Source organism: Caballeronia sp. LjRoot29 (assembly GCF_964252755.1).
In the GTDB taxonomy this organism is placed as follows: domain Bacteria; phylum Pseudomonadota; class Gammaproteobacteria; order Burkholderiales; family Burkholderiaceae; genus Caballeronia.
Genome location: NZ_CAXUPU020000008.1, coordinates 1 through 54,056, shown reverse-complemented (window position 1 = coordinate 54,056; position 54,056 = coordinate 1). Strand labels below are relative to the sequence as shown.

Genomic DNA, 54,056 nt, shown 5'->3' with positions numbered 1-54,056 from the left:
AAAATAGCTGATGCGCACGCTCAACATCCGCCACCCGGCAATGCGTTGCGTAGCGGAGGCGCTGCTCGATTTGTTCCCAAGCGGCGCGGATATCAGCGAGATTGGCACGGATCTGAAACCGTGCCTGTTCGTGAGTTGGCGCACAAGCGGCATGGCGAGTCATCCGGGCAATATTGCGTGGGGCGTGCACTACCGGTTCGAGGCGGAAGCGTTGGGTCTTTTCGATGTGGTCACCGAGCCGGCGCAGCAGCAATTTTGCGAACGGGTAAGGGACATGAGCCAGCATCTGAAGTTCGATTACGCCGATCCTGACGCGGTGTCGCTGCTGATTGTCGACGTGCCAGCTTCGCTGAGTCGGCTCAGCATGGAAGAACCCGGGTAGACCGGAAAGAGGCGTCGCGAGTAGGATCGTGCGTTACCCCTATTTCCTTGCCATTCGAGGCCGCCATGAACATTCTTTTTCCCGCCGATGCGCCGGCGTATCGCGACGCGAATCTCACGGTCGTATTCGCTGCGCTGGTCGATGGCGAGCGCGTTCCGTGCGCGATCTCGGTTGAAGCCCTGGAGGATCACTTTGGCGCGCAGAGTTGCGACAGCATCGGGTGGATACGTGCATTCGATGCTGCACGCCCGAGGATTGAAGCGGTTGCGAGGGAGCATCTGCATATCAATAACGGTGAGCCCGTGCTTTTGAAGAGCGGCCATTTTCCGCCGGGAATGGCGAACTGATAGCGGGTATTTGAAGAGGCGGCTGCATTCATCGCTACTCAGTTTTACATTGACTTGGCCGGTGTCATCCGGAAAATGCGCGGGATGGCAGGCTCAAAACAACATCTTTCAAATCAGCCCTTACTGCGCATCCAAATCCTCGATGCGGCGCGCGTGATAGTCGTGCGTGACGGTTTCGACGCGTTGTCGATGCGCAAGATCGCAGGGGTCGTCGGATATTCGCCCGCTTCGCTTTACCTGCATTTCGCAAGCCGCGATGCCATCGCTCACGCGCTTTGCGCCGAGGCCCACGCGCAGTTGCTCGAGTCCCTGCACGCGCTTGATGGCGTGATCGAACCGGTGGAGCGCCTGAAGGCCATGGCGCATGCGTACGTCACGTTCGGGCTGACGCATCCTGAAGTGTATCGGCTGATTTTCATGCAGAATGCCGCTTATACCGGTGCCGCGTTTAACGATGTGACATCGGCCGGCGAAACGGTGCTTTCCCTGCTGACCGGGACGTTGGCGTTGGTTGATAAGCCTGCGGCTCGCGCCGAGACATTGTGGGCCGCGTTGCACGGTATCGTGTCGTTGAGCATGATGGCCTCGACAGTTTTCACTGTGCCGACGGATACGCTTATCGATGAAATGCTGGATGTATATTTGCCTGGCAAGAACAAGAAACCTGCTCGTCGACGGCCGTCAGCAAGTGCTGGTTGACGGGCTTTCCCGATGGGCTTTCTGGTTCCATTTTCAGCTTCATTTTCACTCACACGAATAGAAACTCGCATTGCATATGACTGAATCCATCGATGAAATTCGTATCGAACGCGTGCAGGGTATAGGCTTCATCGCGCTGAACCGTCCGAAGGCGTTGAATGCGTTGTCCACGCCCATGCTGCACGCCATTCATCGCGCGCTGAACGTCTGGCGTGACGACGCTTCGGTGCACGCGGTGGTCGTCTATAGCCCGCATCCGCGCGCGTTCTGCGCCGGCGGCGATATCCGGTTTTTATATCAATCGGCGAAGGCGGGCGAGCACGCGGTCATCGAAGAATTTTTCACCGATGAATACCGCTTGAATCACGCGATTTTCACGTATCCGAAGCCGTATATCGCATTGCTGAACGGCGTGGTGATGGGCGGTGGAATGGGGATTTCGCAGGGCGCGCGGCATACGGGCGGTGTGCGCGTGGTCACCGGTTCGACGAAGATGGCGATGCCCGAAACGCGTATCGGCTTGTTTCCGGATGTGGGCGTGAGCTGGTTCCTCGCGCGCACGCCGGGCGCGATCGGGCGTTATCTCGCGGCGACGGGCGCGACTATCGATGCCGCCGATGCACTGTACACCGGCCTCGCCGATGCTTATATGGACGACGAAGCGCTGCCGGCTCTTATCAATACGCTGAAGGAGAACCCGTTCGCGAGCGGCGCGGAGGTGGTGCGGTTTATCGAAGCGCAGGCGCGTTCCGATGCAGGGAAGCCGAGCGAGCTTGCAAAGGAGCGTGGTTTTATCGACAAGCATTTTGCGTCGGGCAACGGCGCGGCCTGTCTGAAGTCATTGGAAAGCGTGACGAGCGGGGACGTCGAGGAAAGCGATTGGGCTACGCGCACGGCGGCTGAGTTGCGTGAGCGTTCGCCGTTATCCGTCGATGTATCGCTGGAATTGATCGACCGCGCCACGACGTCGAGCATGGCCGAGACGTTGAGGCGCGACCTCGGGCTCACGCGCGCGACGTTCGATCATGGCGATGTGATGGAAGGCATCCGGGCGCGCATTGTCGATAAGGACAATCAGCCGGTGTGGAAGGTGTCGCGCATGGAAGACGTGACGCGTGATGCGGTCTTGCGGATGTACGACAGTCCGTGGTCTGAGCGCGACCATCCGCTGGCGGCGCTGACGGATTAGTCGGCGTCGTTGCCGGCCATGAAGGCGCGCATGAAGACGAGCGCGCCCCAGCCCCACATCGCATTCGATGCAAATCCCAGTGCCAGCCGCGGCAGCATGTTGCCGCTCGGCCAGATGCCGCGCAGCGGATCGACCACGAACACGCTCGCGGCGGTCAGCACGATGCCGCCGAACACCAGCGCGCCGATCCACGGCGCGGTGCGGTCGGGTGCGACGCGCAGCAGCCACGCCATCAAGATGCCGAAGAATGCGCTCCATAGCGCATTGACGATGAATTCGGGAATGCCTAGCGGCAGGAATGGAGCGGTGGAATAGCCGGCTGGATCGACCACGCCGGCCGCATGCAACATCGCGATGGTCGCTTCACGGAAAAACAGTGCGGCGAGAAAGCCCGCGACGAACGGAAGAATGACTTTTTGCATTAAAAACCACCGCTTGAGACGCGAGCCGTGGCTGCGCCTGTATTTTAAGGTGGCGTCATTATAGGGTCGGGCATGTCGCGTTTTGGTGCAATCGGACGCGGCTTTGCGGTCGATGCAACGGGTTCTGGCGAATGCGCTAATCAGGTTGCAGTTTCGCAGCGATATCGCTTTGGATCGGGTTTGCGGCAGTTGATGAGTCGCCTGAGCGGAGCCATGGCGCGCTTGGCGTGTGGATGCGAAAGTTTTTCGCTTTTGGTTGGATCGAATCAGCGGCCAGTTGCTCGATGCATTCGGGAGCCGCGGCCGAATATTGCCGGCGATGCCGCCCTGCGGCCGCTTGATTCGCTGCGGTCGTCATCGTTTTCATGCGGCAAATGCGATCCTCGGCCGTCCTATTTCGCGATTGCGTCGCTGGCCGGGTTGTTGTGCAGCATGCGATCGCTGTTGGGAGGCAGGGCGGGGCGCTTCGTCGGCATGTTGTCCGGGTTATCCGCACGCGGGCCGGCCGCGTTTGGGGCGCTGGGTGTGACCGGCGGTTTAACCATCGACGCAGTGTCGTCGGCGTTCGCGGTCTGGGCCTGCACGCTCGTTTCCATTCCGATGCCCAGCGCGGTGATCACGACGGCAAAGGCGGCGACGATACAAGAAGGCGTTTTATTCGGACGGGATTTCATGAGTTTCTCCGGATCGTCGGCGCTTTTCGAATAAATCCGGCAAAGCGCTGGCATTTGATTTTTGAGACACCGGAGCGTGCGGAAGATTCGTTTTTTCGATGACTGCGGCGCCGTGGCCGGGGAGCATACGATTTTCATGCCGACCGATCTTGGCCGCGACGCAAAAAATACCGTACAGCAATCGATTCTCCGCGCAGGCTGTTGATTTCACGGTAAATCTGATTGGTAACGTCGAGTTCGTGGCGTTTCGAGCGTTACGGTAAAATCACGGATTCAGCGCCGGAAAGGCGCCCAACGCCCACAATCAGCAGTTCCCATGTCAACAGCTTTAAAACCGAGCCCGCGCCGCGTCAGCGTTGCGCCGATGATGGACTGGACTGACCGCCATTGCCGGTCGTTTCACCGCATCCTGACGAAGCACACGTGGCTCTATACAGAGATGGTCACGACCGGCGCGCTGCTGCACGGCGACGTCGCGCGGCATCTCGCGTTCACGCCAGGCGAAGCGCCCGTTGCGCTGCAGCTCGGCGGCAGCGAGCCAGCGGATCTAGCCCGCAGTGCGAAGCTCGGCGAGCAATGGGGTTACGACGAAATCAACCTGAATTGCGGCTGCCCGTCCGAGCGCGTGCAACGCGGCGCATTCGGCGCGTGCCTGATGAACGAGCCGCAACTGGTCGCGGATTGCGTGAAAGCCATGCGCGACGTGGTGTCCATTCCGGTCACGGTCAAGCATAGGATAGGTGTGGACGCGGTTGAGGACTATGCCTACGTGCGCGACTTCGTCGGCACCGTCGCCGATGCCGGCTGTGAAGTGTTTATCGTCCACGCGCGGAATGCGATCCTGAAGGGTTTGAGCCCGAAGGAGAATCGCGAGATTCCGCCTCTGAAGTATGAATATGCGTATCAGTTGAAGCGCGATTTTCCGCATCTGGAAATATCGATCAACGGTGGCATCAAGACGCTCGATGAAGTGGAAGAGCATCTGAAGCATGTCGATGGCGTGATGCTCGGCCGCGAGGCCTATCACAACCCTTACGTGCTCGCGGGCGTCGATTCACGTTTTTACGGCGCGGATACGCCCTTGTTGTCGCGCGAGGAGGCTGAGGCGAGCTTGATCGACTATGCGCGTCAGGAAGTGGCGCGCGGGGCGTTCCTCGGCGGCATTACGCGGCATGCGCTGGGTTTGTATCGAGGCGTGGCGGGTGCGCGTGGCTGGCGTCGCGTTCTCTCGGATAGCCGCCGTCTCGCCACCGGCGATATGACTATTTTCGATGAAGCGCGCACTCATCTGCGTGAACCTGTCGAATTGATGGAATAAGGGACTAGGCAAAGCGAATCTTTGTTCGTATAATCTCGTTTCTCGATTCAGCAAGCCTGTTCTTGGCGAGCTAAAGAGGCAGCAAGAAGTGAGACAGTGGTGGCTGTAGCTCAGTTGGTAGAGTCCAGGATTGTGATTCCTGTTGTCGTGGGTTCGAGCCCCATCAGCCACCCCAAAAGATTCAAGTAAAAAGCCCGACTTTCGCGAGTTGGGCTTTTTGCTTTCTGGAATCCATGTGACTCTTGATTAAGCCGAATTGGACAAGATCAACCGATATACAAACGGCTAGATCGCAGGCTTTACTCAAAGCTGGGTGTTGAAGAGCGTGAGCAGAGCATTAATAAAGTACGGGGATCGATCACGCCAATTCACTGATAGGGTCTCCAGAACAGCGCCCACCGTGGCTCCGCCCGACACGTTAGGCCGTTAAAAATCGAGAGGCTTAATTCTCATGCGTTTGGCATTGCGGGCCAGGACGCCATCGAGCGTTGCCATGGTCTTTACTTTGGCATCCATTGCAGCAGCAAGGTGCAACGCGTCGCCAGCGCGCAGTCCGGTTGTGGCGTCCAAAGTCAGCACGGCCGCGCGGTGAAACGTAGACGGCTCGACCGGCAGCAACTGCAAATCGCTTGCGCAAAGGCGCTCGAACGCCTGCCATGCGGACGCACCTTGCTCGGCGGATATTTGCGCTGTCCGTTGCTTGATTCCGAGGGCGCTTGCAAACTCAGTGACGCACCATGCAGCGGAGGTCAATTCGTCGGTACACGCTGCATACCATCGTGCAACAACAGCGCTCATGGGTTCATTTACGCACAGCGCCACCAGCACGGACGTGTCTACATAAGTCGACATCAATAGCGCGCTCCGCGCCGTAGCTCGTCTATGACGGGCTCAGATATTGGCATCGTCTCACGGGTTGTTTCAAGCTCCCGGGCGAACGCGCTGCGGTCCCATTTAGAGGCGCGAATACTAAGACCGCCGTCGATGGTCAAGTCAACCTGCACGTGGTCGCCTTCCTTCACGCCAATGCGGCGCACGTACTCGGCGGGAATTCGAAGCGCGAGGCTATTGCCCCATTTTGCAATTTGCAGATTCATCTTATACGGTTCCAATTGATATACGAATACGTATATACATCATAGCACCGTCTTGACTGCACGCAAACGGCTCGACCTGCCTCACCCCTTCCTCCCGTGCCCGCTAACCTGCGCGCCCGCATCGCGATGCAAGCTAAACAGGTCCGCTACTCCCAGCAATCCCACCGCCCCCACGATCAAGAACGCGATGCTGAAATCGGCTGGCACGACGGTCTGCGCATCGTGACCATGCAGCCATTCGGCCAGCCTCAAAGCGATCGCCCCGAGCGCGACGCCAATCCCCATCGTCAACTGGAACAGCGTGCTCGACAAAGCCGACGCGCCGCTCATCTGCGCCTTCGGGACATCGGCGAAACTGAGTGTGTTCAGCGCCGTGAACTGCAGCGAGCGCGACAGTCCGCTCGCAAACAACACCGCGACGATGATCCAGGTCGGTGTAGCAGGCGATATCAAGCTCATCAACGCCAGCGACGCAGCCGCCACGATCCCGTTCACGATCAGCACCGGACGGAAGCCGAAGCGCCGCATGACCGGCGTGGTGACGAGTTTCATCGATAAATTGCCGGCGAAGACCGACAACGTCAGCAACCCGGATGCAAACGCGTTCAGCCCGAAGCCGACCTGAAACATCAGCGGCAGCAGGAACGGCGCCGCGCTGATGGCAACGCGAAACAACGAGCCGCCGCCCATCGCCACCCTGAAAGTCTTGATCTGCAGCGCGTTGAGATCCAGCACCGGTTCGCTCGCGCGCCGCACATGCCACCACGCGAGCACCCCCGCGAGTACGCCGACGGCGGTCAGCGCGCTGGCGAATGCCCAGGGCGTGTCGTTGCGGCCGATGAGTTCCATCGCGTAGAGCAGGGTCGTGCAGGCAAGGCCGCACAGCACGAAACCCAGGAAATCAAAGCGGCGGCTGGCGTGCTCGCGGGTGTTATCGAGGTAACGAAGCGCCACGGCCAGGCCAATCAAACCGAGCGGCAGGTTCAAATAAAAGATCCAGCGCCACGACGAATACGTGGTGATGAACCCGCCCAGCGGCGGCCCGATCACGGGCGCGACAAGGCCGGGCCAGGTGATGATCGAGATAGCGCGCATCAAGCCTTCCTTGGGCGTCGCGCGCAATACCGCGAGCCGCCCGACCGGCACCATCATCGCACCGCCGATACCCTGCAGCACCCGTGCTGCCGTGAACGTGGGCAGCGTCGACGTCATGCCGCACAGCACGGACGCCACCGTGAACAACGCGATCGCGCTGCCGAACACGGTGCGCAGGCCGAAGCGGTCCGCCGCCCAGCCGCTGATAGGGATGAAGACGGCGAGCGTCAACAGATACGACGTAATGCCGAGGCTCAGGTCGACGGGGTGAAGACCAAACGAGCGCGCCATTTGCGGCAATGCCGTGGCGATGATCGTGCCGTCGAGGTTCTCCATGAAGAAGGTCGCCGCGACCAGCATCACGATGACGGATGAACCGCGTGGGTTCGCCGCGCCGGACGTGGTGCGGGTGAGGTCGGGGGCCTGCATCGAAGAGTCTCTCTTGTTCTGATCCGAATGAACGCAGCACGATTGAAAAGCTAATGAAAGCCAATCACGCCGCATGCCGTTAGCTTACCGGGCGGGAGCGCGCCGTGGCGATGGGCACCCCTGCAGCAAGGCCCGCGCTATGGTAGCGTCGACACTCGGCTAGCGCCTTTGAAACCTGAAAACGAACATGGGGAAGCACGCGATGGAGTACCGGAAACTCGGTGGAACGGATGTCAATGTCAGCCTGATCGGACTGGGCACCATGACCTGGGGCGAGCAGAACACGGAAGCCGACGCGCACGCGCAACTCAATGCCGCGCTCGATGCCGGCATCAACCTGATCGACGCCGCCGAGATGTATCCGGTGCCCCCGCGTCCCGAGACGCAAGGGCGCACGGAGGCATATATCGGCACGTGGCTGGCAGCGAACCCGGGTGCACGCAAGAAAATCGTGCTCGCGACCAAGATCGCGGGGCCGGCGCGCCAGCCGCACAATCCGCGGCATATTCGCGGCGAGGCGAATCAATTCGACCGCAAGAACCTGACCGAAGCCGTCAATACCAGCCTCGCACGGCTGCAGACGGATTACATCGATTTGTACCAATTGCACTGGCCCGACCGCAGCACGATGACCTTCGGCCGCGCGAATTATCCGTGGATCAAGGACGAATACACGGTGCCTATCGAAGAGACGCTGACGGTGCTCGGCGATCTCGTGAAGGCAGGGAAGATCCGTTACGTCGGGGTATCGAATGAGACGCCCTGGGGTGTCGCCCAATTCCTCCAGGCCGCCGACAAACTCGGCTTGCCGCGAATCGTAAGCATCCAGAATCCGTACAGCCTGGTGAATCGGACATTCGAAGCCGGCCTCTCCGAGTTCACGCACAAAGAAGATGTCGGCCTGCTGGCGTATTCGCCGCTTGCATTCGGCTGGTTGTCCGGCAAGTACGAGGGCGGTGCGCGTCCCGCGGGTGCCCGCATTACGCTGTTCGAGCGGTTTGCACGCTACAGCAAGCCGCATACGATCAAGGCTATCAGCGGCTACGTGGAACTCGCACGGCGTCACGGCCTGAGCCCGGCGCAACTCGCGCTCGCGTTCGTGAACAGCCGGCCGTTCACGACCAGCACGCTCATCGGCGCGACGTCGCTCGAGCAATTGCACGAGGACATCGGCAGCGTGGACGTTAAATTGTCCGACGAGATCCTCGCTGAAATCGATGCGCTTCACGAAGCGCAGCCGAATCCGGCGCCGTGAGCTGGCGCAATGAGTTGGCTCCGTGAGTTGACTCCATGAGCCGACTCGCTGATCGTTTGCTGAAAATGTCACGCGCCAACGTTACGATGATCAAAAACGACGACGATTTTTTACCCATTACGTTCGTTTTTTGCATTGTTTCAAGCGTAAAGTTGTTGTCTCGTTGATGTCGTAATCGTCTGTCATAAGCCGCGCCAAGCCTTTGGTGGCGCGCGCTTCGTTGTTCTTTGGTGACGCGCCAGTTGTCATGGCACTACACTTGCTCGAAGGTCCCGGTTGCCCGCTGTGGCGCCTCTCGTGCCTCAGCGCGCCCTACGCAAAGGAGTCGTCGCTCATGCCGCAAACCCCCTCGAAGTCCTCTTCCGATCTCGACACCCTCGCCATCAACACCATCCGCACGCTGTCCATGGACGCCGTGCAAAAAGCCAATTCCGGCCACCCGGGTACGCCGATGGCGCTCGCGCCCGTCGGTTTTCATCTGTGGCAGAACCACTTGCGCTACGATCCAGCCGAGCCGCTGTGGCCAAATCGCGACCGCTTCGTGCTGTCGGTCGGTCACGCGTCCATGCTGCTGTATTCGTTGCTGCACCTGACCGGCGTGAAAGCCGTCGATCACGCCGGCAAGCCAACGGATGGTCCGGCCGTGTCGCTGGATGACATCAAGCATTTTCGGCAGCTGGATAGCAAGACGCCGGGCCATCCCGAATACCGCATGACAACGGGCGTTGAAACCACCACCGGTCCGCTCGGGCAAGGGCTAGGCAACAGCGTCGGCATGGCCATGGCCGGGCGCTGGTACGAGTCGCATTTCAACAAGCCGGATGCGAAGATTTTCGACTATCACGTGTACGCGTTGTGCGGTGACGGCGACATGATGGAAGGCATCTCGCACGAAGCCGCTTCCATGGCGGGTCACCTGAAGTTGTCGAATCTGACCTGGATCTACGACAGCAACCGCGTGACCATTGAAGGCCACACGGATCTCGCGTATAGCGACGACGTGGAAACGCGTTTCAAGGGCTATCACTGGAACACCATCCACGTTGACGACGCCAACGACGCCGGCGCGCTCGAAGCCGCGCTGAACCAGGCGAAGGCCAACACGGACGGACCTACGCTGATCGTGGTGAAGAGCATTATCGGCTGGGGTGCGCCGCATAAGCAGGACACTTCCGCCGCGCACGGCGAGCCGCTGGGCGTGGACGAAATCAAGCTCGCGAAGAAGTTTTACGGCTGGCCGGAAGATTCGAGTTTCCTCGTGCCGGACGGCGTGTATGAGCACTTCAACGAGGGCATCGGTGCGCGCGGCAAGGCGGCGCGCGTTGCGTGGCAAAAGAGTTTCGATGACTACGCGAAGAAGTATCCGGACTTGGCGAAAGAGTTTGCGCAGATCGAAGCGCACGAGTTGCCGGCAGGCTGGGACGCGGACATTCCTACGTTCGATGCCGATCCGAAGGGCATGGCGTCGCGGGAATCGTCGGGCAAGGTGTTGAACGCTATTGCCAAGCGTTTCCCGTGGATGATCGGCGGTTCGGCGGATTTGTCGCCATCGACGAAAACCGATATGAAGTTTGAAGGCGCGGGCAGTTTCGAGTTCGATAACTACGCGGGCCGCAACCTGCACTTCGGTATTCGCGAGCACGTGATGGGCGCAATTTGCAACGGGCTCGCGCTGTCGAACCTGCGGCCCTACGGTTCCACGTTCCTGATTTTCAGCGACTACATGAAGCCGCCCATCCGGCTTTCGGCCATCATGGAGGTGCCGGTCATCTACGTGTTCACGCACGATTCCATCGGCGTGGGCGAAGACGGTCCGACGCACCAGCCGATCGAACAACTGGCGTCGTTGCGCGGTGTGCCGGGGCTCAGTACGTATCGTCCGGGCGATGCAAACGAGGTGTCCGAATCGTGGCGCGCCGCGCTTGCTGAGCCGCAACGTCCGGCGTGCATCGTGGTGTCGCGCCAGCCGATGCCGACTTTCGACCGGTCGAAATATGCATCGGCGAAGGGCGTCCACAAGGGCGCGTATGTTCTCGCCGACGCTGAAGACGGCAAGAAGCCGGAAGTCATCCTGATGGCGACAGGTACCGAAGTATCGGTCTGCGTCGATACGTATGAAAAGCTCAAGAGTGAAGGCATCGCGGCGCGGGTCGTGTCCATGCCGTCATGGGATCTCTTCGAGCGCCAGGACAATGCCTACAAGGATTCCGTGATTCCGCCGGACGTCGACGCGCGTGTTTGCGTTGAGCAGGCGGGCACGCTCGGCTGGGATCGCTATGTCGGCCGCCTCGGTTCGCAGATCGTGATGCATACATTCGGGGCATCGGCTCCGCTTTCCGACCTGAAGAAGAAATTCGGCTTCACGCCGGAACACGTCTACGACGAAGCCAAAAAGCAGATCGAACGCGTCAAAACCAGCCATAAGGAGTAAGCCATCATGCAGATTGGTATCGTAGGATTAGGGCGTATGGGCGCGAACATCGCACGCCGGTTGATGCGCGGCGAGCAGACATGCGTGGTGTACGACCATGCGCCCGAAGCGACGCAGGCAGTCGTAGCCGACGGCGCGACCGGCGCGAGCGACCTGGGCGATCTCGTGAAGAAGCTTGCCGCGCCGCGCTCGGTCTGGCTGATGTTGCCGGCGGGCAAGATCACTGAAGACACGCTGAACGATCTCTACGAGATCCTGGAAGCGGGCGACACGGTTATCGATGGCGGCAACAGCTTTTACAAGGACGACATCACCCACGCGGCGAAGCTGAAGGAGAAAGGCATAAATTTCGTCGATGTCGGTACGTCGGGCGGCGTGTGGGGACTGGAGCGCGGCTATTGCATGATGATCGGCGGCGACAAGGACGTCGTGCAGCGGCACGATCCGATTCTGTCGGTACTTGCCCCCGGACGCGGCGATATTCCCGCCACGCCGAATCGCGAGGGTCGCGATGCGCGCGTCGAAAATGGCTATATGCACGTGGGGCCGGTCGGAGCGGGTCACTTCGTGAAGATGGTGCATAACGGGATCGAGTACGGGTTGATGCAGGCGTACGCGGAAGGGTTCGACATCCTCAAGCACAAGTCATCGACGGAGTTGCCCGAGGCGCAGCGCTACGATCTGGATATAGCAGACGTTGCTGAGGTATGGCGCCGGGGCAGCGTGGTGTCGTCGTGGCTGCTCGACCTGACCGCGGGTGCGTTGGCCGGCAACAGTACGCTGGATAAATACTCCGCCGAAGTGGCCGATAGCGGCGAAGGGCGCTGGACGATTGAGGCGGCGCTCGAAGAGGCGGTGCCGGCGCAGGTGTTATCGGCTGCGCTGTATGCGCGGTTCCGGTCGCGCGAGGATAATTCGTTCGCCGACCGGATGTTGTCAGCAATGCGCTTCGGGTTTGGCGGGCACAAGGAGTTCAGCCCGGGATTGAAGTAAGTTGAGTTTTCTGCTGAGTTGTCTGCAGCGGCAAGCGGATAGAAGCATGTAAAAATCCCGTTTCAACTTACGTTGGAACGGGATTTTTCTTATTTGAAGTAGCTAAGCGCGGTTCGTGATTTCAATCGATTCGTTCAACGCATCATCCGTCTACGAAACAGCACCGCGCAGATAAAAAACGGCACGATGGCGTATGCCGCGAGCACAGCCAGATGCAGCACGACGTGCTCTGCCGGCCGGTCGAGCATCGCGGGACGAATCAGTGCGACCGCGTGCGACAACGGCAGCAACAGTGAGACGTTTTGCGCGACCGCCGGCAATTGCGCAAGTGGGAAAAACACGCCGGAGAGCAGCAACATGGGCGTGAGCGCGAGTGTCTGGTAGAACATGAAGAAGTCGTAGCTCGGCGCCACGGCGGTCACGATCATCGCCGTGCTGGAGAATGCCAAACCAGTCAGCACGATCACGGGCAACGCATACAGCATGGTCGGGAAACTTGCATAGCCGAGCACACCGGCCACCAGCATGATCGCAACGCCGGACAGCACCGATTTACTTGCTGCCCACACAATTTCGGCGAGCACGATGTCGCCCAGCGTGAGCGGCGTATGCATGATTGCTTCCCACGTTCGCTGCACATGCATGCGTGAGAAGCCGGAGTACATGGCCTCGAAACTCGCCGACATCATCACGCTCGACGCCACCGTACCCGCCGCGAGAAACGCGATGTACGAGACGCCGTCCACATGGCCGACCATCAGGCCGAGTCCGAGACCCAGGCCGAACAGATAGATCATCGGGTCGGCGAGGTTGCCGAACATCGACGCGATCGCCAGTTTTTTCCAGACGAGATAATTTCGCCGCCAGACCGACATCCAGTTCGATGCGTTCGCAGGCATTGCGCTCAGGAACGGCTCACGATGAGGCTTGCGTTGCGACGTCCCGGCCGCGCGGGGGGCGCGCGCAGTGGGAGACGCAGTGGATTCGGCAGTGTTCACATTCGGTTCGCTCGACATCGATCAGTCCACCATCTCGCGCCCGGTCAGGCGCAAAAACACATCTTCAAGATTCGCCGGCCGGTGTAGATAACGCACGCCAGGCCGTCCTTTGACGCGTTGATGCACGGGCGCGGGGTCATCGACATAACAAAACAGCGTTTCACCGCTGATCTCCATGCGGCTGACGAACGGCAGGAGTTCGTCGCGAAGCGCTTGCGGATCGGGACCGTATATCTCGATCACATCGCAGCCTATAACCCGCTGGATCAGATCATCGGGTTTGCCTTCGGCCACTTTGCGGCCTTCCTCGATCACGCACAGCCGGTCGCAAAGCCGTTCGGCTTCCTCCATGAAATGCGTGGTGAGAAGGATCGTCTTGCCGCGTGCGAGCAGCGAGCGCAGCCGCTCCCAGATCAGATGCCGCGCTTGGGGATCGAGTCCAGTGGTGGGTTCGTCCATGATCAGCACGTCGGGATCGTTGACCAGTGCGCGCGCCAGCGTCAGCCGCCGCTTCATTCCGCCCGATAACTCGCCGACCCGCGCGTTCGCCTTGCTTTCCAGCCGAGCAAATTCGAGCAGCGAAGGCACCACGGCTTCAATTTCGTTGCCACTCATGCCGAAATAGCGGCCGAACACGAGCAGGTTTTCGCGAACGGTGAAGTCCGGATCGAGGTTATCGAATTGCGGCACGACGCCCACACGGCGACGGGCGTAACGAGCACGCGAGGGGATGGGTTCATCGACTAGATGGATCGTGCCCGCATCCGGCGCGGTCAGGCCGAGCAGCATCTTGAGCGTGGTCGTCTTGCCCGCGCCGTTAGGACCCAGCAGGCCGAAACACTCGCCAGGCTGGACGTGAAAAGACAGGCCATTGACGACGGTCTTGTCACCGTAATGCTTTTCGACGTCGACAAACTCGATCGCCGGGCCGGCCGGCTTTGCCGGCGGCCGGGTGGTGTCGCTGGGAAAGTCTTTAGGAAACACTGCTGCATCTGACATGCGCAAACTCAGGTGTTGGGTCTGATTTAGGTCCGAAGACAAGCTAACTAGTTTAATCGATTGCACCAACGAGGCGCGTCCCGCTGTCTGACCTGCACAGCAAGGGCGCACGGAGGTTGTTTTTCGGCTGCAGAGCCCTTTCGCGACGCTCCAATTAATTGCCGGGAAGCCCACCCAGCAAGGGATTCGCGGACCTGGCACGCTGTCCGCTTGGCGTTTCGCGGACGACTGGACCGCATTAGCGTTTTCCATCGTTGCCACCGTTTCAACGACGCACCATGATGAAGGCAACGCGGCCCGGGCTTTTGTCGCCCGCCCGGTCCACGGGGCAGAACTTGCAACACTTGACGACCGTCTTTTCGATGCCCTTTGCTGCCCTCGTTGCAGCGCGGAGAACCACCATGGCGAGCTACCGAAAAATCCTGCTGTGTTACGACGGCTCCCGCGAAGGGCGTAAGGCGTTACGTGACGGCGCGAATCTGGCGCTCGACCTGAAAGCCGAAACGCACGTGCTTGCCGTTGTCGACATGCGTTCCAGCATCGCCCAAAGCGCCGGCCTTCTCACCGATATGGCGTGCGGCCGTTTTGAGGACGCCGCCCGGGACATCCTGCGCGAAGGCGTGGAATGGCTGACCGAGCGGGGCGTGCCGGCGCAGGGCCACTTTGCGTTTGGGCATCCTATCGATGAAATTGCCGGGCTCGCTCAGAGCTTGCAGGTGGATTTGGTCGTGGTGGGGCATCGGTGCCGCACGGGCCTTGCGCGCTGGTGGATGGGCTCGGGCAACACGCCGCTGATGGATCGGGTGTCTTGCAGCATTTTAGTGGCGGTGTCGCCGACGGGTACATCCGCCGAACAGGAGGACGCTGCGCACGCGGCGAAGCCCGTGAAGGCCGAGGTGAGTGCCTGATAAGTAGATGGCTAAGCGGGTCCCGCTGGCCGCTCGCAGCAACCGGATAGCGTTCGGTTGCTGCGGTGAACCTGCTGGCTCGCCTAACTGTCGTTCAGTTCCACGGCGACCAGTTTCCAAGAGAACAACCCGTATCGCCGAAGAATGGCTGAATAGCGTGCTTCGCCGGTGCCATGCTGGTAATTCACCGCGAAAGTATTAAAACTTCGATACCCCGCCGTGGTTTGAGGCGGCGGTTTCGGTGCGGATGGCGCAGCGGCGGCAGGCGCCGGTTGAGCGGGCGCGAGCGGCGGCGCTTGCGCGGCTTCCGGAGACGCAACCACAGCGCCATTGGCCTCCGCCGGAACCGGCGGTTTCTCGCCAGGATCACCTCTTGGCGGTATGCCATTGAGAATAGCCGCCACGCCGTCGGGCGTTGCATACGAATCGACCAGCGGGCCGACTAGCGCCGCGCCAATCATGGCGCCGATTATCGCTAACGGATTGCCGCTTTTCTGTATATCGATTCTTCGGGTCAGCAACTGCCCGACCTGGTCCTTCAGGCTTTCACGTAGCAACGGAAAGTCGACGTACTGATTCACGGTCTGAGCGTCACGGGCGTCGGCGGCACGTTTTAGCCGATCGAGGGCAATATAGGGCGACGCATAAATCACACCGAGAACCGCCACAACAATAACAGCCAACAACGCAATAACAACGGACTTGCTGGTACGGGACAAAGGCATACGCGTGGGGACCTTTTGGCTGATGAGGTAGACGCGGCTCGAAATGCAAGAGTTGTGGCCAAACGAAAGGCCTAACGAGAGACCTTGGACGACTCAACCCTTGAATGGACCGCACCGGCGCCAGAACTATCCCCGCGAATTCACCGCGCCTTAAATATCAGGCGAACAATCCATCTTCAACGCCTGCGCGTTCCTCGTCGATGCAGCGGTCGATCATGCGCGATACCGCTTCGATATTGCCCACCATGATGACCCGCGACTCACCGCGATAAACCCGCACGGGTGCACGTTGCTCGGACTGCGTATGCACCGATGTACTCAACGATACCCGGGCGAACGCCGGTTGCCGCGAGGGCAAGACTGGCAATTCGCTGAAGAGATCAGGCGTGTCAGCAGGTTTTTGTGTCTTGCAGGAAATCAGCGAGCGCAGATGCCGCAAACGGCCAAATTCCCGGAATTGGCGAAACGAAAGCGGTGCGCGTGCTGCCGGCGCAAACGATGCGGATAAAAAAGAAGCAGAAAACAACCGGGCGAATCGTTCCATGATGTTTCTCCGATAACCGATGACAACCGATGAGAATAGGGCGCGCGCCGGTTCCTCGCGAATGCGATGTCCGTCACGCTTTATGGGGCTGGAATTCAAGCGCAGCGCGGCTGGGGAGAACATCCACCGCCGCCCTGCAAATCAGAAATCAACAATCAGAAATCAAAGCTCGCCGGAGCGGATCAACCCGACCGCAATACCTTCCAGCGCAAAGTCGTCGCTGCCTGATGCAACGAAGATATTCTCGTAATCAGGATTTTCAGCGATCAGTTCAACGCCATCTGGGCGACGTTTCCAGCGTTTCACCGTGACGTCGTCGCCGAGCCGTGCCACGACGATCTGCCCGTCCTTCGCCTCGTTTTTCTTCTGTACGGCGAGCAGATCACCGTCGAAGATGCCTGCGTCGCGCATGGAAAGACCGCGTACCTTCAACAGATAGTCCGGCTTGCTGGAGAACAGTGCCGGGTCACAGGCGTAATGCTGGGAGATATGTTCCTGCGCAAGGATCGGGCTACCGGCCGCCACGCGCCCGACCAGCGGCAACGACAACTGCATGATGCTGGCGTGCGGCAACGTGAACTGGTGAGGGCCGTCGTCAAGACTGCCATTAGTCAGCAAACGAATGCCGCGCGATGAACCCGCAGCCAGCTCGATCACCCCTTTACGCGCCAGCGCCCGAAGATGCTCTTCGGCGGAGTTAGCCGAGCTAAAACCGAGTTCAGCCGCGATCTCGGCGCGCGTGGGCGGAAACCCCGTACGTTCGATAGCGCGCTGGATCAGTTCGAAAACCTCTTGCTGCCGCGCAGTCAGTTTGCTCATTTTGGTCACGTGCATTTGCCCCTTTATGGCCGGTCGTCCACTGTATGGATGAACAGATGCCTGTAGTTTTATACAGTATTCGACGCTTTTCAAGCTTTACTTTAAGTTCGACGTCGTCAGAACCACACAGAGGCCCCAAACACGGTGCTCCAGCGGCTCTTTGATGGCCGCAACGCCGCTTCCAGTCTTCATTAGCACTTTTTGATCTAAAAGAATGAATAACAATTATTTTTAATAATGAAAGCCCATCGATAGACTCGGCTGCTCAAACACATAAGACGGGGAGCGGGGCAATGCTGAGTCGGAATTCGGGGTGGGGCGCACGGGCAAGGAAGCTGGTTGCCACGACGGTGATCGGGGCAGCGTCGGCGACCGGGATGATCGTGGGAACGATCTCGCTGGCGCACGCCGACACGTCGTTCCTTAACGTGTCGTATGACCCGACGCGTGAGCTGTACCAGGACTTCAATCAGGCTTTCGGCAAGAAATGGAAGGCTGAAACCGGAGAAACCGTCACGTTCAAGCAGTCGCACGGCGGCTCAGGCGGTCAGGCGCGCTCGGTTCTCGACGGTTTGCAGGCCGATGTAGTGACTCTGGCGCTGGCCTATGACATCGATGCGCTCGCGGGCAAGGGGCTCGTGGCGCAAGACTGGCAGAAGCGCTTGCCGGACAACGCGTCGCCGTACACATCGACAATCGTGTTTCTCGTGCGCAAGGGCAACCCGAAGCAGATCAAGGACTGGCCGGACTTGCTCAAGCCGGGCGTGTCTATCGTGACGCCGAATCCGAAGACATCCGGTGGCGCGCGCTGGAACTATCTCGCGGCATGGGCGTACGCAGAGCATCTGCCGGGTGGCAACGCGACGACCGCCAAGGAATTCGTGACCAAGCTTTATAAGAATGCCGGCGTGCTGGATTCGGGCGCGCGGGGTGCGACCACCAGTTTCGTGCAGCGCGGGCAGGGCGACGTGCTGATCGCGTGGGAAAACGAGGCGTTCTTGTCGCTGAAGGAATTTGGCTCGGACAAGTTCGAGATCGTGGTGCCGTCGGTGAGCATCCTGGCTGAACCGCCGGTCGCCGTAGTCGACAAGGTCGTGGATCGTCACGGCACGCGCAAGCTGGCCGAGGCGTACCTGAAGTATTTGTATAGCGAGGAAGGTCAGGAGATCGCGGCGCGCAACTTTTATCGGCCGCGTTCCACTGCCGTTCCTGCTGCGCTGACGAAGCAGTTCCCGAAGATCAAGCTCTACACGATCGATGATTCCTTCGGTGGCTGGACCAACGCGCAAAAGACGCATTTCGCCGATGGCGGCGTGTTCGATTCCATCTATCAACCGCAGTAAGCGTAATGGTTTGAAAGGCAGCATCGCCGGCGCTCATGCGCTCGCGATGCTGTAGTCGTAAAGAAGTTTGAAACAACACCACGGCCGCATAGACGGCCTGTAATCAACCCGAAGCTCGACCCCGAAGCGCCGTCCCCGCGGCGCGGCGGAACTGGATGATTCACGCATGACGACCTTCACTTTCCGCAAGCCCAGCGCGCTGCCGGGCTTCGGCCTGACGCTCGGCATCACGGTGGCGTATCTGAGCCTCGTAGTGCTGATTCCGCTCGCCGCGACCTTCGCCAAGACCGCTACGCTCGACTGGGCGACGTTCGTGCGCGCCGTTACGTCGCCGCGCGTGCTGGCGTCGTATCGGCTGACGTTTTCGGCGGCTCTCGGCGGCGCGCTAATCAACGCCGTGTTCGGCTTTCTCGTGGCGTGGGTGCTCGTGCGCTACACGTTCCCGTTCAAACGCGTGGTCGATGCCGTCGTCGATCTGCCGTTTGCGTTGCCGACTTCCGTGGCCGGTATCGCGCTCGCGGCCGTGTATGCGCCGAATGGCTGGATCGGCCAGTTTCTCGCGCCGCTCGGAATCAAGGTGGCGTTCACGCCATTCGGCGTGCTCGTGGCGCTGACGTTTATCGGCTTGCCGTTCGTCGTGCGTACCGTGCAACCGGTGTTGGAAGATTTCGAGCGCGAGCAGGAAGAAGCGGCCGCGTGCCTTGGCGCGACGCGCTGGCTGACGTTTCGCCGCGTGGTGCTGCCGTCGCTGTTTCCAGCCATCCTGACAGGCTTCGCGCTCGCGTTCGCGCGTGCACTGGGCGAATACGGGTCGGTGATTTTCATCGCGGGCAATGTGCCGATGAAGTCCGAAATCACGTCGCTGCTGATCATCACGAAGCTCGAACAATACGACTACGCAGGCGCGACTGCGATTGCCGTCGTGATGTTGTGCGTATCGTTCCTGATGCTGCTGCTGATCAACACGCTGCAATGGTTCCTGCAACGGCGTACGAGCCGCAGCGGCGCAGGACCGGCGCCCGCTTCGGCTGGTGCATTGCATATCGACGGGGCGAAAGCATGAGCACCGTCAACCAGAAAGCAGTGGACGCAGCCGCGCCCCGCGTGACGGAACACAAGCTTGATCCGGTAACTGAACCGCGCGCCGTGCGCTGGGTCCTGACCGCTATCGCGCTGATTTTCCTGGCGCTGTTTCTCGTCGTGCCGCTCGTTGCCGTGTTTGCGCAGGCCTTCGCGAAGGGTGTGGACTATTACTTCAATTCGCTGAAAGACCCCGACGCGTGGTCCGCGATCAAGCTCACGCTCATCGTCGCCGCCATTGCAGTGCCGCTGAACGTGGTGTTCGGGTTGACGGCGTCATGGTCTATCGCCAAGTTCGAATTCCGCGGCAAAGCCTTCCTCACGACGCTGATCGATTTGCCGTTTTCGGTGTCGCCGGTCGTCTCGGGCCTGATCTACGTACTGATGTTCGGCGCGCAGGGCTGGTTCGGCCCATGGCTCATCGATCACAACGTGCAGATCATTTTCGCCGTGCCCGGCATTGTGCTCGCCACTATCTTCGTCACGTTCCCGTTTGTTGCGCGCGAGCTGATCCCGCTGATGCAGGCGCAAGGCAACGACGAGGAAGAAGCCGCGCATGTGCTTGGCGCGTCGGGCTGGCAGATATTCCGCCGCGTGACGCTGCCGAACGTGAAATGGGGCTTGTTATACGGCGTGATTCTCTGCAATGCACGGGCGATGGGTGAGTTCGGCGCGGTATCGGTGGTATCGGGCCATATTCGCGGACAAACCGACACCATGCCGCTGCACGTCGAGATTCTCTACAACGAATACAACTTCTCGGCGGCGTTTGCCGTGGCGTCGCTGCTTGCGCTGCTCGCGCTCGTCACACTCGGCCTGAAGCTGCTCGCCGAGCGCCGCATGTCGCAATCGATTGAAGCAGTGCAGGCGCGGCCCGCTGATGTGCCGGTTGCGTCACTCCAGAACTAGAAGGCGAAAATCATCATGAGCATCATCGTTCGGAATTTGCAGAAACGCTTCGGCGATTTCGTCGCGCTGGATAACGTCTCGCTCGATTTTCCATCGGGCGAGCTGGTCGCGTTGCTCGGGCCGTCGGGCTGTGGCAAGACCACGCTGCTGCGCGTGATCGCGGGGCTTGAATACGCGGACGCCGGTTCGGTCGTGCTGAACGGCGAGGACGTAGCGGCCGTGGGCGCGCGGGAACGGCAGGTCGGTTTCGTGTTCCAGCACTACGCGCTGTTCCGGCACATGACCGTGTTCGAGAACGTGGCATTCGGCCTGCGCGTGAAGCCGCGCAGGGAGCGGCCGACCGAAGCCGTGATCCGCGAGAAAGTGCATGAATTGCTGAAGCTCGTGCAGCTTGACTGGCTGGCGCAGCGGTTTCCATCGGAGCTTTCGGGTGGGCAGCGGCAGCGAATTGCGCTGGCTCGGGCGCTGGCAGTCGAACCAAAGGTGCTGCTGCTCGACGAGCCGTTCGGCGCGCTCGATGCCAAGGTCCGCAAAGAGTTGCGTAGCTGGCTGCGGCGTCTGCATGACGACCTGCATATCTCGACTATTTTCGTCACGCACGACCAGGAAGAGGCGCTTGAAGTCGCGGACCGGATCGTTGTGCTGAATCGTGGGCATGTGGAGCAGGTCGGCAGTCCGCAAGACGTCTATGATCATCCGCAGACATCGTTCGTCTATGAATTCCTGGGTGCGGCAAACCGGCTCAAGGGCAGCGTGGATGCGAACGGTTTTGTGGCGCAAGGCGCCGCGCAGCCGATCAGGACCGAAGCGAATTTCGCGGGTCCCGCGTTCGCTTATGTACGGCCGCACGACCTGACGCTGTTCCCGACGGCTTCGGGTCATCGCGATGGCATCGTGGTCGATGTCCGGCGCGTCGTGACGCTTGGCGGCTCAGTGCGCGTGGATCTGGAAGGCGCCGAAGGCAACGTGCTGGAAGCGGAACTGGATCGTGAAACCTGGCGTGGATTGAATTTGAATATCGGCGATGGTGTGACCGCCGTGCCGCGTGTTCTGCGCGTATTTCCGGCGCATTGAGCTTACTAAAAAAGAGAGGCTGACATGAACTTCCAGCAATTGCGTTTTGTACGCGAAGCCGTACGGCAGAACATGAATCTGACCGAGGTCGCGAACGTGCTTTATACATCGCAGTCGGGTGTATCGAAGCAGATCAAGGATCTTGAAGACGAACTTGGCGTCGATATCTTTATTCGACGCGGCAAGCGTCTCACCGGCCTGACCGAGCCAGGAAAGGAAGTGCATCAGGTGATTGAACGCATGCTGCTCGATGCCGAGAACCTGCGTCGTGTCGCGCGCCAGTTCGCCGATCAGGACAACGGCCATCTGGTGGTCGCGACCACGCACACGCAGGCGCGTTACGCGCTGCCCAAAGTGATCCGACAGTTCACCGAAGTATTCCCGAAGGTTCATCTCGCGTTGCGTCAGGGCAGTCCGCAACAGATCGCTCAGATGATCATCAACGGCGAGGCGGACATCGGCATCTCGACGGAAGCGCTTGACCGGTATCCTGATATCGTCACGTTCCCGTGCTACACGTGGCATCACACGGTGGTCGTGCCGAAGGGACATCCGCTGGTCGGCCGCGAGAACATCACGCTCGACGAGATCGCTGAATATCCGATCGTCACCTATGACCACGATTTCACCGGCCGCTCGCATGTCGACCAGGCGTTTGCGAAAGCAGGTGCGCTGCCGGACGTGGTGCTGACCGCAATCGATGCCGATGTGATCAAGACCTATGTGGAACTGGGCCTCGGCATCGGCATTGTGGCGGCGATGGCCTTCGACGAAAAGCGCGATACCGAACTCGTCGCGCTCGACACGCAGCATCTGTTCGAAGCCAGTACCACGCGCGTGGGTCTGAGGAAGGGTGCTTTTCTGCGGGCGTACGCGTACAGGCTGATCGAGATGTTCGCGCCGCAACTCGATGAAGCGCAGATCGCGGCGCAATTGCGGGAAGCTGTCTAGCTGTTAGAAGGATTGCAGCGTACAAGAATCAGCCAGCCGCCGCTCCGCTACAATTACGGCTATGAACTCCTCACACACTTCATTGCCGCGGATCGTGGTGCTGGCTACCGGCGGAACCATCGCGGGCGAGGCCGGCGATGCCGCGAAAACCTCGGGTTACAAGGCCGGCGTAGTCGGCGTCGACAAACTGCTCGGCGCCGTGCCTTCGCTCTCGCAAGTCGCGCGGATTCATGCCGAGCAAGTCGCGAGTATCGACAGTAAGGACATGACCCCGGCGCTATGGGCCACGCTCGTCGCGCGAGTGAATGCGTTGCTGGCGCAGGACGATGTTGACGGCATTGTCATCACGCACGGCACCGATACGCTCGAGGAAACCGCCTACCTGCTGCATCTCACCGTTAAGAGCGAGAAGCCGGTTGTGCTGACGGCGGCCATGCGGCCGGCAACGGCTTTATCCGCTGATGGCCCCCTGAATCTTCTCAACGCCGTGACGGTGGCGGCGAACCGGGCATCGTGGAAGCAGGGCGTGCTGGTCGCGTTCAACAACCAGATTCATTGCGCCCGCGATGTGACCAAGACGAGCACGTATGCCGTCGATGCCTTCCGTTCACCCGAAGGCGGTGCGCTCGGCTGGGTGCAGGACGGGCAGGTGGAATTCCAGCGTTTGGTAGTAAGGCCGCATACGGTGCGTAGTCCGTTCCAGATGTCGGCTGATCTGCCCGCGGTCGAGATCGTGACGAGTTATGCGGGGGCGTCGCGAGTGGCTGTCGATGCATTTGTTGCCTCGGGTGTCCAAGGGCTTGTAATCGCAGGGACAGGCAACGGTTCGATTCATTCGACCCTGCAACAAGCCGCGGCCGATGCCATCAAACAAGGCGTTGCAGTGATTCGTTCGTCGCGGGTAGGCGCGGGTCACGTGATGCGCAATGGCGCGGCGCCTGACGATGCACTCGGCTCGATCACCGCAGGCGGTTTAAACCCGTACAAGGCGCGCGTGCTGCTGATGTTGGCATTGGCCGCGGGCACCGCACCGGCAGACTTGCAACGCGCATTCGATACGTACTGAGCGCGGCGTATCGCAGAAGCTCAGCCCAGCAATTTCCGATACTGCACGAACCCGGACCGATCTGCGATGCGGTCATATAACTGCATCGCGTCGGTATTGGTTTCATGCGTCAGCCACCAGACACGCGAACATTCAGCTTCTGCGGCCTTGGCATAGACATGCTCGATGAGCTTGCGTCCGATTCCGGCTCCGCGAATATCCGGCTCCACGTACAGGTCCTGCAGATAACAATAATCGCCCGCAGTCCAGCACGACCGATGCATGATCCAGTGCACTATCCCGACTACGCGGCCATCCATTACCGCTACTGCGGCGAATACCGGCTCTGCTGGATCGAGCATGCGAACCCATGTGCACTGGGTCGTGTCCATGGGGATATCGGTCTTGTAGAACGCCTGATATCCGCGCCATAGCGTCAACCAGGCATCGAAGTCAGCCGCAGTCACGGGTCGGATTTCAATAGGGCTTGTCGATGTCATGGGCGTGATCTTCTTGGCGTGTGGGTGGTTAGGAAGATCATAGAACGCGTCCACGCAGCCCAAAAGAGCCAGCGCAGCTCGTTTGCACGGAGCCACGCGTCGATTGTCAATCAATCAGAACACGCAGGATACTGATGCGCTCGCTACCGTATGCGTGATGCGAACAGAACAGAGTCAGCCTTCCTTTGCGCAGTCGCTCAAACGCTCGACATCACCCGACACAATATGTTCGAGCTGCCGCGTGATCGATTCTATGGGCCAATCCCACCAGGCGAGCGCTTGGAGTTTTGCCGCGACATCAGGCGCGAACCGTTCCTTGAGCGGTTTAGCAGGGTTGCCTCCCACGATAGTAAAGGCGGGAACATCGTTGGCGATGACCGACCGCGACGACACGATCGCGCCGTTGCCAATCTTGACGCCCGGCATGATGAGCGCGTCGTAGCCGATCCATACGTCGTTGCCGATAACGGTGTCGCCCTTGTAGGGCAGCTCGGTCACTGCGGGCATGACCTTCTCCCAGCCGTTGCCGAATATCTGAAACGGATAAGTGGATACCCCCGAGAGCTTGTGATTCGCCCCGTTCATGATGAACTGAACACCTTTGGCAATCGCACAGAATTTTCCGATCACGAGTTTGTCGCCGATGAACGGGAAGTGATAAAGGACATTCCGTTCGAAATTCTCAGAGTCTTCGGGGTCGTCATAATAGGTGTAGTCACCAATCACAATGTTCGGGTTGCGCACCGTGTTCTTGATGAAACAGACCTGTGGGAACCCTTCCATGGGATGTTTGGTATTTGGATCAGGACCGTTCATGTGGCCTCCTGGGAATATTGATCGTTGGACGCGAGAAGCCGCTCGGCCCGGCGCGCGGCTGGCCGCTCAGTGTATTGGGAAACCTGTCCGTCGGTCGATCCTGCCGTACGTAGCTGAGCCTTGCGAACCTCGCACATGAAAAAACGCGACCCTCGGGTCGCGTTTTTATTGAAGCATTCAACCGTGCTTGATACTGATCAAGCCAGCGCGGGAATCCGCAGGACCTGTCCCGGATAAATCTTGTCCGGGCTCTTGAGCATCGGTTTGTTGGCTTCGAAGATTACGTCGTTCTTCGCGCCGTTGCCGTAGTACTTGTCGGCGATCTTCCAGAGATTGTCGCCGGAAACCACCGTATGGAATTGCGAAACGGGCGTGGGATTCAGTACGGTTAGTTGATCGTCGACCTTGTCCACGTGCTGCACGTTACCTGCTGCCACGAGGATCTTTTCCTTGGTTGCCTGATCGGCGGCCTGGCCGCTGACCGTGACCGTATGTGATGCGCCGTTGAAGCTGACTTGCAGGTTGTCGGCGTTCAAGCCTTGAGCGCGGATGTAGGTGGCGATTGCGTCGCCAGCCGTCTTATTGAGCGCGGCGACATCCGGTGCCGGTGCTGCTCCTGCGGGGGCCGCAGTTGCCGAAGTTGATACAGCGCCGAACAACTTCTCGCCGGCGTCCTTGATGAAACTGAAAATGCCCATGTTGCAACTCCTGTAATGACCGCGTGAATCGGCACGATAAAGCCGAGCCCTTTAGTCGCGAGAACTAACCGATAGTTCTCGGTTTCACCGATGGAGTTGTAATACTGTGTGGACGGACATTTTGCAAAACGTGTTTGAGCACGTCGACAAAAAAAGATCCGGCAAGGCGAACACCCGGCAATGACGTCTGACCGACCAAGGCTTCCACGGCATCACCGGGTGCCGCTTGACGGACCCCGCTTTATTGCACTTTCTGCAACCGGCTATACGTATAGAAATACGCACGCGTCAGCCGGTTTTCAAGCAGTTCATTCGGTAACCTGATGATTCGACATCAGTTCCAGCGCCTTCACCATTCCAGAGTGATCCCACTCGCGTCCACCATTTGCCACGCACACGCTGAACAATTGCTGTGCGCTCGCCGTATGCGGCAAAGCAAGACCGAGTTTCTTCGCACTTTCCAGCGCGAGGTTCAAATCCTTCTGATGCAATTCGATTCTGAAGCCCGGATTGAACGTGCGTTTTGTCATGCGTTCGCCGTGAACTTCCAGGATCCGCGATGCCGCAAAACCGCCCATCAAAGCACGCCTGACACGTTCAGGGTCTGCGCCGGATTTAGACGCGAACAGCAACGCTTCAGCCACCGCTTCAATATTAAGCGCGACGATAATCTGGTTCGCGACCTTGCACGTTTGTCCCGCACCGTTATCGCCGATGAGCGTGATGTTCTTGCCCATGAGATCGAAGAGCGGCTTTGCGCGTTCGAACGCCGCTTCCGGGCCGCCGACCATGATCGTCAACGAAGCTTCACGCGCACCCACTTCACCGCCCGACACCGGCGCATCTAGATAGTCGCAACCCAGCGCGTTGATTTTCTTCGCGAACGCTTGCGTTTCGAGCGGCGAGATGGAGCTCATGTCGATCACGAGCTGACCTTTCTCCAGTCCTTTCGCAACGCCGTCGTCCGCGAATAAAACGTTAGCGACGTCGGGTGTATCGGGCACCATGATGATGACGATTTCGCTGGCCCGCGCCACGCCCGTCGAACTGTCGACTACTTTGCCCAGTGAACGCAGATCGTCCGGCACGGGGTACGCGCCGTTCAACACCAGCGCATGGCCGGCTTTCTTCAAATTGCGCGCCATGTGCGCGCCCATGATGCCAAGGCCGATAAATCCGATTGTTGCCATTACGTGTGTCTCCTCCAGTTATGCCACTGCTCGCGCAGTCTTCCATCCAGCGATTTCCTGCAGCCAGACAAGGCCGGCTACAGTCGTGCTGCGCGGTTTGTACTCGCAACCGACCCAGCCGTCGTAGCCGAGCGAATCCAGCAGCGAGAACAGGAACGGATAGTTGATCTCGCCCGTGCCGGGCTCATTGCGGCCGGGGTTATCGGCCAGTTGAATATGCGCAATCGATGGCAGGTTGCGCTTGATCGTCGCAGCCAGTTCGCCTTCCATACGCTGCATGTGATAGATGTCGTATTGCAGGAACAGGTTGTCCGAGCCCACGTCGTGAATCACGTCCAGTCCTTCCTGCGACCGGTTGAGCGCGAAGCCGGGGATATCGAAGTGATTGCACGGCTCGACCAGCAGCTTGATGCCTTCTTTCTTCAACGCGGCGGCCGCAAACTTCAAGTTTTCGACGATGGTCGCCCGCGCTTCCTCGCGGCTTACCGAAGCCGGCGGAATGCCAACGAGACAATTGAGCTGAGGCACGTTCAACGCTTTCGCGTACTCGATGGCCCGCGTTACGCCTTCACGAAATTCCTCTTTGCGATCGGGCAGACATGCGATGCCTCGCTCGCCGCCTTCCCAATTCCCAGCCGGCAGGTTATGCAGCACGAGCTGGAGATTATTGGCGTCGAGCCGTTGACGCAGGTCGGCCGCCGAGTACGGATACGGGAACAAGAATTCAACCGCTTCGAAGCCCGCATCGGCGGCCGCCGCGAAGCGATCGAGAAACGGCAACTCGTTAAACAGCATGGTCAGGTTTGCAGCAAATTTCGGCATGATCTCGGTTCTCTCTCAGGCGCTATACGCAATGGCCGTCGGTGCGTCCTGCTCGCTTTCGGCGAGTGGTTCGAATTCGTTGATTGCATCGATCTCCGTGCCCATCGCGATGTTCGTCACGCGCTCGAGGATCACTTCCACGATGATCGGCACGCCGAATTCCGCGAGCATTCCCTGCGCCTTGCGGAGGGCGGGAACGAGGTCTTCCGGATTGAACACGCGCACTGCCTTGCATCCCAGGCCTTCGGCCACTGCGACGTGATCGACGCCATAACCGTTCAGATCAGGTGCGTTGATGTTCTCGAAGGCGAGCTGGACGCAGTAGTCCATATCGAAACCGCGTTGCGCCTGACGGATCAGGCCGAGGTACGAGTTGTTCACGACCACGTGGATGTACGGCAGCCGGAATTGCGCGCCAACGGCGAGTTCTTCGATCATGAACTGGAAGTCATAGTCGCCGGACAAAGCGACGATCGGCCGTTGCGGGTCCGCTGCACGAACACCGAGCGCGGCCGGAATGGTCCAGCCGAGCGGGCCGGCCTGACCGCAATTGATCCAGTTACGCGCCTTGTACACATGCAGGAACTGAGCGCCGGCGATTTGCGACAGACCGATCGTCGAGACGTAGCAGGTATCGCGGCCGAAGACCTTGTTCATCTCTTCGTAGACGCGTTGCGGTTTCATCGGCACGTTGTCGAAGTGCGTCTTGCGATGCATCGTGCGCTTGCGTTCCTGGCACTCGCCGACCCACGTGCCACGATCCTTCAGCTTGCCCGCGGCCTTCCATTCACGCGCCACTTCGACAAACAATTCGAGCGCGAATTTGGCGTCGGAAACAATGCCGAGATCCGGGCCGAACACGCGGCCGATCTGCGTTGGCTCAATGTCGACGTGCACGAACGTACGTCCCTTCGTATACACCTCGACGCTGCCCGTGTGACGGTTCGCCCAGCGATTGCCGATGCCGAGCACGAAGTCGGACGCGAGCATCGAAGCGTTGCCGTACCGGTGCGCCGTTTGCAGACCGCACATGCCGGCCATCAGCGGATGGTCGTCGGGGATCGCGCCCCAGCTCATCAGCGTGGGGATCACCGGCACGTTCATGATTTCCGCGAACTCGACCAGCAAATCTTCAGCCGCTGCATTCAACACGCCGCCGCCGGAAACGATCAACGGCCGCTCCGACGCCGTCAGCATCGCCAGCGCTTTCTCGATTTGACCGCGCGACGCTTTCGGCTTGTAGACGGGCAGGGGCTCGTATGTATCGATATCGAATTCGATTTCCGCAAGCTGCACGTCGATCGGCAGGTCGACCAGCACCGGACCCGGACGACCCGAGCGCATCAAATGGAATGCCTGCTGGAACACGCGCGGCACAAGCGCCGGTTCGCGCACGGTCACGGCCCACTTGGTCACCGGCTTGGCGATCGATTCGATATCGACGGCCTGGAAGTCTTCTTTATAAAGACGCGCACGCGGCGCCTGACCCGTAATTGCCAGAATAGGGATGGAGTCAGCTTGGGCGGAATACAGCCCGGTGATCATGTCCGTTCCGGCCGGTCCCGACGTGCCAATACACACGCCGATATTCCCCGGCGCCGCGCGCGTGTAACCCTCGGCCATATGCGACGCGCCTTCCACGTGGCGTGCCAGCACATGGCCGATGCTGCCCGCGCGTTGCAGGGCGGAGTAGAACGGGTTGATCGCCGCGCCCGGGACGCCGAACGCCATTTCGATGCCTTCTTTTTCCAGCACGAGAACGGCTGCGTCGACTGCTCGCATTTTTGTCATGAGTGTCTCCTTCCATTGTGTTCTGCTGCATTGCGCCGTTGCGCAATGTCGTTGAAGTGACTTTATGCGGTTGCCGGAGTGTTGATAAGATCAGCCAAAGTTGTTTTATCCGATACAAAAAGTACGGAATGGAGACATGACAATGGACCGCTTCAGGCAGATTGAGACGTTCGTAAAGGTCGCCGAGGCCGGCAGTCTGGCCGCGGCGGCGCTGGAGGAGGGCGTGTCTCCAGTTATTTTGGGGCGGCGTATTGATGCGCTGGAGAAGCGTCTGGGCGTCAAGCTGATGTACCGTTCCACGCGCCGTCTAGTGGTAAGTGAGGAGGGCGCGGCGTTCCTGGAGCGCTGCCGTGGTTTGCTCGCTGACTGGAACCAGGCGGAAGACGAACTTGCCGATGGCCAGCGCACGGTCGATGGCCACCTGATCGTTTCGGCGCCGGCGGCTTTTGGACGAATGCACGTAGCGCCGCACGCGCCGGCTTTTCTCATCGATAAACCTGCGCTGCAGATGTCGTTCAACCTGAACGACCGGGTCGCTGACCTGATCCGCGAGGGATACGACCTGTCGATCCGAATAGGCGGGGCGGTCGACCAGAACTTCGTTGCCGTGAAACTCGCCGATAACCGCCGGGTGGTCTGCGGCACGCCGGCGTATTTCAAGAAGCACGGCAAGCCGAAATCGCTCGATGACCTGCCGCGCCACAATTGCCTCGCGTTCAATTTGCAGGGCGGGCAGAACCGCGGCTGGTATTTCCGTCGCAACGGCAAGCTCGCGACGGTGCGTGTCTCGGGCAACCTGGATTGCAACGACGGCGAATTGCTCCACCGATGGGTTTCCGAAGGCCATGGACTCGGCTGGCGCTCGACCTGGGAAATCCAGCGGCAACTGGCAAACGGCGAGCTGGAAACCGTCCTGGACGAGTTCGCGCTGCCCGATTACGACATCCTCGCGGTGTATCCGCAGCAGCGCTACGTGCCGGCGAAAGTACGCTACTTCATTGATTATTTGAAGAAAATCTACGCGCAGCCGGATTACTGGAACCGCGAAAGATGACTTTCAGGGCCTAGCTGCCACGCAAAACCGCTAAGCCATTGAAAACACAGCGGAAGTAATACGCGAAATGCGTAAATCAGTTGTGTGGCCGGCCGTATCTCGCTATAATCGCTGGCTTCTCTCTTGCCGCACCGGTCCGACGCCCGGGTGGCTTTATATCCTCAAGGAGTAACAATGCGTCATTACGAAATCGTATTTATCGTGCATCCGGATCAGAGCGAGCAAGTGCCCGCCATGATCGAACGGTACAAAACCACGATCACCACACACGGTGGTTCGATCCATCGCATCGAAGACTGGGGCCGCCGTCAGCTGGCTTACATGATCGAGAAGCTTGCGAAGGCTCACTACGTATGCATGAACATTGAATGCAGCCAGGAAACGCTCGAAGAACTGGAACACGCGTTCAAGTTTAACGACGCTGTGCTGCGTCACCTCATCGTCAAGCTGAAGAAGGCCGAAACCGGCCCGTCGCCGATGATGAAGGAAGTTCACCGCGAAGAAGCCAAGAAGGCGGCCAGCCAGCCGTCGACTGAAGCGCATGCAGCTCCGGCCGCAAGCTCGCAGGCAAACTAATCAAGTAGGCGACTTTTGAAGTCGTCGCGTCACCAGGAATCAAGTGAACCGGCTGCAACTGACAGCAAGCGTTATGGAGCGAGAACCGGTGCGGTACACCCCCGCCGGCGTCCCCATAGCGAGTTGCACGTTGCATCACCGTACGGAAGTCGTCGAAGCGGGCATTGCCCGGCAAATCGAACTGACTCTCCCGGCGGTGGCCGCCGGAGCAGCGAGCGGTAAGCTGGAAGGCCTTGCAATGGGCGTAGAAACGCTCTTCACGGGCTTCATGGCGAAGAAAAGCCGCAACGCGCGAACCCTGGTGTTTCACATCACAGAATTGCAGGATATTGGAAAGGACTGAACATGCCCCGCCCGACTGGTAAGAAATTCGACAAACGTCGTCAGCAACAAAACCCGCTCTTCAAGCGCAAGAAGTTCTGCCGTTTCACCGCGGCCAATGTCGAGTCGATCGACTACAAGGACACGGAAACGCTGAAGGACTTCGTTGGTGAGAACGGCAAGATCACGCCGGCTCGTCTGACAGGAACGAAGGCTCACTACCAACGTCAGCTCGATACGGCTATCAAGCGCGCTCGTTTTCTCGCGCTGCTGCCGTACACCGACCTGCACAAGGCCTAATCAGACGACGCAATAAGGAAAAAGCCAAATGCAAATCATTCTTTTGGAAAAAGTCGTCAACCTGGGCAACCTGGGCGACATCGTTCGTGTCAAGGACGGTTACGCACGTAACTTCCTGATCCCGGGTAAGAAGGCCCGCCGTGCAACGAAGGACGCAATCGCTGAATTCGAAGTACGCCGTGCTGACCTGGAAAAAGTTGCCGCTGAAAAGCTGGCAGCGGCTACGGCTCAAGGCGAAAAGCTGAGCGGCGCGACCGTTCAGATCTCGCAAAAGGCTGGCGTCGACGGTCGTTTGTTCGGTTCGGTAACGAACGCGGACATCGCCGAAGCGCTGAAGAAGCAAGGCCTGGCCGAAGTCGAAAAGTCGCAAGTGCGTCTGGCCGACGGCCCGCTGAAGCTGGTTGGCGATCACGCCATCCAGATCGCACTGCACACCGACGTAGTTGTCGACGTGACGGTGTCGGTGCTGAGCGAACACGCTTAAGTGCATTTCGTCTGCATCGGCCGCGGGGCTTAGCCTGGTTGTCGATGCAACCGTAGTGCCGCAGTAAAAGAAAGGCGGGAACCGCGTGCGGTTCCCGCCTTTTTTGTTTTCCGTCTCCCTTCGCTCCGTCATTTCGCCGATAATTCCTCCCCATGAACGCACCGTCGAAAGATCCCCAACTGGATGCGCTGAAGGTCCCGCCGCATTCCATCGAAGCCGAGCAGTCCGTCATTGGCGGCTTGCTGCTCGATAACGCCGCATGGGACCGTATTGCGGACGTGATGTCGCACGGCGATTTCTACCGTTACGACCATCGGATCATTTATGAGGCGATCGGCAAGCTGATCGCGACCACGCGCCCGGCCGACGTGATCACCGTCTACGAGGCGCTGACGAATACCGGCAAGGCCGAGGAAGTGGGCGGGCTCGCGTACCTGAACGCGCTCGCGCAGAACACGCCGAGCGCCGCGAATATTCGCCGATATGCGGAAATCGTGCGCGATCGGGCGGTCTTGCGCCGGCTGGTTTCCGTCGCCGATGAAATTTCCGCCGACGCTTTTAATCCGCAAGGCAAGGAAGTGCGCCAGTTGCTGGACGAGGCCGAAGCGAAGGTGTTCTCGATCGCGGAAAGCGGCGCGCGCGGCACGCAGGGTTTTCTCGAGATCGGGCCGCTGCTGACGCAGGTGGTTGAGCGTATCGACACGCTTTATCACACCGCGAATCCCAGCGATGTGACCGGCACGCCGACGGGTTTCGTCGATCTGGACCGCATGACGTCCGGTATGCACGGCGGCGAGCTGATTATCGTGGCGGGCCGGCCGTCGATGGGTAAAACCGCGTTTTCGATGAATATCGGAGAATACGTGGCTGTGGAATATGGTCTTCCGGTTGCAGTGTTCTCCATGGAAATGCCGGGCACGCAGCTCACCATGCGTATGTTGGGCTCGGTCGGCCGCTTGGATCAGCACCGGATGCGTACCGGTCGTCTCACGGACGAAGATTGGCCGAAGCTCACGCACGCAGTGCAGAAAATGAGCGAGGCGCAGATTTTTATCGATGAAACGGGTGGTCTGAACCCCATGGAACTGCGCTCGCGTTCGCGTCGCCTGGCGCGGCAATGCGGCAAGCTGGGGTTGATCATCGTCGATTATTTGCAGCTCATGTCCGGCTCCGGTTCTGCTGGCGAAAACCGGGCGACCGAAATTTCGGAAATCTCGCGTTCACTGAAAAGCCTCGCCAAGGAACTCGATGTTCCGGTCATGGCGCTTTCGCAGTTGAATCGTGGGTTAGAGCAGCGTCCGAACAAGCGCCCGATCATGTCCGACTTGCGCGAATCTGGCGCTATCGAGCAGGATGCGGACGTGATTCTGTTCATTTATCGCGACGAAGTCTACAACCCGGACAGCCCGGATAAAGGCACGGCCGAGATCATTATCGGCAAGCAGCGGAATGGTCCTATCGGTCCTATTCGCCTCACGTTCCAAGGCCAGTACACGAAATTCGAGAATTTTGCCGGCGCGCAGAATTTCTACGGCGACTGAAAATCTTATCCGCCGCCCGAACTCAGTCTTGTTTTCGGCTCAGCTCGGGCGCGCGTCAGCAGTGGATTGCTCGGCGGAATCCCGGTAGCGCCAAGTGAACATTACCGTGGCGACTATTGCGTGAGCCGTAGCACCCCTAAATTGCCCGCGATCTGCTGAAAAATGGTGTTGAGTGTCGCGTTGTCCGGCGCGTGATAATAATTTCCGGGACTAGCGCAGTTTTGCATCGCCTGTTGCGCAACCGAGTTAGAGGCACCGCTGCCGAAGGTGATTGCGTACACGGTCACACCGCTCTGCTTGATTGCCGTGCAAATTGCCGACTGGAAGGTGTTGACGTCATCGGGCCAGCCTGCGTTATTGCCGCTCGAGGGATCGGCCGGATTGTTTCCGTGAAGTTCCGACGAGTCGGTCAGGCCATTGCTGAGAGAAGTGCCGTCCGTGCGCACGACGGTTGGCGCAGCGAGGCTGCGGGAGCCGACGCCTGACAGACCATTGAAATACAGGTCGTTGGGAATGGTTCCAGCCGCGCCGATCTGGTTCTCGCCATCCGTCAAAACAATCATGACGCGTTGCAGTCCAACTGTGGTCTCCGGTTTTGGAAAACTCGTATCGGTTGAAATCCAGCCGTTGCCATGGGAAACGTCGTTGGACCACGCCGACGACAGCATGCGCCATCCCCACAACAAGCCCTCCGGGATGATGGTTGAACCACCCGCGGTCATGTTGTTGATTGCGTTGGTGAGCGTTGACTGGTTATTGGTGAGGAACGTAACGGGCTGCGCAATGCAGTCCGTGTTCTGTGTCAGGGTTGTCGTCCCATAACCGCTGTTGGACACCTGGTCATAGTAAATCCCGAGGCCGGTGCCCGTTACATTCGACAAATAACCGCTGCAGTAGTTGGGCTCACCGTCTCTATCCAGTGTGACAGGGACACCGAGTACCGTGGACGTTGTTGATTTGCCGCAAAACTGATTGCCGTACGAACGAATTTGCAGGCCCGCAGACGGTACGTTGTAGTAATACGGCGTGAACTTGAGCGTGTCCGAAGGGGAGTAGACATTCGGATACAAAAAGCCGTTCGCATCCCGTGGCTCGACCGCGCAGCCGCCCCAACCGGCAACTTTATTTTTTGCGGTCATTCCGACATTCGTCGTGTTGTAGGCGAATGACGGATTCATCCAGCTGCCCGCTGCGGGCAACGCGCCGCTGACATTCACCGTGCTCGCGAAGGGCACGAGACCAACGTAATAGGTGGACACCGCTTGCGCATACAAATCCTGCACGAGACTCGTGGTTGCCGCCTGGAGACCCGCCATCTTGCTCGGCCCGTTCCCTGACCCGGCGGCGGGATCGTTCATGGACCCCGTGTTATCCAGGACCATCACGAGTTCGAGCGTGCTCTTCGGGAGGTACAGCGCGGTATTGTTGGCAGCCAGGGGCGCAGTGGTCGGCAATGCCGTGGAACCGGACCCCGACCCGTTGCCCGACGTCCTTGGCAAGACTACCGGCGCGATCAGTTTCAAGCTGCCCGTCGCCGACAGTTGAATGGTTTCGCCTGCCGCCGGCGATCCGGTCACCGTGGCCACAAAGCCGCTGTCGGGCATGGTCAGGGCCATATAGCCGGTCGGCATGTTCGCGTTGTAGTAGGCGCGTGCGTCCTGCTGCCATAGTGCGAGGTTGGTACCCGTGGTCGTGCTGAAATGCAAGAGATCAACGCCCGCCGAAAGTGTCGCCACATCGAGCGCCGACTGCATGCGTGAGTGCGTCATGCCGCCGTCGATCGCATCGAGTGCGATGCACATGGCCGCGATCATCATGCTGCCGCATATTGCAAACACCACCGCGACTGCGCCATCGTCCCCACGCACCAAGGCCGCAGCCTGCCGCGGATTCGACTTACGCGGACGGGCCGGGCTGTCATCGCAATGTTTCTTCGCGGAACGAGTCAACATCATCCGGCCACCAATGTGAGCGGTTGAGGCGTGCGCGGACGCACGTAGATGCGCTCGTAAAGAGTTTGCGTCCCCGGAGCGCCCGGCCACAACCCGGCTGTCATCGCGAACGGATTAAACGTATAAAAGACCTCCACAATAATGGCCGAGTCCCCGTTGCGGAACGGCCACGCTGAAGGAAGGATAGCGCCGGGAGTCACCCTCGTTGTCATACCGCTGCCGTTCCATGGCGCGCTCGCTTGCCACCATATTTCCGGGACGCCGACTGCCATGGTGTTCGAATGATTCAACGGCGACGTGCACGATGACGTGGTTTCGCATACCGAAGTAATGATGACGCCGCCGCCCTGGTTCAAGCTGTTCGGGGCGCTTAGTAGCGCTGCGGCGTTCCAGATCGAACCGAGATCATTTGAGTCGGTGGTGGCGGTGGTGTTGATGATCTGGGTTGTTTGCCCGAGAGAATCGGCGAGGGTGAAAGCCGTGTGTTCCAACGCGCTCACTGCCCGCATGTACATGTAGATTTCACTGAATCCCACCATCAGCAACACCATGAGCGGAATGATGATGACCAGTTCCACTGCCACGCTGCCACGGTCCGAGCGAAGCAGCTTCGGCAGGGTCGCTCGGAACCGTAAATGTCTGCGCGACCGCGGTGGGGCGAAGGCATGTGTCATTTTTCGTTTTGCACAATGTAGTTGCGCTGGAAAGTCAGCAAGGGAATGCCCACCATTTGGGGAATGCCTGAGATGCCCGGTGTCGTCAGCGTGATGTTGTACGAGACGACATCGCCGAGCGATCCAAGCCCCGATGTGTAGCTGGTGCTGCCGACATTGTTGTACGTGCTGTAGTCGAGCTCGGTGATAGTGAGCGTCGTTTTGGGCATTCCGGTCCAGCCGCTCATGATGTTCTTCACGATCTGCTGCGCCTGAGTCGCCCGCGTGCCCGTCGAAGGATTGGTTGTCGTCAGTCCCACGCGAGACGCGGACTGGGCGGCGATCTGCACGGTCGCGTCGATCATCATGTCGACTGCGAGCTCCACGGTACCCAGCACGAAGATGAACACGAACGGCGCGGCGATTGCGAACTCGAGCGCCGACACGCCGCCGCTGTCGCGGAGCAGAGCGGCAAGGAAGCGCACGAACCCGCGCAGATCCGCAGCTTTCATCGCACGCTCGACGCCTGGATCGACGCTGTCGGGACAGCCGTAGCCACCGTGGCAGAATGGCCCGGCGTCTGCGTCAGAAGAGCGCGCTGGATTTCGTAGAAGTGCAGGTTGTCCTGGACCGACGCTTTAGGCAATGTTTTCCCAAGGATTTCGGCTGCCGCCTCGTCATTGCCAAGCAGCCCATAAGCGAGCGCCAGGTCCTGGCGTGCCTGTGGCGGCGCTTCCGGGTAGCGCGTGACGTCGAGCAGCACGTTTGCGCCTTCCCGCGGATTGCCACCGAGCACCAGCGACAAACCCAGGTTCACGCTCAGTAGCGGATCGCCCGGATTAGCCTTGAGCGCCTGCCGCAATACGGCTTGTGCGCCTGCGTGGTCTCCCTTCAGGTCGAGCGCCGCGCCTAAACCTGCCGAGGCCATCGGATCGCCGGGCATGCGGGAGAGCACGCCTTGATAGGTCGAGATCGCATCGTCGAAACGGCGTTGATGGATCGCGACACGCGCAATGCCGATCTGCGGCGCGACGGCGGCGGGATCGAAACTGCTCGCACGCTGGTAGTAGACACCCGCCCGGGTGAAGTCACCGACCGCGTAGAGCGTATCGCCGAGCCCGGTCAGACCCGCCACGGACTTCGGGTCGGCCTTCACGACCTTGTCGAAGAGCGAAGTCGCGAGCTCGATGTTGCCCGAGTCCAGGGCGGTCGTCGCGATACGCAACTCGCCCATCGTGCCCGGCGACGAATTCCGTGTCGCCGGGCGCGCTTCGGTCACATGCTCGGTCGTCGTGCAGGCGGTGCCCGAGAGCAGTAGTAGGCCGCTTAGCGCGGTGAGACACAAGATTCGGACCACTGATAATGAAACAGCGGTCGACGAAGCCTCGTCAGAAAGCAGGGCGGATGAGTTCATTTTTTGTGGATGACTTCGAGAAGCTGAATAACGGCCGGCCCCGCTGCGATCACAACGACTGCCGGAAGAATGAAGAGCATCATCGGGAGGACCATCTTGGGCGCCAGCTTTGCCGCTTTTTCTTCGAGGGTAACGATGGCTGTCAATCGTTCCGTGCGCGACAGGATACGCAGCGCCTGGGTGATCGGCGTGCCATAACGCATCGATTGAGTCAGCGTCGAGATCAGCGCGCGGATCGAGGGTAAGTCGATGCGCTCAGCGAGGCTGTGCAGAGCGCGGCTACTGTCGCCGGAAAGCTTCAACTCGTCGGCGGTCAGCGAAAATTCCTGCGACAGGGGCGGGCAGATCGTCACGAGTTCATCCGCGACGCGACGGATACTGACGGAGAGACTGTTCCCTGCATTCGTACAAATCACAAGCAGGTCGAGTGCGTCGGGCAGAGAGGCGGCCATCTCCTTGCGCCGCCGTGATGCCCGGAATGCGATCACATATTCGGGGATCATCATGCCGATCACGAAGGCGCCCATCATGGCCGCGCCGCGTCCAACCGGAAATGATCCGATCAGTGGAATATATTGGCCCAGCATGACCGTCGGTGCGGCACACAGGAGACCGAAGCAAAACTTGACGGCAAGAAGAACCGACACTGCATAGTGGCTCCGATAGCCGCTACGGACCATTTCCCGACGCAGTTTCTCGCGATATTTTGCGTCGAAGAGCGGCAGTTTTTCGCCGAATGCGGCTAGCCGGCGGAGGATGCGGCGGCGAAGAGTGTTTTCTTGTCCGTCCTCTTCGAAATCAGCCGGGGCTGTCTGATGACTGAGCCCGGCCTCGCGCACCCGCTCGGCAATACGCCCACGCCTGCCGCCGTGTTTGGTCGCCCACCAGATCGCGAGCCCGGCGAAAAGCGCCAGCAGCATCAGCAGGTTGATCAGCGTCTCGACGTTTGACGGGCTCATCGCGAGGTATCCAGATTCGCCAGCTTGTTGATTACCACCACGCCGAACACGACCGAGATCGCGGCGTAAGTCAGCAGTTTGTGACCCGCCTCTTTTTCAAACAGCACCATCATGTAGGGGCGGTTCATGAAGTACAGGGACAGCATGATGCAGATCGGGATGGCCGCGAGGATCTTGGTCGTGATGCGGGCCTCGGCAGTAAGCGCCTTGGTTTTTTGACGAACCTCCCGCCGGGTCCGGACGATGCCCGACAAGTTTTCCAGGGTCTCGCCGAGTTGGCCGCCGGTTTCACGTTGCAGCAGCAAACAGACGCAAAAGAAGGAGAAGTCGGCTATCTCTATACGTCGCATGGCAACGGCCAGGACTTCTTCGAGATCACGTCCGACCTGCAGCGAATCGCTCATTTGCTTGAACTCGTGTTTCAGCGGTTCGGGACATTCATCGGCTGCTGATCCAATCACATGCGTGACCGGCACGCCTGCGCGAACCGCGCGCACGATCATATCGAGCAGGTCCGGGAAACCATTGAGGAAGCGTTTGCGGAAACGTTCGACCAAAAAACTGTAGGTCCGCATGGCTCCGAACACAGGCAGCCCCAGGATCAGGAGCGGTTTTGCGAATCCGGGCAGCGGCATGAAATGCGTCATGAGAAACGCGACCAGTTCACTGGCAATCGTCACCGCAACAACGATGCGAATGCCAGTGGATCCTGAAACAGTGCGCAGCCGCGAAAGCTTGGGTCGAAGCCAGCGGCTCAACATGTTGTCGGTTTTATCGACGGTAAACAGGTCCGAATTAACGTCGACCGTGCGCTTCTCAAGCGTTAGATGACCCAAAAACGATTCACGCATGCGTGTCTTGATCCGCGCGTGTGGCTGCTTCTGACGCATGTCCATGACGACGAGCGCCATCGCGCCGCAGAGAATGACGCCGATGAACGAGCACACCGTGAAGACGTCGATCGGACTCATGTCCTCATGGCCTCCAGTAAAGCTTCCTCCAACCCGAAGTAGGCGGCGCGCGCCGAAAACGCGGGTCTGACGGACGCACATTCGTACACGCCCTTGACCTCTTCGCTGTAGGCAGTCGCGTCATAGTGGAACGTGAACAGGTCTTGCGTGATGATGACATCACCTTCCATGCCGACCAGCTCGGTGATGCGCGTAACACGCCGCATGCCGTCGCGCATCCGCTCGATCTGCACGATCAGATGCACGGCACTGGCGATCTGCCGGCGAATCGAGAGCAGCGGCAGGTTGCCGTTGGCCATCATGACCATGCTTTCCAGCCGCGTGATGCCATCGCGTGGCGTATTCGCGTGGATGGTGGTCATTGAACCGTCGTGGCCCGTGTTCATGGCTTGCAGCACGTCGAACGCTTCGGCGCCACGTGTCTCACCGAGGATGATCCGGTCCGGGCGCATCCGCAGCGCATTGCGCACGAGATCGCGCTGGGCGACGGCGCCGAGTCCTTCGGCATTTTCGGGTCGCGTCTCGAGGCTGACCACGTGCGGCTGCACGAGTTGCAGTTCAGCCGCGTCTTCAATCGTGATGGTGCGTTCGCCCAGTCCGATGAAATGCGACAGCGCGTTGAGCAAAGTCGTCTTGCCAGAACCCGTACCGCCCGACACGATAATATTGAGGCGACACGTGCTCGCGAGCTTGAGCACGTTCGCCATGGCCATCGACATGTTGCCCTGCTGCGCCATGCGATAAAGCGTGATATTGCGCTTCGAGAATTTACGAATGGAGATAGTCGCACCGTGAATGGCGAGAGGCGGCAATACTACGTTGACCCGGCTGCCGTCGGCGAGGCGTGCATCGACCATCGGGCTGCTTTCATCGACACGGCGTCCCACGCCCGCGGCAATCCGCTGTGCGACGTTGACGACGTGCGCGTTATCGCGGAACTTGTACGCGGTCAATTCGAGCCGGCCGTTGCGCTCCACATAAACCTGGTCGGGGCCATTGACGAGCACGTCGGTGACGGTTTCATCAGCAAGCAGCGGTTCAATGGGCCCGAGCCCGAACATGTCGTTGAGCAACTCGCCGACAATCTGTCCCTGCTCGGATATGGTGATGTTCAGGCGCTCCCGTTCGGCAATGCTTGACACGAGCTGTTCGACACCCGGCTTCATCTGCTCGCGTGTCTTGCCGATCACCGCCGATGCGTTCATGGAATCGAACACACCGCTGCGGATCACCTTGAACAGATCCGAACGAACCAGCGCTTCGTTGCCTTCGGCCATCGGGGCGTGGGCGGCAGCCGGAGCCGCCGCAGCGGGTGCTCGGACCTCCTCGAACGCCGCGAGCGCGGCCTCTCCGGCGGTGGGAACGAATTCGGTCTCCGTTCGCGTGACCAGTTTTTGCCCGAACATCACGCTTTCCTCAATTTGAACTTGTGCAGCAGCGTGCGTTCAACTGCCGCGTGCTGGCCGGTCAAATCATTGGCGATTCGCGTGATCGACAGATTGAAGCCGGTCGAGGACTTTTCCTTCGGCGCCTCACCGAGGTTTTCGGCGATCGACAAGGACTTCGCTTCGAACAGCACTTCGTGCAGCACATTGCGTCCGACTGCCGAGGTGAAATCGCCCGTCTCAACCTTGCCCGCGCTCGCCGCGGTGGGACTGTTTAATAGCAGCGACGTCGCCGGATTGTTATCGCGATCCTCGATGTATCGCAACATACGGATGGTTTGCCGCGTGGAGAACACGGTGCGGTCGGTCACGAGATACACGCGCGACGCGTTGTCGAAGGCCTCTACCGCGAGCGGATCAACGGGGTTGCTGATGTCGAGCAGTACATAGTGAAAGCTGTCACACAGCAATTGCAGCACGCGCTTCAGTGCACCTGCCTGATAAGAGTGTGCAGCGTCGAAGTCCATCTCGGCCGACAATACGAACAGCCGGCTGCCCTTCGCGACGAGCGTGCGTTCGACGTATTGCGGATCGAGCCGATGCACATTCTGCAGGACGTCGTTCAGGCCGTTGTTGCTCGTCGTGCCGAGCATGCTGTTGGCGGCGCCGCCGTTCAGGTTCAAGTCGATATAGGCGACCCGCCTGTGGGTTTCATCGGCGAGATGGCGCGCGAGATTCAAGGCGATTGTCGTGACGCCCACGCCTCCGCGCGTCCCGGTGAACACGATTGTCTTGCCGATCCGAGCGGTCGCAATCGGGCTGATCTTGCCATCGTCGACATTGATGGTTCTCTTCAGCAGCTCGACGGTCAGCGGCTTCACGAGATAGTCGCGCACACCGATTTTCAACAGGCTGCGGAACAGCCCGACGTCGTTACGTTCGCCGAGCGCGACGACCTGGACCGACGGTTCGCATACCTCCGAGAGGCGGGCGAGGTCGGACAGCGGCATGGCGGAGTTATGCAGGTCGACCAGCAGAAAGAGCGGCGAGCGATCGAGTTTTGCGACGTACGCGATGGCGTCGTCAATCCCGCCGATCACGACATGCACATGAGGCATCGCCTGTTCGAGCACGAAGGTCTTCAGGACCCGCTCGGTTGCCCGGTCGGAGACGAAGGCGATGAAGTCCGCGACCCGCACGCCGGTGCTGGTTTTCGTCAAGTTAAATCCTGTCGTGCTCATGGCGTGTCTTCGTTGAAGGTTGAGCGCATCACTTGGAGTCGCGCGACGTGGTCGTGTCGAGCGGGATCACATGGCCGGTTTCGTAACGGTGCACGGCGCTCGCTGCAACGGCAGCATCGGCTGGCGCGAGTTTTCCCGGCGCCACGAGGTCTTTCGGATGAGCGACCTGGGCGGCGAGGTTGGTGTACGTCGCGCAACCCCACTGCATGGAGGGGCGGTGCCAGCCTGCGTCGGTCAACACCGAGCCGCGAGCAAGCTCGGTGCAGTCTGGCGGTATCGAATTTTTACCGTCGAAGCCGATCACCGACTGGTCGGGCATGTCGCGTGGCGGCTTGAAGCAGCCACTGACACCTGTGGTGATTGCACAGACAAGAAGGAGGGTCAGGATTTTTGTGGAGTTCATGGCATCCGGCTCAATAAACATATCCGGCCGCGCCGACGAGACGTGGCTCTGCGACCTGCGAGGACGCGCCGGCTGTCCGATGTTGCTGGAAGCTGTATTCCACGTCATTGCTGGGTGACACGAGCGATTCCAGCGGCGTACGCAGCTTGCCGGGATCGGTCGGCTCGACCAGATAGGGCGTCACCATGATCACCAGTTCGGTCTTGTTGTTCTGGTAGTTGGTCGATGAGAAGAGCTTGCCCAGGATCGGAATGGAACCCATGCCCGGAACCTGCGAAATGATGTCGGTCGTATTGCTTTGAAGCAGCCCGCCTATCGCGAAGCTTTGGCCGCTCGCCAGTTCGACGGTTGTATCGGCGCGGCGCACGCTCAGCCCCGGGACCGTGATGCCCCCGGTCGTGACGCTCACGGTCGTATCGATCTGGCTGACTTCAGGACGGACCTTGAGACTGATGCGGCCTTCGCTCAACACGGTCGGGGTGAAGTCGAGCTTGACGCCGAACTGCTTGAACTCGACGGAAATCGCGCCATTGACTTGCGACACGGGAATGGGAAATTCACCGCCGGCGAGGAAACTTGCCGTTTGCCCTGACAGCGCCACGAGACTTGGCTCGGCGAGCACAGTGACCAGACCCTCCTGGTTCAACGCGTCGACCAGGGCCTGAATGTCCGTGCTGCCGGTCTTGAATTGTCCGAATAGCGAATAGGCATTGTTGCTCGGCAGATTGACTGGATAAGTGACCTGGCCGTTAGCGCCGGTCAGCGGTTGCGCCAGGTTATAGATGGGACGACCGCTATAGATGCCGCCGAAAAAATTTCCGGCCGCATTGCCCATCGCTTGCCAGTTGATCCCGAGTTGCTGCGTGACATTCCGGTCGACCTCAGTGATGCGCACGCGTAATTGCACTTGCTGCGGACGATCGATCGTCATGCGATTGACCAGCACTTCCTTGTCCGCCAGATACGGCGTGAGTGACTGCACCACGGCGTCGGCATCGGCGGCGTTGGCGGCCTGTCCTGACACTTGCAATGATCCATTGCCCGTGCTCAATTGCAGATTCATCGATGGGAATCGCGCGCTCACCATGCTGCGCAGCGCGTCCATGTCGCGCCCGACCACGATCGAGCGCTGCAGCAGCGTCTTGTTGTTCGCGCCGAGCACATAGAGCGTCGTGGTGCCGGTCTTCTTGCCCAGCACGAACACCGCCCTCGGTGAAGGGACGTGAACATCGGCGATCGCCGGGTCTGCGACGAACACCGATGTCGCGTCTTCGTTGAGACGCACGAGCGTGCCCTTGCCGGCGGCGATATCGAGGGAACCTTGGGAAATGGCCGGTGCTTCGGGGGCTGCATTGGCCGCATTGGCCGATAGCCGCGGCTGTGCAGCGTGCGCCGGTACGGCGACGATCGAAGCCGCTGCGCACAAGGCGCATGCCGAGAGGCTCCTTATGTCGGCATGCAAACTGAACGGCAGAGTCATGGCTTCCTGTCCTGGCGAATGGGTGCGGTGTCGAACGGGTTGCATGGGATCACCGCGGCGTGGCGAGGGGTGGGAGCGGCGGCACCGCATCACCCCCGGCTTGGGCAACGCTCGATGTTGAGTCAGCCTTTTCGGATCCTCTATAGACGGTCACCGATTTCGGCATAGCCGGCATCGCCGGTCCGCCTGCCTTGATTGCGACCGGATGCGTCCTGGGCAGATCACGCAGTGCACGGGAAATATCGCCGGCCCAGACGGGCGCCCGCGGTGCATCGCCGGCTGCAGAGGCGGCGACAGCTCCCGATGCGAGCGCATACGGGTCACGCGACACCGTCGCGAAGCTGCGCAGTGCAAGTGACAAGCTGCCAAGCCGCGCGGCCACCGCGACGACCTCGCCCATGTGCGGTGTCACTTCGAGCGTCACGGTTCGAACGCGATCGTTGTGTTCTGTCGCGTCTCCGCTTTTCGGCCGGTTGATATCGGAGCCGGATGCCAGCACGCGAACATGCTCGACGACGGTTTCACTCGATACCGCCAGATCGGGTGAGTCCGTCTTGCGATCCATCTGCTGCGTGAGCAGCAAGTCCACGTAGTCGCCCGGTTGAATGAGTCCGGCATTGCCGGAGACATCGTCGACGGCCACCGATACGGCACGCATTTCGGGCTTGAGCGTAGCCGCAAGGAAACCGGGGGCATTCGGGAGGATGACGTCGTCGGCAACAATGACGGTGCCGCTCGTCACCGGATGGCGCAGCAGCGCGCCTTTCAGTTCGACCGCACCAGGGGCGCCGGAAACGATAGCGCCAGGCGGCAATGTTTTAACGGAAACATCCGTCCACTTGATGTCTTCGTCTCGCAACAACAAGCCCTGCGGAAGATCTGCGGCGCTCACGCGTACTTTTTGCTGGTTGATGACTGCCGTGCCCGGTCGTGTCGCACTCGCGACGACCACGCGTACGACCAGCGCAACAAGGATTGCGCCAACGATCAGGATTGCGAATTTAATGATATTAGACATAGGGACGCCGACCTATCGCGTCAAAATCAAAGGCAGTAAAGCGGGCAGCATGATCACTGAACCGCCCCCGAGTGCGAGCGCAACCCCGTAGGGCACGCCGCGCGCGCCCGAAAACATCGCCAACGCCCGCACGGGGGATGAATGCTGGTCCTGGTCCATGCGTCGTGTCGCCAGACTGATCATCGATACAAGTGTTCCGATCACGGAAATCAGCGTAAGCGCCGGTAGCCAGAGACTCGGGCCGGCCCATAGAAAAATAATTGCAGCGAGCTTTGCATCGCCGCCACCCAGCATTTTTGCGGCAAACAATGCGGCGCAGATGCCCAACACGCCGAACGCCAGGAGCAGATGGGCAAGGATGTTACGAATCGACATGTGCATCACCAGCGCGTTGACGAAAAATAGCGCGCCGATCGCGAGTACCACCCGGGTCGGCAAGCGCCGGCTCCGCACGTCCACGATCGCCAGCCATAGCAGAGCGAAAAGTGCTGCGAAGCGGATTGCAAGGGAGAGGAGGTACACGATGGTTGGCATCCCGAAGCATGTAAAAATTGGGATTCGGGCACACAGCCCGAATCCTTGAACAGCTATTACCTCGCCTGCTGCGTGGTGATCGCGGTGAACATGTTGTTAAACATTGTTGTTACGTTATTGCCGAACGCTACGCCCACCCCTCCAAGCGCCACGGCGACGATGCCTGCCAGAACCGCATATTCCATGGCGCTGACACCGCGCTCATCGCGAACAAAGAAGCTGATAAATTTGCGCATTTTAGATTCCCCTAACGTGATGGTTGGCGTCGGACCATCAGGAAAGTGAAAGCCCTGAAGACCGACATTTCATGCCCCGCACTCCGATATTCCAGTGAGCAGACACGAGGCAAATCTCGTCTCGTTCGAATTCCTGAATCCGGGAGCGGGTGATTCACTTAACGACTGTGTGTAGAAAAACTTTAGGAATAGAAACAAAGGAGCTAAGTGTTGCGTCAGGTTCTCGTTACCTTCGGGCCGTGCGATCAATGCAAATAAGTTTGGCAAACGTTTGCGCAGTGTTGTGTTGTTGCGCCCAGGGTATGGGCATACAAATGGTATGGTCTGCGTCGGGAAGTTGAAAGAATTTGGCGAGGCCAGGCCAACCTCGGGAGGTCGATACTAAGGAGAGCAGGACAATTGACGCGAATGAAATTTGCGCCGATCACAGGGATGATCGCGACCTTACATATCTTTAAATAATCAGAGACTCTGCCAGCCATTGGATCTGGCTAGAGCAATCTGCGGCGCCATTCGCAGGGTTGGCTTTGATCGCCACTAAGTTCAGTTAAGAACCAAGTGACGCTGTTCGCGAAAAACGAGGTGTTTGGTTTGCCGAAAGGGAGCGAGCGCGCGTCGAAGTCAACGACGCTGCGGCTGCTCAATCAGCACGCGATGAGTGCAACATCGAGCGGACAGCACGAGGTCAGTAACAAGCAATCCAGGATGGATTCGACCGATTCATCACGGTGACGCCGCTTATTGCTCGCACTGCACATCCGGCCTTGGCACTACGATAATCGCCGGGTATGTGCCCCGGTCGAGTTCGATGCGCGCGACAACGGTCATCGTCGCGCTGTCGGTATCGTCGTACACGCTGACTTTTTCGTGCCGAAGGCTCGTGATGCCGACACAGCCTGACGCACTTCCTTCTTCAGAGACCCGGCATTGGATCGGGTTGTCCACAAGGAAGCGATATTTGTCCCTGTCCGGAGTAGCAAGGTATTCACGAACGCTCTGGCCCGATCCACCGACGCCGGTGACATAGCCAATGGCGCACGGTTCTTTGGCGGCATCGCCGTTCACGGATGTGTCGGCTTTCGCGATTCCGCTTGCGGCTGCGATGGCCGCCGTGAGCGTGAATGCAAGAAGATATTTCATGGCTGGAATGACCGTTGTCGGATCGAAGTGCTGGATTGTAATGGCACTTCGCCAAAGGGGGCGGGGAGCAAAGAGCGGTTACTCTCGCCAATCACCAACACCAACTCTCTGCCAGCACACAGCGATCGAGCATGCCGTTGATCTCCCGTCTGGCCGGAACGATAGAATCGTCGCAATCCAACCTTCTTCGAACGGCGATATGAAACCAGGGTCGACAGCAACTAAGGGTTATCGGCGGCTTATTCCTTCGGTCAACGCGCTTGTCGAGTTCGAAGCGGTTGCGAGGCTTAGCAGCTTCACCCTTGCCGCGCACGAACTTGGCGTGACGCAGGCTGCCGTCAGCAGGCAGGTCAAGATGCTTGAGGAAACGCTTGGCAGTCGGCTTTTCCATCGTCTGCATCGCTCCATCAAACTGACCGATGAGGGCGAAGAGTTGTACCTCGTCGTTGCCGAGTCGATGCAAAAAATCGCCGGCGTTTTCGACCGGCTTGGCAGCGGCCCGGTGCAGCAGGAGCTCGTGCTCGCCGCAACGTCGGCGTTTTCATATTTTCGCCTCCTGCCCAGGCTTTCGTCTCTGAAAATATCCCAGCCGCAGCTGCAACTTCGCCTCTCCACCCAAATGTTTATCTCGGACCTTCGGCACAAGGAGATTGATATCGCGGTGCGGTTTGGGAACGGACGATGGGGCGATGGCACCGCCACGCTCCTGTTCGACGAAGAGGTATTTCCGGTCTGCTCGCCGGCGTGGTTAGCTTCACAAGGGACACCCGAATCGCTGCAGGCTCTCGCCAACGCGACGCTCATCGAATCTGACTCGACCTCGGAAGGATGGATGGGGTGGGAGGAGTGGTTCCTGGCGGCGAACTTCAGACCTCGGCGACTAAATTATGCGCTTCGATGCAGCCTTTATACGGACGCAGTCCAGGCCGCTCGCTTCGGTCACGGTATCGCTCTCGGATGGGGCCGGCTTGTTCAAGACATGCTCATAACGGGTGAACTCGTGAGGCTACCCTTTGCCTCGGTCAAGGTAAGCGACGCGTACTTTGTCGTCGTGCCCCATGGGAAGACCATCACGCCCGCCATAGACGGGCTGATTGACTGGCTTCGGGCAGATGTTGTTGCGCAAAGCGACCGGGAAAAACGTGGAACTGCATAATCTAAAGTAATGTCACAACGAAAATAAAGCACATTGACGCTCTTTTTCGTCACTCCAATACTGGGTTGATATCGGGAACAACAGAAGTCCCGACACCCTTGAACGTTGGAGATAGACGATGCCGGAAGTAAAAACCAGGACCCACGGAGAGCTGATCCGGAGTCGTCGTCCGGGACACGGCATGCCTGGAGAGCTCTTCGGGCGGCAGGACGTGTTTGAAGCAGACGTCGGGATCTTTTTCCATAAGCACTGGATCCTGGTCGGCGTCACTGCCGACGTTCCCGAGCCGGGCGATGTTTCAACCGTAAATATCGGCAAGGCTTCAATCCTCATCGTCCGGGACGACAGCGAGAACGTGCGGGCGTATCGCAACGTATGTCGTCATCGCGGGGCGCGCCTCAAGGAGGCCGGGAAGTCGACGGTAGGAATGCTCGTGTGTCCTTACCACCAATGGACGTACGATCTCGACGGCACGCTTCGTCATACGACGCACATGGGTAAGGATTTCGACGCGACCTGTCGCAGTCTCATTCCGGTGCATACCAGGATTGTCGGAGCGCACATTTTTGTTTGTCTGGACGAGAATCCGCCGGAGGACATCTCGAAGCTGGAAACCACAATGACTCTGCGCTTCGCGCCGTACGACTTGCAGAACACCAGGATCGCCTTCGAGCAAGAATTCATCGAAAACGGCAATTGGAAACTGGTCATAGAAAATAACCGCGAGTGCTACCACTGCCAGGCAACCCATCCGGAGTTGACCGCGTCGTTCCTGCCTGAAGATTTTGGTTTCTGTCCTGATGACCTCAGCGATGAATCCCGGCGTGCGCTCGACGAGTACAAGGCGCGCAACGCCGAATGTCAGGTGGGCTGGGAGCGTGAGGGATTCGTCGCTGGGGCCTTCGAGTGGCTGGAGGAGGATGCGGTAACGCAGTTCAGGACGCAGCAGTTGGTTATCGCTGGCGCGGGTGAATCTCAAACTATCAATACAAAGGTTGCCAGCACCAAGCTACTCGGCGGCCTCACGCGCCGTGATCTCGGCGACACGCACCTTTGGACGCACAACTCGTGGACGCACGTCATGAGCGACCATGCGGTGATTTCCACCATCATCCCGCTCGCTCCGGACAAAACGCTGGTGCGCACCAAATGGCTCGTCCACGCCGATGCAGTCGAAGGTGTGGATTACACGATTCCGGATTTAACGGAAGTCTGGGTGGCGACCAACGCGCAGGACAAGCATCTGGTTGAAATCACGCACGAGGGCACCCAAGACCCGGCATACGTGCCCGGCATGTTTTCGCCGTTCACGGAGGTGTATGTCGACCAGTTCTCGCGCTGGTATGCGGCCCGGCTGAACGCGCACGGTATTTGAAGTATCTGGCGGTAAGCTGATGCCGCTTGTACTGACGCACGCCGCCACGCGTGTAGGGCGCTCGCCCCGCGCGCCATTAATTATTCGCGCAAATCCCCAATTGTGGCGACCCGACACGCCTGCCTGTGAGCGGGCGCTTTCCGTTAGAATCCCACCTTGTCACGAGCTTGTCATATCGACTCCCCCTGGTCAGCAAAGTCGTACAGATCACGTACTGCGCTGACCCGGATCGCGTGAGTTTCGGTAAATACCTGATTTAATGCAGGAAAATTACTTTTCGGGATTTTCATGTTTGGACGTTTCATGCCCACCGAGGGCAAATTTTTCGAAATCTTCAATGCACACGCAAAGTGCATTGTTGACGCTAGTCATGAACTCGAACTGCTGATCGACAACATGGAGCAGATGGAAGTCCATAAGCAGAACGTTCAGACCAACGAAAAACGTGCGGACAAGCTTACGCACGAAACCATCGATTTGCTGCACAAGACGTTCATCACGCCGCTCGATCGCGACGAAATCCACAAGCTCATCACGACGATGGACGACATCCTCGACCTGATGGAAGACGTCGCCACCGCCATTTCGCTGTATGACGTGCGCGAATCGACCGCGGAAATGAGCCAGCTCGCGCATATTTGCACCGCGACCTCCGAGCGTGTGCAGCAAGCCGTCAAGCTGCTCGCCGACATGAAGCGCGCCAGCGAAATCCTCAAGATCTGCGAAGAAATCGACCGTCTGGAATCGGATGCCGACCGGGTGCTGCGTTCGGCCATGTCGAAACTCTTCCGCGAAGAGGACAACGTCAAGACGCTGATCAAGCTCAAGGCAATCTACGAGCTGCTCGAGACGATCACCGACAAATGCGAGGATGTTGCAAACATCATCGAAGGCATCGTGCTGGAAAACGCCTGATTTCAGCCGCGCCACTCACTCGATAAACGATGCAACCGATTCAACTCGCCCTCTGGGCTGTCATTACGCTCGTCGTGGTCGCGCTCCTGTTCGACTTCATGAACGGCTTCCACGACGCCGCCAATTCCATCGCAACCGTTGTATCCACCGGCGTGCTGAAACCCCAGCAAGCCGTGGCGTTTGCCGCCGCGTTCAACGTCATTGCGTATTTCATCTTCCATTTGAAGGTGGCCGCCACCGTCGGCCGGGGGACGATCGATCCGGCTATCGTGGATCAATACGTGATCTTCGGTGCGCTCGTCGGGGCGATCGGATGGAACATCATCACGTGGCACTACGGCATTCCGTCGAGCTCGTCGCATGCGCTGATCGGCGGCCTCGTCGGTTCGGCGTGGGCGAAGTCAGGCTGGGGCTCGCTGAATATGGAAGGCCTGCTCAAGACCGTTTCGTTCATTTTTATCTCGCCGCTACTGGGCTTCGTGCTCGGATCGCTGTTCATGCTGATCGTCTCGTGGATGTATTTCCGCACGCCGCCATCCAAGGTGGACCGGCGGTTCAGGCGCTGGCAGCTCATATCGGCGGGGTTGTATAGCCTTGGGCACGGCGGCAACGACGCGCAGAAGACGATCGGCGTTATCTGGATGTTGCTGATCGCAGCGGGTTATTGGTCAGCGGCGGCGGAAGCGCCTCCGATCTGGGTGATCGGCGGATGTTATCTGTCGATGGGACTTGGAACGCTGTTCGGCGGCTGGCGCATCGTGCGCACGATGGGCCAGAAGATCACGAAGCTCAAGCCGGTCGGCGGGTTTTGCGCGGAATCGGGCGGGGCGATTACGCTGTTCGTCGCGTCGTTTCTGGGTATTCCCGTGTCGACCACGCACACGATCACCGGCGCGATTGTCGGTGTGGGGGCGACGCAGAAATTCAGCGCGGTGCGTTGGGGCGTGGCGGGGAATATCGTCTGGGCCTGGATTTTGACCATTCCGGCGTCAGCCGTGATGGCCGCCGCCGCTTGGTGGCTCGGACATCGCTTCCTTCCCTGAAACTTGAAACGCAACGCGCTTAGCGAGGGTGACTTTTTTACAAGTCACCCTCGCTTTTGTGTGTCAGATCAGCGGCGCGCCGACACCGTCCATCGGAATGATCGCGCCCGATACATAGCTTGCCCGGCGGCTTGCCAGGAATAGCGCCACGTCCGCGATCTCCTCGGGTTTTGCGTATCGGCCGAGCGGCACTTTTGCCTGACTCTGCGCCAACGCTTCATCGCGCGTCACACCCAGTCTCTTGGCCTCGAGCGCAAGCGATTCCTCAACCCGTTCCGTCAACGTCGCACCCGGATTGATCGCGTTGATCCGAATGCCCAGCTTTGCGTAATGATGCGCGAGACCAACGGTCGCGAGCATCAATGCCGCATTGGCCGCGCCGCCCGCGATATGAATATCGCTCGCGATCTTCCCACCCATGCCGATGATGTTGACCACCGAACCCGGCTCGGCTTTGGGGTTTGCTTTCAGCCGTTCGGCCATTTGCTTCAGCACGGCTTGCTGCGGATAGATACACGGAAAATATTTGGCTTCCATCGCGGCCTTGTAGCTGTCGGCATCGAGGAGATCGGGATCGTAACGTTTAGCGGCGCCCGCGCAATTCACGAGAATATCGATCGGGCCGAGCGCACCCGTTGCTTCTTCTACAACGTCTTGCGCGCTGTGCGCTTCGTGAAGATCGGCCCGCGCGAGATGCACGTGATAGCCATCTTTCGCGAGTTCTTCGCGAGCGCGGGCGAGGTTTGCCGGGTCGCGTGAAACAATCGCGACGCGCGCGCCTTCCGCTGCAAATGCCCGCGCGCACGCGAAGCCGATACCCTTGCTGCCGCCCGTGATGAGCACGATCTTGCCGGCGAGTCCCAAGTCCATGAGGTTCACTCCTTTCGAGTTCGATGATCGATCCGATAATGCGTGGAATCGTTATCGAGACACGATAGCAGACGCTGGGAAGTGTGTGCGATTCACAAAAGCGCGCGGACGGGCTTGGCAGGTGACGGCTTAGTAGCTGCCGTTGGCGAACTTCGCGATGGGGTCGTCGGCGGCAGCGGGGCGCGAGGGCGTGAGCGCATTCGTGGAGGCGCGCATCACGTGGGCGGCGGGATCGGCGGCGGGGATCCGGTTAACCGATGAAGGTTGTTGCTCTGGCGATCGCTCTTGTAGCGAGCGCACTTGCTGCGCCGCGAGACGGGCGGTGGGCGGCGGAGGCTCGAAAGCATCGGCAGCAGCTGTAATGGGATCGGGTGCATTCGACGCCGCATTCGTTTCAGCCTGCGACGCGCGTGGTGCCGGCGTTGCGCTTACTGCAGCTTGCGATTGCCGCTGTGCGGCGGACAGCGAGGGCGGTGGCGGTTCGAACGGATCGGCGCCGGAGCGGGCGGTGGTGATGGCCGGCTCAATGGCGCCCGCCGATTGCGCCTGCCGTTGAGCTGCTGATAGCGCGGGCGGCGGGGGCTCGAACTGGTCGGAGGCGGTGCTACGAGAGGAGCTTGCCGCTGTAGTCGCCATGGCCGGCGGCGTTTCATATCGATCGCCGACCTGCGTGGCAACTTGTATTGGCGGACGGCCTGACGCGGTCTCCGCCGGAGCAGCCGGAGCAGGAACCGGAGCCGGCGACGCCAGGTACGTCGGTGCATCGAACGGAGCCGGCGCGGCCTTCGGTGGCGCGACGCGACGGATGCCATCGAAACGCTTGGCCCAATACGGATTGGTGAGGTAATCGAGCCGCACGGTGCCGCCTGTGGATGGCGCGTTCACGAAGCGCAGCTTGCCCACGTAGATGCCAACATGCGAATGCGGCCGGCCCGTCGTGTTGAAGAAAATCAGGTCGCCGGGGGCGACTTCATCGGGGTCGATCGACTCGCCGCGCACACTCATGTCCGCGGTCGTGCGCGGCAGGTTCACCGACGCCGCCCGGTCCACCACATAGCGCACGAGCCCGCTGCAATCGAAGCCTGCTTCCGGCGTATTGCCTCCCCACCGATACGGCACGCCCACGAGCGACATCGCCTGGATGGAAATTTCCTCGCGCCCGACGCTGTGATCGACGAAATTCGGGAAGCCGGAGGGTGTGGCAAACGTGCGATTGGACGCAGTAGCGTTCGATGCAGCCGGTGCACGCGACACCCGCGTCGGCGCGCTGGAGCACGCGGCAACGAGAAGGGTGAGCAGCAGCAGTGACCAGAGTCGACGCATTCGGCGGGGCGAGCTAAGCGTGAACATGAACGCTCGCCGTGGTGATGGTCTCGCGATACTAGCCCGTCAGACGGGGGCCGGGCAAGTTTTCTTGATAAGTCACTTGAGGTTTACGCTGTAAGTGTTGCATCGAAGGAACGTGATTTCAGGTTCAAAACACGCTGAAAAG

59 protein-coding genes and 1 tRNA gene (1 of these 60 running past the window's edge) are annotated in these 54,056 nt (G+C 59.6%); 27 read left to right on the top strand and 33 right to left on the bottom strand.

Going from position 1 to position 54,056, the window contains the following annotated elements:
* The 5 genes from ACSQ83_RS11845 to ACSQ83_RS11825 form a co-directional block, all read left to right on the top strand.
* A protein-coding gene (locus ACSQ83_RS11845) for a hypothetical protein (protein ID WP_436228250.1) crosses the window boundary here: on the top strand, positions 1-11 show its end. Its footprint begins 262 nt before the window's first position; 11 of the gene's 273 nt are visible here — the last part of the coding sequence; its start codon lies off the left edge, out of view; its stop codon occupies positions 9-11.
* Positions 11-382, top strand: coding sequence for a hypothetical protein (locus ACSQ83_RS11840; RefSeq protein ID WP_436228249.1), 372 nt, complete (start codon positions 11-13; stop codon positions 380-382). Before ACSQ83_RS11845 ends, ACSQ83_RS11840 begins: the two co-directional genes overlap by 1 nt.
* Positions 383-447: 65 nt before the next feature.
* Positions 448-729 carry a DUF1488 domain-containing protein gene (locus tag ACSQ83_RS11835; RefSeq protein ID WP_414948442.1) on the top strand — a complete coding sequence of 94 codons (282 nt, stop codon included), beginning with the start codon at positions 448-450 and terminating at the stop codon, positions 727-729.
* An 84-nt stretch (positions 730-813) separates the two neighbouring features.
* Positions 814-1,428, top strand: a complete 615-nt coding sequence (locus tag ACSQ83_RS11830; protein WP_436228248.1) for a TetR/AcrR family transcriptional regulator — start codon at positions 814-816, stop codon at positions 1,426-1,428.
* Between the two features lie 76 nt (positions 1,429-1,504).
* Positions 1,505-2,617, top strand: coding sequence for an enoyl-CoA hydratase/isomerase family protein (locus ACSQ83_RS11825; protein ID WP_436228247.1), 1,113 nt, complete (start codon positions 1,505-1,507; stop codon positions 2,615-2,617).
* On the opposite strand, the gene ACSQ83_RS11820 is transcribed toward ACSQ83_RS11825, so the two are convergent.
* From ACSQ83_RS11820 to ACSQ83_RS11810, 3 genes are all read right to left on the bottom strand, one after another.
* Entirely contained in the window at positions 2,614-3,039 is a 426-nt protein-coding gene (locus ACSQ83_RS11820) for a hypothetical protein (RefSeq protein ID WP_414948445.1), read from the bottom strand. The two genes, ACSQ83_RS11825 and ACSQ83_RS11820, sit on opposite strands and share 4 nt — an antisense overlap.
* 392 nt (positions 3,040-3,431) lie before the next feature.
* Entirely contained in the window at positions 3,432-3,713 is a 282-nt protein-coding gene (locus ACSQ83_RS11815) for a hypothetical protein (protein WP_436228246.1), read from the bottom strand.
* On the bottom strand, positions 3,694-3,924 hold the full coding sequence (locus tag ACSQ83_RS11810; protein ID WP_414948447.1) for a hypothetical protein: 231 nt from the start codon (positions 3,922-3,924) through the stop codon (positions 3,694-3,696). The genes ACSQ83_RS11815 and ACSQ83_RS11810 overlap by 20 nt, the downstream gene beginning before the upstream one ends.
* A 105-nt stretch (positions 3,925-4,029) precedes the next feature.
* On the opposite strand from ACSQ83_RS11810, the gene dusA reads away from it, so the two are divergent.
* On the top strand, positions 4,030-5,031 hold the full coding sequence (dusA, locus tag ACSQ83_RS11805; RefSeq protein ID WP_436228245.1) for a tRNA dihydrouridine(20/20a) synthase DusA: 1,002 nt from the start codon (positions 4,030-4,032) through the stop codon (positions 5,029-5,031).
* Between the two features lie 99 nt (positions 5,032-5,130).
* Positions 5,131-5,206, top strand: a tRNA-His gene (locus tag ACSQ83_RS11800).
* A 251-nt stretch (positions 5,207-5,457) separates the two neighbouring features.
* On the opposite strand, the gene ACSQ83_RS11795 is transcribed toward ACSQ83_RS11800, so the two are convergent.
* The 3 genes from ACSQ83_RS11795 to ACSQ83_RS11785 all read right to left on the bottom strand — a co-directional run bounded on the left by ACSQ83_RS11795 (position 5,458) and on the right by ACSQ83_RS11785 (position 7,652).
* Positions 5,458-5,883 carry a type II toxin-antitoxin system VapC family toxin gene (locus tag ACSQ83_RS11795; RefSeq protein WP_414967037.1) on the bottom strand — a complete coding sequence of 142 codons (426 nt, stop codon included), beginning with the start codon at positions 5,881-5,883 and terminating at the stop codon, positions 5,458-5,460.
* Entirely contained in the window at positions 5,883-6,128 is a 246-nt protein-coding gene (locus ACSQ83_RS11790) for an AbrB/MazE/SpoVT family DNA-binding domain-containing protein (protein WP_436228244.1), read from the bottom strand. Before ACSQ83_RS11790 ends, ACSQ83_RS11795 begins: the two co-directional genes overlap by 1 nt.
* Positions 6,129-6,209: 81 nt before the next feature.
* The gene (locus ACSQ83_RS11785; protein ID WP_436228243.1) at positions 6,210-7,652 is read right to left on the bottom strand and encodes a DHA2 family efflux MFS transporter permease subunit; all 1,443 of its coding nucleotides are present in this window, start codon (positions 7,650-7,652) and stop codon (positions 6,210-6,212) included.
* A 202-nt stretch (positions 7,653-7,854) separates the two neighbouring features.
* Here ACSQ83_RS11785 and ACSQ83_RS11780 point away from each other — a divergent pair, with 202 nt between their 5' ends.
* The 3 genes from ACSQ83_RS11780 to gnd all read left to right on the top strand — a co-directional run bounded on the left by ACSQ83_RS11780 (position 7,855) and on the right by gnd (position 12,331).
* Positions 7,855-8,907: an NADP(H)-dependent aldo-keto reductase gene (locus ACSQ83_RS11780; RefSeq protein WP_436228332.1), complete on the top strand. Its 1,053-nt coding sequence runs from the start codon at positions 7,855-7,857 to the stop codon at positions 8,905-8,907.
* 334 nt (positions 8,908-9,241) lie between these two features.
* Entirely contained in the window at positions 9,242-11,338 is a 2,097-nt protein-coding gene (gene tkt / locus ACSQ83_RS11775; RefSeq protein WP_414967040.1) for a transketolase, read from the top strand.
* A 6-nt stretch (positions 11,339-11,344) separates the two neighbouring features.
* Positions 11,345-12,331 (top strand): phosphogluconate dehydrogenase (NAD(+)-dependent, decarboxylating), encoded by a 987-nt coding sequence (gene gnd, locus ACSQ83_RS11770; RefSeq protein WP_414948452.1) that lies wholly within the window; start codon positions 11,345-11,347, stop codon positions 12,329-12,331.
* A gap of 134 nt (positions 12,332-12,465) precedes the next feature.
* On the opposite strand, the gene ACSQ83_RS11765 is transcribed toward gnd, so the two are convergent.
* Both ACSQ83_RS11765 and nodI read right to left on the bottom strand, forming a co-directional pair.
* Positions 12,466-13,347 carry an ABC transporter permease gene (locus ACSQ83_RS11765; protein WP_436228242.1) on the bottom strand — a complete coding sequence of 294 codons (882 nt, stop codon included), beginning with the start codon at positions 13,345-13,347 and terminating at the stop codon, positions 12,466-12,468.
* 3 nt (positions 13,348-13,350) lie between these two features.
* The gene (gene nodI / locus ACSQ83_RS11760) at positions 13,351-14,328 is read right to left on the bottom strand and encodes a nodulation factor ABC transporter ATP-binding protein NodI (RefSeq protein ID WP_414967042.1); all 978 of its coding nucleotides are present in this window, start codon (positions 14,326-14,328) and stop codon (positions 13,351-13,353) included.
* A gap of 401 nt (positions 14,329-14,729) precedes the next feature.
* Between nodI and ACSQ83_RS11755 the strand changes: the two genes are divergently transcribed.
* On the top strand, positions 14,730-15,236 hold the full coding sequence (locus ACSQ83_RS11755) for a universal stress protein (RefSeq protein WP_414948455.1): 507 nt from the start codon (positions 14,730-14,732) through the stop codon (positions 15,234-15,236).
* An 83-nt stretch (positions 15,237-15,319) separates the two neighbouring features.
* On the opposite strand, the gene ACSQ83_RS11750 is transcribed toward ACSQ83_RS11755, so the two are convergent.
* The 3 genes from ACSQ83_RS11750 to lexA all read right to left on the bottom strand — a co-directional run bounded on the left by ACSQ83_RS11750 (position 15,320) and on the right by lexA (position 17,324).
* Positions 15,320-15,961 (bottom strand): DUF2939 domain-containing protein, encoded by a 642-nt coding sequence (locus ACSQ83_RS11750; RefSeq protein ID WP_436228241.1) that lies wholly within the window; start codon positions 15,959-15,961, stop codon positions 15,320-15,322.
* A gap of 157 nt (positions 15,962-16,118) precedes the next feature.
* The gene (locus ACSQ83_RS11745; RefSeq protein ID WP_414967043.1) at positions 16,119-16,505 is read right to left on the bottom strand and encodes a hypothetical protein; all 387 of its coding nucleotides are present in this window, start codon (positions 16,503-16,505) and stop codon (positions 16,119-16,121) included.
* 162 nt (positions 16,506-16,667) lie between these two features.
* Positions 16,668-17,324, bottom strand: a complete 657-nt coding sequence (gene lexA / locus ACSQ83_RS11740) for a transcriptional repressor LexA (RefSeq protein ID WP_414948458.1) — start codon at positions 17,322-17,324, stop codon at positions 16,668-16,670.
* Between the two features lie 293 nt (positions 17,325-17,617).
* Between lexA and ACSQ83_RS11735 the strand changes: the two genes are divergently transcribed.
* The 6 genes from ACSQ83_RS11735 to ACSQ83_RS11710 all read left to right on the top strand — a co-directional run bounded on the left by ACSQ83_RS11735 (position 17,618) and on the right by ACSQ83_RS11710 (position 23,747).
* Positions 17,618-18,667 (top strand): sulfate ABC transporter substrate-binding protein, encoded by a 1,050-nt coding sequence (locus ACSQ83_RS11735; protein WP_436228240.1) that lies wholly within the window; start codon positions 17,618-17,620, stop codon positions 18,665-18,667.
* A gap of 166 nt (positions 18,668-18,833) precedes the next feature.
* Positions 18,834-19,730 (top strand): sulfate ABC transporter permease subunit CysT, encoded by an 897-nt coding sequence (gene cysT / locus ACSQ83_RS11730; protein ID WP_414948460.1) that lies wholly within the window; start codon positions 18,834-18,836, stop codon positions 19,728-19,730.
* Positions 19,727-20,656: a sulfate ABC transporter permease subunit CysW gene (gene cysW, locus ACSQ83_RS11725; protein ID WP_414948461.1), complete on the top strand. Its 930-nt coding sequence runs from the start codon at positions 19,727-19,729 to the stop codon at positions 20,654-20,656. Before cysT ends, cysW begins: the two co-directional genes overlap by 4 nt.
* 15 nt (positions 20,657-20,671) lie before the next feature.
* Positions 20,672-21,730: a sulfate/molybdate ABC transporter ATP-binding protein gene (locus ACSQ83_RS11720; RefSeq protein WP_436228239.1), complete on the top strand. Its 1,059-nt coding sequence runs from the start codon at positions 20,672-20,674 to the stop codon at positions 21,728-21,730.
* A 24-nt stretch (positions 21,731-21,754) separates the two neighbouring features.
* A complete protein-coding gene (locus ACSQ83_RS11715) occupies positions 21,755-22,681 on the top strand; it encodes a CysB family HTH-type transcriptional regulator (protein ID WP_414948463.1) in 927 nt (308 codons plus the stop codon).
* A gap of 61 nt (positions 22,682-22,742) precedes the next feature.
* A complete protein-coding gene (locus ACSQ83_RS11710) occupies positions 22,743-23,747 on the top strand; it encodes an asparaginase (RefSeq protein ID WP_436228238.1) in 1,005 nt (334 codons plus the stop codon).
* A 20-nt stretch (positions 23,748-23,767) separates the two neighbouring features.
* Here ACSQ83_RS11710 and ACSQ83_RS11705 read toward each other — a convergent pair whose 3' ends face one another.
* The 6 genes from ACSQ83_RS11705 to gcl all read right to left on the bottom strand — a co-directional run bounded on the left by ACSQ83_RS11705 (position 23,768) and on the right by gcl (position 29,543).
* Positions 23,768-24,226: a GNAT family N-acetyltransferase gene (locus ACSQ83_RS11705; RefSeq protein WP_414948465.1), complete on the bottom strand. Its 459-nt coding sequence runs from the start codon at positions 24,224-24,226 to the stop codon at positions 23,768-23,770.
* Between the two features lie 174 nt (positions 24,227-24,400).
* Positions 24,401-25,042 (bottom strand): Vat family streptogramin A O-acetyltransferase, encoded by a 642-nt coding sequence (locus tag ACSQ83_RS11700; RefSeq protein ID WP_436228237.1) that lies wholly within the window; start codon positions 25,040-25,042, stop codon positions 24,401-24,403.
* Between the two features lie 197 nt (positions 25,043-25,239).
* On the bottom strand, positions 25,240-25,740 hold the full coding sequence (gene lysM, locus ACSQ83_RS11695) for a peptidoglycan-binding protein LysM (protein WP_414948467.1): 501 nt from the start codon (positions 25,738-25,740) through the stop codon (positions 25,240-25,242).
* A gap of 308 nt (positions 25,741-26,048) precedes the next feature.
* Positions 26,049-26,930: a 2-hydroxy-3-oxopropionate reductase gene (gene glxR / locus ACSQ83_RS11690; protein ID WP_436228236.1), complete on the bottom strand. Its 882-nt coding sequence runs from the start codon at positions 26,928-26,930 to the stop codon at positions 26,049-26,051.
* 18 nt (positions 26,931-26,948) lie between these two features.
* A complete protein-coding gene (gene hyi, locus ACSQ83_RS11685; RefSeq protein ID WP_436228235.1) occupies positions 26,949-27,752 on the bottom strand; it encodes a hydroxypyruvate isomerase in 804 nt (267 codons plus the stop codon).
* 15 nt (positions 27,753-27,767) lie between these two features.
* On the bottom strand, positions 27,768-29,543 hold the full coding sequence (gene gcl, locus ACSQ83_RS11680) for a glyoxylate carboligase (RefSeq protein ID WP_436228234.1): 1,776 nt from the start codon (positions 29,541-29,543) through the stop codon (positions 27,768-27,770).
* Positions 29,544-29,685: 142 nt separating this feature from the next.
* Between gcl and ACSQ83_RS11675 the strand changes: the two genes are divergently transcribed.
* From ACSQ83_RS11675 to ACSQ83_RS11650, 6 genes are all read left to right on the top strand, one after another.
* Positions 29,686-30,597 (top strand): LysR family transcriptional regulator, encoded by a 912-nt coding sequence (locus ACSQ83_RS11675; RefSeq protein ID WP_299716095.1) that lies wholly within the window; start codon positions 29,686-29,688, stop codon positions 30,595-30,597.
* A 174-nt stretch (positions 30,598-30,771) separates the two neighbouring features.
* Entirely contained in the window at positions 30,772-31,173 is a 402-nt protein-coding gene (rpsF, locus tag ACSQ83_RS11670; RefSeq protein WP_031359789.1) for a 30S ribosomal protein S6, read from the top strand.
* A gap of 43 nt (positions 31,174-31,216) precedes the next feature.
* Positions 31,217-31,516 carry a primosomal replication protein N gene (priB, locus tag ACSQ83_RS11665; protein ID WP_414948472.1) on the top strand — a complete coding sequence of 100 codons (300 nt, stop codon included), beginning with the start codon at positions 31,217-31,219 and terminating at the stop codon, positions 31,514-31,516.
* Between the two features lie 2 nt (positions 31,517-31,518).
* Positions 31,519-31,794, top strand: a complete 276-nt coding sequence (gene rpsR, locus ACSQ83_RS11660; protein ID WP_158935384.1) for a 30S ribosomal protein S18 — start codon at positions 31,519-31,521, stop codon at positions 31,792-31,794.
* A 28-nt stretch (positions 31,795-31,822) separates the two neighbouring features.
* Entirely contained in the window at positions 31,823-32,278 is a 456-nt protein-coding gene (gene rplI, locus ACSQ83_RS11655) for a 50S ribosomal protein L9 (RefSeq protein WP_436228233.1), read from the top strand.
* A gap of 152 nt (positions 32,279-32,430) precedes the next feature.
* Entirely contained in the window at positions 32,431-33,819 is a 1,389-nt protein-coding gene (locus tag ACSQ83_RS11650) for a replicative DNA helicase (RefSeq protein ID WP_031359785.1), read from the top strand.
* A gap of 113 nt (positions 33,820-33,932) precedes the next feature.
* Here ACSQ83_RS11650 and ACSQ83_RS11645 read toward each other — a convergent pair whose 3' ends face one another.
* The 14 genes from ACSQ83_RS11645 to ACSQ83_RS11580 form a co-directional block, all read right to left on the bottom strand.
* Positions 33,933-35,774, bottom strand: a complete 1,842-nt coding sequence (locus ACSQ83_RS11645) for a VWA domain-containing protein (protein WP_436228232.1) — start codon at positions 35,772-35,774, stop codon at positions 33,933-33,935.
* Positions 35,771-36,355 carry a TadE/TadG family type IV pilus assembly protein gene (locus ACSQ83_RS11640; protein WP_414948475.1) on the bottom strand — a complete coding sequence of 195 codons (585 nt, stop codon included), beginning with the start codon at positions 36,353-36,355 and terminating at the stop codon, positions 35,771-35,773. Before ACSQ83_RS11640 ends, ACSQ83_RS11645 begins: the two co-directional genes overlap by 4 nt.
* Positions 36,356-36,441: 86 nt before the next feature.
* Entirely contained in the window at positions 36,442-36,936 is a 495-nt protein-coding gene (locus ACSQ83_RS11635; protein WP_414948476.1) for a TadE/TadG family type IV pilus assembly protein, read from the bottom strand.
* Entirely contained in the window at positions 36,933-37,838 is a 906-nt protein-coding gene (locus tag ACSQ83_RS11630; RefSeq protein ID WP_436228231.1) for a tetratricopeptide repeat protein, read from the bottom strand. Before ACSQ83_RS11630 ends, ACSQ83_RS11635 begins: the two co-directional genes overlap by 4 nt.
* The gene (locus ACSQ83_RS11625; protein ID WP_436228230.1) at positions 37,835-38,797 is read right to left on the bottom strand and encodes a type II secretion system F family protein; all 963 of its coding nucleotides are present in this window, start codon (positions 38,795-38,797) and stop codon (positions 37,835-37,837) included. The genes ACSQ83_RS11630 and ACSQ83_RS11625 overlap by 4 nt, the downstream gene beginning before the upstream one ends.
* Positions 38,794-39,768 carry a type II secretion system F family protein gene (locus tag ACSQ83_RS11620; protein WP_436228229.1) on the bottom strand — a complete coding sequence of 325 codons (975 nt, stop codon included), beginning with the start codon at positions 39,766-39,768 and terminating at the stop codon, positions 38,794-38,796. Before ACSQ83_RS11620 ends, ACSQ83_RS11625 begins: the two co-directional genes overlap by 4 nt.
* Positions 39,765-41,174 (bottom strand): CpaF family protein, encoded by a 1,410-nt coding sequence (locus tag ACSQ83_RS11615; RefSeq protein WP_436228228.1) that lies wholly within the window; start codon positions 41,172-41,174, stop codon positions 39,765-39,767. The genes ACSQ83_RS11620 and ACSQ83_RS11615 overlap by 4 nt, the downstream gene beginning before the upstream one ends.
* Positions 41,174-42,394 carry an AAA family ATPase gene (locus tag ACSQ83_RS11610; RefSeq protein WP_436228227.1) on the bottom strand — a complete coding sequence of 407 codons (1,221 nt, stop codon included), beginning with the start codon at positions 42,392-42,394 and terminating at the stop codon, positions 41,174-41,176. Before ACSQ83_RS11610 ends, ACSQ83_RS11615 begins: the two co-directional genes overlap by 1 nt.
* 28 nt (positions 42,395-42,422) lie before the next feature.
* Positions 42,423-42,797: a CpaD family pilus assembly lipoprotein gene (locus ACSQ83_RS11605; protein WP_436228226.1), complete on the bottom strand. Its 375-nt coding sequence runs from the start codon at positions 42,795-42,797 to the stop codon at positions 42,423-42,425.
* A 10-nt stretch (positions 42,798-42,807) separates the two neighbouring features.
* On the bottom strand, positions 42,808-44,277 hold the full coding sequence (locus ACSQ83_RS11600; protein WP_436228225.1) for a type II and III secretion system protein family protein: 1,470 nt from the start codon (positions 44,275-44,277) through the stop codon (positions 42,808-42,810).
* A gap of 49 nt (positions 44,278-44,326) precedes the next feature.
* Entirely contained in the window at positions 44,327-45,295 is a 969-nt protein-coding gene (gene cpaB / locus ACSQ83_RS11595; RefSeq protein ID WP_436228224.1) for a Flp pilus assembly protein CpaB, read from the bottom strand.
* A 12-nt stretch (positions 45,296-45,307) separates the two neighbouring features.
* Entirely contained in the window at positions 45,308-45,817 is a 510-nt protein-coding gene (locus tag ACSQ83_RS11590) for an A24 family peptidase (protein ID WP_436228223.1), read from the bottom strand.
* Between the two features lie 68 nt (positions 45,818-45,885).
* The gene (locus ACSQ83_RS11585) at positions 45,886-46,065 is read right to left on the bottom strand and encodes a Flp family type IVb pilin (protein ID WP_436228222.1); all 180 of its coding nucleotides are present in this window, start codon (positions 46,063-46,065) and stop codon (positions 45,886-45,888) included.
* A 738-nt stretch (positions 46,066-46,803) separates the two neighbouring features.
* Positions 46,804-47,205: a hypothetical protein gene (locus tag ACSQ83_RS11580; RefSeq protein ID WP_436228221.1), complete on the bottom strand. Its 402-nt coding sequence runs from the start codon at positions 47,203-47,205 to the stop codon at positions 46,804-46,806.
* 199 nt (positions 47,206-47,404) lie between these two features.
* On the opposite strand from ACSQ83_RS11580, the gene ACSQ83_RS11575 reads away from it, so the two are divergent.
* From ACSQ83_RS11575 to ACSQ83_RS11560, 4 genes are all read left to right on the top strand, one after another.
* Complete coding sequence (locus ACSQ83_RS11575; RefSeq protein WP_436228331.1) at positions 47,405-48,361, top strand: LysR substrate-binding domain-containing protein; 957 nt, start codon at positions 47,405-47,407, stop codon at positions 48,359-48,361.
* 118 nt (positions 48,362-48,479) lie between these two features.
* Positions 48,480-49,736 carry an aromatic ring-hydroxylating oxygenase subunit alpha gene (locus tag ACSQ83_RS11570; protein ID WP_436228220.1) on the top strand — a complete coding sequence of 419 codons (1,257 nt, stop codon included), beginning with the start codon at positions 48,480-48,482 and terminating at the stop codon, positions 49,734-49,736.
* A 288-nt stretch (positions 49,737-50,024) separates the two neighbouring features.
* Positions 50,025-50,651 carry a DUF47 domain-containing protein gene (locus ACSQ83_RS11565; protein ID WP_436228219.1) on the top strand — a complete coding sequence of 209 codons (627 nt, stop codon included), beginning with the start codon at positions 50,025-50,027 and terminating at the stop codon, positions 50,649-50,651.
* Between the two features lie 29 nt (positions 50,652-50,680).
* Positions 50,681-51,694, top strand: coding sequence for an inorganic phosphate transporter (locus ACSQ83_RS11560; RefSeq protein WP_414948486.1), 1,014 nt, complete (start codon positions 50,681-50,683; stop codon positions 51,692-51,694).
* A 63-nt stretch (positions 51,695-51,757) separates the two neighbouring features.
* Here ACSQ83_RS11560 and ACSQ83_RS11555 read toward each other — a convergent pair whose 3' ends face one another.
* Together ACSQ83_RS11555 and ACSQ83_RS11550 are read right to left on the bottom strand one after the other, a co-directional pair.
* A complete protein-coding gene (locus tag ACSQ83_RS11555; protein ID WP_414948487.1) occupies positions 51,758-52,564 on the bottom strand; it encodes an SDR family NAD(P)-dependent oxidoreductase in 807 nt (268 codons plus the stop codon).
* Positions 52,565-52,693: 129 nt separating this feature from the next.
* On the bottom strand, positions 52,694-53,887 hold the full coding sequence (locus ACSQ83_RS11550) for an NlpC/P60 family protein (RefSeq protein ID WP_436228330.1): 1,194 nt from the start codon (positions 53,885-53,887) through the stop codon (positions 52,694-52,696).
* Positions 53,888-54,056: the final 169 nt, after the last annotated feature.

What these genes read in the sequence shown, in the direction of transcription:
- dusA (WP_436228245.1), top strand. Translation starts at nt 4,030, where the DNA reads ATGTCAACAGCTTTAAAACCGAGCCCGCGCCGCGTCAGCGTTGCGCCG.
- ACSQ83_RS11705 (WP_414948465.1), bottom strand. Translation starts at nt 24,226, where the DNA reads ATGACATCGACAAGCCCTATTGAAATCCGACCCGTGACTGCGGCTGAC.
- hyi (WP_436228235.1), bottom strand. Translation starts at nt 27,752, where the DNA reads ATGCCGAAATTTGCTGCAAACCTGACCATGCTGTTTAACGAGTTGCCG.
- ACSQ83_RS11790 (WP_436228244.1), bottom strand. Translation starts at nt 6,128, where the DNA reads ATGAATCTGCAAATTGCAAAATGGGGCAATAGCCTCGCGCTTCGAATT.
- ACSQ83_RS11715 (WP_414948463.1), top strand. Translation starts at nt 21,755, where the DNA reads ATGAACTTCCAGCAATTGCGTTTTGTACGCGAAGCCGTACGGCAGAAC.
- ACSQ83_RS11700 (WP_436228237.1), bottom strand. Translation starts at nt 25,042, where the DNA reads ATGAACGGTCCTGATCCAAATACCAAACATCCCATGGAAGGGTTCCCA.
- glxR (WP_436228236.1), bottom strand. Translation starts at nt 26,930, where the DNA reads ATGGCAACAATCGGATTTATCGGCCTTGGCATCATGGGCGCGCACATG.
- lysM (WP_414948467.1), bottom strand. Translation starts at nt 25,740, where the DNA reads ATGGGCATTTTCAGTTTCATCAAGGACGCCGGCGAGAAGTTGTTCGGC.
- ACSQ83_RS11710 (WP_436228238.1), top strand. Translation starts at nt 22,743, where the DNA reads ATGAACTCCTCACACACTTCATTGCCGCGGATCGTGGTGCTGGCTACC.
- ACSQ83_RS11630 (WP_436228231.1), bottom strand. Translation starts at nt 37,838, where the DNA reads ATGAACTCATCCGCCCTGCTTTCTGACGAGGCTTCGTCGACCGCTGTT.
- ACSQ83_RS11580 (WP_436228221.1), bottom strand. Translation starts at nt 47,205, where the DNA reads ATGAAATATCTTCTTGCATTCACGCTCACGGCGGCCATCGCAGCCGCA.
- ACSQ83_RS11735 (WP_436228240.1), top strand. Translation starts at nt 17,618, where the DNA reads ATGCTGAGTCGGAATTCGGGGTGGGGCGCACGGGCAAGGAAGCTGGTT.
- ACSQ83_RS11720 (WP_436228239.1), top strand. Translation starts at nt 20,672, where the DNA reads ATGAGCATCATCGTTCGGAATTTGCAGAAACGCTTCGGCGATTTCGTC.
- ACSQ83_RS11795 (WP_414967037.1), bottom strand. Translation starts at nt 5,883, where the DNA reads ATGTCGACTTATGTAGACACGTCCGTGCTGGTGGCGCTGTGCGTAAAT.
- ACSQ83_RS11650 (WP_031359785.1), top strand. Translation starts at nt 32,431, where the DNA reads ATGAACGCACCGTCGAAAGATCCCCAACTGGATGCGCTGAAGGTCCCG.
- gcl (WP_436228234.1), bottom strand. Translation starts at nt 29,543, where the DNA reads ATGACAAAAATGCGAGCAGTCGACGCAGCCGTTCTCGTGCTGGAAAAA.
- nodI (WP_414967042.1), bottom strand. Translation starts at nt 14,328, where the DNA reads ATGTCAGATGCAGCAGTGTTTCCTAAAGACTTTCCCAGCGACACCACC.
- ACSQ83_RS11560 (WP_414948486.1), top strand. Translation starts at nt 50,681, where the DNA reads ATGCAACCGATTCAACTCGCCCTCTGGGCTGTCATTACGCTCGTCGTG.
- cpaB (WP_436228224.1), bottom strand. Translation starts at nt 45,295, where the DNA reads ATGTCTAATATCATTAAATTCGCAATCCTGATCGTTGGCGCAATCCTT.
- ACSQ83_RS11610 (WP_436228227.1), bottom strand. Translation starts at nt 42,394, where the DNA reads ATGAGCACGACAGGATTTAACTTGACGAAAACCAGCACCGGCGTGCGG.
- ACSQ83_RS11755 (WP_414948455.1), top strand. Translation starts at nt 14,730, where the DNA reads ATGGCGAGCTACCGAAAAATCCTGCTGTGTTACGACGGCTCCCGCGAA.
- ACSQ83_RS11780 (WP_436228332.1), top strand. Translation starts at nt 7,855, where the DNA reads ATGGAGTACCGGAAACTCGGTGGAACGGATGTCAATGTCAGCCTGATC.
- ACSQ83_RS11785 (WP_436228243.1), bottom strand. Translation starts at nt 7,652, where the DNA reads ATGCAGGCCCCCGACCTCACCCGCACCACGTCCGGCGCGGCGAACCCA.
- rplI (WP_436228233.1), top strand. Translation starts at nt 31,823, where the DNA reads ATGCAAATCATTCTTTTGGAAAAAGTCGTCAACCTGGGCAACCTGGGC.
- ACSQ83_RS11745 (WP_414967043.1), bottom strand. Translation starts at nt 16,505, where the DNA reads ATGGAACGATTCGCCCGGTTGTTTTCTGCTTCTTTTTTATCCGCATCG.
- ACSQ83_RS11575 (WP_436228331.1), top strand. Translation starts at nt 47,405, where the DNA reads ATGAAACCAGGGTCGACAGCAACTAAGGGTTATCGGCGGCTTATTCCT.
- cysW (WP_414948461.1), top strand. Translation starts at nt 19,727, where the DNA reads ATGAGCACCGTCAACCAGAAAGCAGTGGACGCAGCCGCGCCCCGCGTG.
- cysT (WP_414948460.1), top strand. Translation starts at nt 18,834, where the DNA reads ATGACGACCTTCACTTTCCGCAAGCCCAGCGCGCTGCCGGGCTTCGGC.
- ACSQ83_RS11570 (WP_436228220.1), top strand. Translation starts at nt 48,480, where the DNA reads ATGCCGGAAGTAAAAACCAGGACCCACGGAGAGCTGATCCGGAGTCGT.
- ACSQ83_RS11635 (WP_414948476.1), bottom strand. Translation starts at nt 36,936, where the DNA reads ATGAAAGCTGCGGATCTGCGCGGGTTCGTGCGCTTCCTTGCCGCTCTG.
- ACSQ83_RS11600 (WP_436228225.1), bottom strand. Translation starts at nt 44,277, where the DNA reads ATGACTCTGCCGTTCAGTTTGCATGCCGACATAAGGAGCCTCTCGGCA.
- ACSQ83_RS11815 (WP_436228246.1), bottom strand. Translation starts at nt 3,713, where the DNA reads ATGAAATCCCGTCCGAATAAAACGCCTTCTTGTATCGTCGCCGCCTTT.
- gnd (WP_414948452.1), top strand. Translation starts at nt 11,345, where the DNA reads ATGCAGATTGGTATCGTAGGATTAGGGCGTATGGGCGCGAACATCGCA.
- ACSQ83_RS11825 (WP_436228247.1), top strand. Translation starts at nt 1,505, where the DNA reads ATGACTGAATCCATCGATGAAATTCGTATCGAACGCGTGCAGGGTATA.
- ACSQ83_RS11750 (WP_436228241.1), bottom strand. Translation starts at nt 15,961, where the DNA reads ATGCCTTTGTCCCGTACCAGCAAGTCCGTTGTTATTGCGTTGTTGGCT.
- ACSQ83_RS11555 (WP_414948487.1), bottom strand. Translation starts at nt 52,564, where the DNA reads ATGGACTTGGGACTCGCCGGCAAGATCGTGCTCATCACGGGCGGCAGC.
- ACSQ83_RS11620 (WP_436228229.1), bottom strand. Translation starts at nt 39,768, where the DNA reads ATGAGTCCGATCGACGTCTTCACGGTGTGCTCGTTCATCGGCGTCATT.
- rpsR (WP_158935384.1), top strand. Translation starts at nt 31,519, where the DNA reads ATGCCCCGCCCGACTGGTAAGAAATTCGACAAACGTCGTCAGCAACAA.
- ACSQ83_RS11625 (WP_436228230.1), bottom strand. Translation starts at nt 38,797, where the DNA reads ATGAGCCCGTCAAACGTCGAGACGCTGATCAACCTGCTGATGCTGCTG.
- ACSQ83_RS11550 (WP_436228330.1), bottom strand. Translation starts at nt 53,887, where the DNA reads ATGCGTCGACTCTGGTCACTGCTGCTGCTCACCCTTCTCGTTGCCGCG.
- ACSQ83_RS11765 (WP_436228242.1), bottom strand. Translation starts at nt 13,347, where the DNA reads ATGTCGAGCGAACCGAATGTGAACACTGCCGAATCCACTGCGTCTCCC.
- ACSQ83_RS11615 (WP_436228228.1), bottom strand. Translation starts at nt 41,174, where the DNA reads ATGTTCGGGCAAAAACTGGTCACGCGAACGGAGACCGAATTCGTTCCC.
- ACSQ83_RS11835 (WP_414948442.1), top strand. Translation starts at nt 448, where the DNA reads ATGAACATTCTTTTTCCCGCCGATGCGCCGGCGTATCGCGACGCGAAT.
- ACSQ83_RS11585 (WP_436228222.1), bottom strand. Translation starts at nt 46,065, where the DNA reads ATGCGCAAATTTATCAGCTTCTTTGTTCGCGATGAGCGCGGTGTCAGC.
- ACSQ83_RS11820 (WP_414948445.1), bottom strand. Translation starts at nt 3,039, where the DNA reads ATGCAAAAAGTCATTCTTCCGTTCGTCGCGGGCTTTCTCGCCGCACTG.
- rpsF (WP_031359789.1), top strand. Translation starts at nt 30,772, where the DNA reads ATGCGTCATTACGAAATCGTATTTATCGTGCATCCGGATCAGAGCGAG.
- tkt (WP_414967040.1), top strand. Translation starts at nt 9,242, where the DNA reads ATGCCGCAAACCCCCTCGAAGTCCTCTTCCGATCTCGACACCCTCGCC.
- ACSQ83_RS11675 (WP_299716095.1), top strand. Translation starts at nt 29,686, where the DNA reads ATGGACCGCTTCAGGCAGATTGAGACGTTCGTAAAGGTCGCCGAGGCC.
- ACSQ83_RS11605 (WP_436228226.1), bottom strand. Translation starts at nt 42,797, where the DNA reads ATGAACTCCACAAAAATCCTGACCCTCCTTCTTGTCTGTGCAATCACC.
- ACSQ83_RS11840 (WP_436228249.1), top strand. Translation starts at nt 11, where the DNA reads ATGCGCACGCTCAACATCCGCCACCCGGCAATGCGTTGCGTAGCGGAG.
- ACSQ83_RS11645 (WP_436228232.1), bottom strand. Translation starts at nt 35,774, where the DNA reads ATGATGTTGACTCGTTCCGCGAAGAAACATTGCGATGACAGCCCGGCC.
- ACSQ83_RS11830 (WP_436228248.1), top strand. Translation starts at nt 814, where the DNA reads ATGGCAGGCTCAAAACAACATCTTTCAAATCAGCCCTTACTGCGCATC.
- lexA (WP_414948458.1), bottom strand. Translation starts at nt 17,324, where the DNA reads ATGAGCAAACTGACTGCGCGGCAGCAAGAGGTTTTCGAACTGATCCAG.
- ACSQ83_RS11565 (WP_436228219.1), top strand. Translation starts at nt 50,025, where the DNA reads ATGTTTGGACGTTTCATGCCCACCGAGGGCAAATTTTTCGAAATCTTC.